The organism is Otoolea muris (assembly GCF_943193115.1).
In the GTDB taxonomy this organism is placed as follows: Bacteria; Bacillota; Clostridia; order Lachnospirales; family Lachnospiraceae; genus Otoolea; species Otoolea muris.
Window position 1 is genome coordinate 1 of record NZ_CALPCY010000014.1, and the last position, 57,671, is coordinate 57,671.

Annotated in this window: 52 protein-coding genes, 1 tRNA gene, 1 pseudogene and 1 riboswitch (1 of these 55 running past the window's edge); of the genes and pseudogenes, 13 read left to right on the forward strand and 41 right to left on the reverse strand. The window is 51.7% G+C overall.

What is annotated here, in order from left to right; translation table 11 throughout:
- A pseudogene (locus tag NFS31_RS10485) lies at positions 1 to 254 on the forward strand (hypothetical protein); the annotation flags it as partial.
- A 73-nt stretch (positions 255 to 327) separates the two neighbouring features.
- Here the strand turns inward: NFS31_RS10485 and NFS31_RS10490 are convergent.
- From NFS31_RS10490 to NFS31_RS10500, 3 genes are read right to left on the reverse strand one after another with little or no spacing between them, the layout of a single operon-like run.
- Positions 328 to 798, reverse strand: coding sequence for a hypothetical protein (locus tag NFS31_RS10490; protein WP_251494571.1), 471 nt, complete (start codon positions 796 to 798; stop codon positions 328 to 330).
- A complete protein-coding gene (locus NFS31_RS10495) occupies positions 761 to 1,303 on the reverse strand; it encodes a relaxase/mobilization nuclease domain-containing protein (RefSeq protein ID WP_331482588.1) in 543 nt (180 codons plus the stop codon). Before NFS31_RS10495 ends, NFS31_RS10490 begins: the two co-directional genes overlap by 38 nt.
- A gap of 2 nt (positions 1,304 to 1,305) precedes the next feature.
- A complete protein-coding gene (locus NFS31_RS10500; protein ID WP_251494574.1) occupies positions 1,306 to 1,551 on the reverse strand; it encodes a DUF6290 family protein in 246 nt (81 codons plus the stop codon).
- A 443-nt stretch (positions 1,552 to 1,994) separates the two neighbouring features.
- On the opposite strand from NFS31_RS10500, the gene NFS31_RS27640 reads away from it, so the two are divergent.
- Positions 1,995 to 2,189, forward strand: coding sequence for a helix-turn-helix domain-containing protein (locus NFS31_RS27640; protein WP_251494577.1), 195 nt, complete (start codon positions 1,995 to 1,997; stop codon positions 2,187 to 2,189).
- Positions 2,190 to 2,396: 207 nt separating this feature from the next.
- On the opposite strand, the gene NFS31_RS10510 is transcribed toward NFS31_RS27640, so the two are convergent.
- The gene (locus NFS31_RS10510; RefSeq protein ID WP_251494579.1) at positions 2,397 to 4,646 is read right to left on the reverse strand and encodes a hypothetical protein; all 2,250 of its coding nucleotides are present in this window, start codon (positions 4,644 to 4,646) and stop codon (positions 2,397 to 2,399) included.
- Positions 4,647 to 5,234: 588 nt separating this feature from the next.
- On the opposite strand from NFS31_RS10510, the gene NFS31_RS10515 reads away from it, so the two are divergent.
- From NFS31_RS10515 to NFS31_RS10530, 4 genes are all read left to right on the forward strand, one after another.
- Positions 5,235 to 7,286 carry a P-loop NTPase family protein gene (locus tag NFS31_RS10515; RefSeq protein ID WP_251494582.1) on the forward strand — a complete coding sequence of 684 codons (2,052 nt, stop codon included), beginning with the start codon at positions 5,235 to 5,237 and terminating at the stop codon, positions 7,284 to 7,286.
- A 61-nt stretch (positions 7,287 to 7,347) separates the two neighbouring features.
- Positions 7,348 to 7,560, forward strand: a complete 213-nt coding sequence (locus NFS31_RS10520) for a DUF5348 domain-containing protein (protein WP_251494585.1) — start codon at positions 7,348 to 7,350, stop codon at positions 7,558 to 7,560.
- A gap of 429 nt (positions 7,561 to 7,989) precedes the next feature.
- The gene (locus tag NFS31_RS10525) at positions 7,990 to 8,181 is read left to right on the forward strand and encodes a hypothetical protein (protein ID WP_251494588.1); all 192 of its coding nucleotides are present in this window, start codon (positions 7,990 to 7,992) and stop codon (positions 8,179 to 8,181) included.
- A 183-nt stretch (positions 8,182 to 8,364) separates the two neighbouring features.
- Positions 8,365 to 9,534, forward strand: coding sequence for a tyrosine-type recombinase/integrase (locus NFS31_RS10530; protein WP_251494591.1), 1,170 nt, complete (start codon positions 8,365 to 8,367; stop codon positions 9,532 to 9,534).
- A gap of 322 nt (positions 9,535 to 9,856) precedes the next feature.
- On the opposite strand, the gene NFS31_RS10535 is transcribed toward NFS31_RS10530, so the two are convergent.
- Positions 9,857 to 10,225 carry a MerR family transcriptional regulator gene (locus tag NFS31_RS10535; RefSeq protein ID WP_251494594.1) on the reverse strand — a complete coding sequence of 123 codons (369 nt, stop codon included), beginning with the start codon at positions 10,223 to 10,225 and terminating at the stop codon, positions 9,857 to 9,859.
- A 261-nt stretch (positions 10,226 to 10,486) separates the two neighbouring features.
- On the opposite strand from NFS31_RS10535, the gene NFS31_RS10540 reads away from it, so the two are divergent.
- Positions 10,487 to 11,551: a TAXI family TRAP transporter solute-binding subunit gene (locus tag NFS31_RS10540; RefSeq protein WP_251494597.1), complete on the forward strand. Its 1,065-nt coding sequence runs from the start codon at positions 10,487 to 10,489 to the stop codon at positions 11,549 to 11,551.
- Between the two features lie 15 nt (positions 11,552 to 11,566).
- On the opposite strand, the gene ribH is transcribed toward NFS31_RS10540, so the two are convergent.
- The 11 genes from ribH to feoB form a co-directional block, all read right to left on the reverse strand.
- Positions 11,567 to 12,034: a 6,7-dimethyl-8-ribityllumazine synthase gene (gene ribH / locus NFS31_RS10545; RefSeq protein ID WP_251494599.1), complete on the reverse strand. Its 468-nt coding sequence runs from the start codon at positions 12,032 to 12,034 to the stop codon at positions 11,567 to 11,569.
- A gap of 189 nt (positions 12,035 to 12,223) precedes the next feature.
- Positions 12,224 to 13,423: a bifunctional 3,4-dihydroxy-2-butanone-4-phosphate synthase/GTP cyclohydrolase II gene (locus tag NFS31_RS10550; RefSeq protein WP_251494602.1), complete on the reverse strand. Its 1,200-nt coding sequence runs from the start codon at positions 13,421 to 13,423 to the stop codon at positions 12,224 to 12,226.
- Positions 13,402 to 13,764: a DUF6783 domain-containing protein gene (locus NFS31_RS27645; RefSeq protein ID WP_465223432.1), complete on the reverse strand. Its 363-nt coding sequence runs from the start codon at positions 13,762 to 13,764 to the stop codon at positions 13,402 to 13,404. Before NFS31_RS27645 ends, NFS31_RS10550 begins: the two co-directional genes overlap by 22 nt.
- On the reverse strand, positions 13,646 to 14,308 hold the full coding sequence (locus NFS31_RS10555; protein WP_251494605.1) for a riboflavin synthase: 663 nt from the start codon (positions 14,306 to 14,308) through the stop codon (positions 13,646 to 13,648). Before NFS31_RS10555 ends, NFS31_RS27645 begins: the two co-directional genes overlap by 119 nt.
- Positions 14,290 to 15,438: a bifunctional diaminohydroxyphosphoribosylaminopyrimidine deaminase/5-amino-6-(5-phosphoribosylamino)uracil reductase RibD gene (gene ribD, locus NFS31_RS10560; RefSeq protein ID WP_251494608.1), complete on the reverse strand. Its 1,149-nt coding sequence runs from the start codon at positions 15,436 to 15,438 to the stop codon at positions 14,290 to 14,292. The genes NFS31_RS10555 and ribD overlap by 19 nt, the downstream gene beginning before the upstream one ends.
- Before the next feature lie 330 nt (positions 15,439 to 15,768).
- Positions 15,769 to 15,885: riboswitch (FMN riboswitch) on the reverse strand.
- Positions 15,886 to 16,065: 180 nt separating this feature from the next.
- Positions 16,066 to 17,745, reverse strand: a complete 1,680-nt coding sequence (locus tag NFS31_RS10565; RefSeq protein WP_251494611.1) for a Na/Pi cotransporter family protein — start codon at positions 17,743 to 17,745, stop codon at positions 16,066 to 16,068.
- A gap of 249 nt (positions 17,746 to 17,994) precedes the next feature.
- A complete protein-coding gene (locus NFS31_RS10570) occupies positions 17,995 to 19,356 on the reverse strand; it encodes an MATE family efflux transporter (protein ID WP_251494613.1) in 1,362 nt (453 codons plus the stop codon).
- Between the two features lie 5 nt (positions 19,357 to 19,361).
- Positions 19,362 to 20,390 carry a 3-deoxy-7-phosphoheptulonate synthase gene (locus NFS31_RS10575; protein WP_251494615.1) on the reverse strand — a complete coding sequence of 343 codons (1,029 nt, stop codon included), beginning with the start codon at positions 20,388 to 20,390 and terminating at the stop codon, positions 19,362 to 19,364.
- Between the two features lie 532 nt (positions 20,391 to 20,922).
- Positions 20,923 to 23,280, reverse strand: a complete 2,358-nt coding sequence (locus tag NFS31_RS10580) for a cell division FtsA domain-containing protein (protein ID WP_251494618.1) — start codon at positions 23,278 to 23,280, stop codon at positions 20,923 to 20,925.
- Between the two features lie 252 nt (positions 23,281 to 23,532).
- Positions 23,533 to 24,240 (reverse strand): hypothetical protein, encoded by a 708-nt coding sequence (locus NFS31_RS10585; protein WP_251494620.1) that lies wholly within the window; start codon positions 24,238 to 24,240, stop codon positions 23,533 to 23,535.
- Positions 24,241 to 24,525: 285 nt separating this feature from the next.
- Entirely contained in the window at positions 24,526 to 26,877 is a 2,352-nt protein-coding gene (gene feoB / locus NFS31_RS10590) for a ferrous iron transport protein B (protein ID WP_251494622.1), read from the reverse strand.
- A 497-nt stretch (positions 26,878 to 27,374) separates the two neighbouring features.
- Between feoB and NFS31_RS10595 the strand changes: the two genes are divergently transcribed.
- Complete coding sequence (locus tag NFS31_RS10595) at positions 27,375 to 27,989, forward strand: hypothetical protein (protein ID WP_251494625.1); 615 nt, start codon at positions 27,375 to 27,377, stop codon at positions 27,987 to 27,989.
- A gap of 239 nt (positions 27,990 to 28,228) precedes the next feature.
- On the opposite strand, the gene NFS31_RS10600 is transcribed toward NFS31_RS10595, so the two are convergent.
- From NFS31_RS10600 to NFS31_RS10610, 3 genes are all read right to left on the reverse strand, one after another.
- Positions 28,229 to 28,300: transfer RNA gene (locus NFS31_RS10600), tRNA-Gln, on the reverse strand.
- Positions 28,301 to 28,430: 130 nt separating this feature from the next.
- A complete protein-coding gene (gene groL / locus NFS31_RS10605; RefSeq protein ID WP_251494628.1) occupies positions 28,431 to 30,050 on the reverse strand; it encodes a chaperonin GroEL in 1,620 nt (539 codons plus the stop codon).
- 78 nt (positions 30,051 to 30,128) lie between these two features.
- Complete coding sequence (locus NFS31_RS10610) at positions 30,129 to 30,413, reverse strand: co-chaperone GroES (RefSeq protein WP_251494630.1); 285 nt, start codon at positions 30,411 to 30,413, stop codon at positions 30,129 to 30,131.
- 514 nt (positions 30,414 to 30,927) lie between these two features.
- On the opposite strand from NFS31_RS10610, the gene NFS31_RS10615 reads away from it, so the two are divergent.
- Together NFS31_RS10615 and NFS31_RS10620 are read left to right on the forward strand one after the other, a co-directional pair.
- Entirely contained in the window at positions 30,928 to 31,281 is a 354-nt protein-coding gene (locus NFS31_RS10615) for a hypothetical protein (RefSeq protein WP_251494633.1), read from the forward strand.
- 15 nt (positions 31,282 to 31,296) lie between these two features.
- Positions 31,297 to 32,097 carry an IclR family transcriptional regulator gene (locus NFS31_RS10620; RefSeq protein ID WP_251494635.1) on the forward strand — a complete coding sequence of 267 codons (801 nt, stop codon included), beginning with the start codon at positions 31,297 to 31,299 and terminating at the stop codon, positions 32,095 to 32,097.
- A 137-nt stretch (positions 32,098 to 32,234) separates the two neighbouring features.
- Here NFS31_RS10620 and hgdB read toward each other — a convergent pair whose 3' ends face one another.
- The 11 genes from hgdB to NFS31_RS27650 all read right to left on the reverse strand — a co-directional run bounded on the left by hgdB (position 32,235) and on the right by NFS31_RS27650 (position 42,805).
- Positions 32,235 to 33,386 carry a (R)-2-hydroxyglutaryl-CoA dehydratase subunit beta gene (gene hgdB / locus NFS31_RS10625; protein WP_251494637.1) on the reverse strand — a complete coding sequence of 384 codons (1,152 nt, stop codon included), beginning with the start codon at positions 33,384 to 33,386 and terminating at the stop codon, positions 32,235 to 32,237.
- A gap of 4 nt (positions 33,387 to 33,390) precedes the next feature.
- Positions 33,391 to 34,830, reverse strand: a complete 1,440-nt coding sequence (gene hgdA, locus NFS31_RS10630; RefSeq protein ID WP_251494639.1) for a (R)-2-hydroxyglutaryl-CoA dehydratase subunit alpha — start codon at positions 34,828 to 34,830, stop codon at positions 33,391 to 33,393.
- 81 nt (positions 34,831 to 34,911) lie between these two features.
- Entirely contained in the window at positions 34,912 to 35,706 is a 795-nt protein-coding gene (gene hgdC, locus NFS31_RS10635; RefSeq protein ID WP_251494641.1) for a (R)-2-hydroxyglutaryl-CoA dehydratase activase HgdC, read from the reverse strand.
- A gap of 377 nt (positions 35,707 to 36,083) precedes the next feature.
- Positions 36,084 to 37,850: an acyl-CoA carboxylase subunit beta gene (locus NFS31_RS10640; RefSeq protein WP_160225028.1), complete on the reverse strand. Its 1,767-nt coding sequence runs from the start codon at positions 37,848 to 37,850 to the stop codon at positions 36,084 to 36,086.
- A 197-nt stretch (positions 37,851 to 38,047) separates the two neighbouring features.
- A complete protein-coding gene (gene gctB, locus NFS31_RS10645) occupies positions 38,048 to 38,842 on the reverse strand; it encodes a glutaconate CoA-transferase subunit B (protein ID WP_160225029.1) in 795 nt (264 codons plus the stop codon).
- A gap of 2 nt (positions 38,843 to 38,844) precedes the next feature.
- On the reverse strand, positions 38,845 to 39,807 hold the full coding sequence (gctA, locus tag NFS31_RS10650) for a glutaconate CoA-transferase subunit A (RefSeq protein ID WP_251494643.1): 963 nt from the start codon (positions 39,805 to 39,807) through the stop codon (positions 38,845 to 38,847).
- A gap of 43 nt (positions 39,808 to 39,850) precedes the next feature.
- The gene (locus tag NFS31_RS10655; protein WP_251494645.1) at positions 39,851 to 40,990 is read right to left on the reverse strand and encodes a sodium ion-translocating decarboxylase subunit beta; all 1,140 of its coding nucleotides are present in this window, start codon (positions 40,988 to 40,990) and stop codon (positions 39,851 to 39,853) included.
- Between the two features lie 11 nt (positions 40,991 to 41,001).
- Positions 41,002 to 41,451, reverse strand: coding sequence for a biotin/lipoyl-containing protein (locus NFS31_RS10660; RefSeq protein ID WP_251494648.1), 450 nt, complete (start codon positions 41,449 to 41,451; stop codon positions 41,002 to 41,004).
- Between the two features lie 39 nt (positions 41,452 to 41,490).
- Positions 41,491 to 41,919 (reverse strand): biotin/lipoyl-containing protein, encoded by a 429-nt coding sequence (locus NFS31_RS10665; protein WP_251494651.1) that lies wholly within the window; start codon positions 41,917 to 41,919, stop codon positions 41,491 to 41,493.
- A gap of 43 nt (positions 41,920 to 41,962) precedes the next feature.
- Complete coding sequence (locus NFS31_RS10670; protein ID WP_251494654.1) at positions 41,963 to 42,259, reverse strand: OadG family protein; 297 nt, start codon at positions 42,257 to 42,259, stop codon at positions 41,963 to 41,965.
- Positions 42,260 to 42,697: 438 nt separating this feature from the next.
- Positions 42,698 to 42,805, reverse strand: coding sequence for a DUF6783 domain-containing protein (locus tag NFS31_RS27650; protein ID WP_465223433.1), 108 nt, complete (start codon positions 42,803 to 42,805; stop codon positions 42,698 to 42,700).
- Here NFS31_RS27650 and NFS31_RS27655 point away from each other — a divergent pair.
- Positions 42,755 to 42,943 carry a DUF6783 domain-containing protein gene (locus tag NFS31_RS27655; RefSeq protein WP_465223434.1) on the forward strand — a complete coding sequence of 63 codons (189 nt, stop codon included), beginning with the start codon at positions 42,755 to 42,757 and terminating at the stop codon, positions 42,941 to 42,943. The two genes, NFS31_RS27650 and NFS31_RS27655, sit on opposite strands and share 51 nt — an antisense overlap.
- Here NFS31_RS27655 and NFS31_RS10675 read toward each other — a convergent pair.
- Positions 42,927 to 44,627 carry a glutamine--tRNA ligase/YqeY domain fusion protein gene (locus NFS31_RS10675; protein WP_251494657.1) on the reverse strand — a complete coding sequence of 567 codons (1,701 nt, stop codon included), beginning with the start codon at positions 44,625 to 44,627 and terminating at the stop codon, positions 42,927 to 42,929. The two genes, NFS31_RS27655 and NFS31_RS10675, sit on opposite strands and share 17 nt — an antisense overlap.
- 185 nt (positions 44,628 to 44,812) lie before the next feature.
- Between NFS31_RS10675 and NFS31_RS10680 the strand changes: the two genes are divergently transcribed.
- Positions 44,813 to 45,763, forward strand: coding sequence for an L-lactate dehydrogenase (locus tag NFS31_RS10680; RefSeq protein ID WP_251494659.1), 951 nt, complete (start codon positions 44,813 to 44,815; stop codon positions 45,761 to 45,763).
- 3 nt (positions 45,764 to 45,766) lie between these two features.
- Here NFS31_RS10680 and NFS31_RS10685 read toward each other — a convergent pair whose 3' ends face one another.
- The 10 genes from NFS31_RS10685 to NFS31_RS10730 form a co-directional block, all read right to left on the reverse strand.
- Positions 45,767 to 47,257, reverse strand: coding sequence for a hypothetical protein (locus tag NFS31_RS10685; protein ID WP_251494663.1), 1,491 nt, complete (start codon positions 47,255 to 47,257; stop codon positions 45,767 to 45,769).
- A 1-nt stretch (position 47,258) separates the two neighbouring features.
- On the reverse strand, positions 47,259 to 48,737 hold the full coding sequence (locus tag NFS31_RS10690) for an MBOAT family O-acyltransferase (RefSeq protein ID WP_251494757.1): 1,479 nt from the start codon (positions 48,735 to 48,737) through the stop codon (positions 47,259 to 47,261).
- 42 nt (positions 48,738 to 48,779) lie between these two features.
- Positions 48,780 to 48,974 carry a hypothetical protein gene (locus tag NFS31_RS10695; protein ID WP_251494666.1) on the reverse strand — a complete coding sequence of 65 codons (195 nt, stop codon included), beginning with the start codon at positions 48,972 to 48,974 and terminating at the stop codon, positions 48,780 to 48,782.
- Between the two features lie 209 nt (positions 48,975 to 49,183).
- Positions 49,184 to 50,185 carry a 3-dehydro-L-gulonate 2-dehydrogenase gene (gene yiaK / locus NFS31_RS10700; protein WP_251494669.1) on the reverse strand — a complete coding sequence of 334 codons (1,002 nt, stop codon included), beginning with the start codon at positions 50,183 to 50,185 and terminating at the stop codon, positions 49,184 to 49,186.
- A 164-nt stretch (positions 50,186 to 50,349) separates the two neighbouring features.
- Positions 50,350 to 50,568: a hypothetical protein gene (locus tag NFS31_RS10705; RefSeq protein ID WP_251494672.1), complete on the reverse strand. Its 219-nt coding sequence runs from the start codon at positions 50,566 to 50,568 to the stop codon at positions 50,350 to 50,352.
- A complete protein-coding gene (locus NFS31_RS10710) occupies positions 50,568 to 51,617 on the reverse strand; it encodes a LacI family DNA-binding transcriptional regulator (protein WP_251494675.1) in 1,050 nt (349 codons plus the stop codon). Before NFS31_RS10710 ends, NFS31_RS10705 begins: the two co-directional genes overlap by 1 nt.
- 109 nt (positions 51,618 to 51,726) lie before the next feature.
- On the reverse strand, positions 51,727 to 52,668 hold the full coding sequence (locus NFS31_RS10715) for an NAD(P)-dependent oxidoreductase (RefSeq protein ID WP_251494678.1): 942 nt from the start codon (positions 52,666 to 52,668) through the stop codon (positions 51,727 to 51,729).
- Positions 52,669 to 52,848: 180 nt separating this feature from the next.
- Positions 52,849 to 53,853 carry an Rpn family recombination-promoting nuclease/putative transposase gene (locus tag NFS31_RS10720; RefSeq protein WP_251494681.1) on the reverse strand — a complete coding sequence of 335 codons (1,005 nt, stop codon included), beginning with the start codon at positions 53,851 to 53,853 and terminating at the stop codon, positions 52,849 to 52,851.
- A gap of 304 nt (positions 53,854 to 54,157) precedes the next feature.
- Positions 54,158 to 55,492 carry an MATE family efflux transporter gene (locus NFS31_RS10725; RefSeq protein WP_251494684.1) on the reverse strand — a complete coding sequence of 445 codons (1,335 nt, stop codon included), beginning with the start codon at positions 55,490 to 55,492 and terminating at the stop codon, positions 54,158 to 54,160.
- Positions 55,489 to 55,794, reverse strand: a complete 306-nt coding sequence (locus NFS31_RS10730) for a hypothetical protein (RefSeq protein ID WP_251494687.1) — start codon at positions 55,792 to 55,794, stop codon at positions 55,489 to 55,491. The genes NFS31_RS10725 and NFS31_RS10730 overlap by 4 nt, the downstream gene beginning before the upstream one ends.
- Before the next feature lie 322 nt (positions 55,795 to 56,116).
- Here NFS31_RS10730 and NFS31_RS10735 point away from each other — a divergent pair, with 322 nt between their 5' ends.
- Positions 56,117 to 57,671: the 5' portion of an acyl-CoA dehydratase activase-related protein gene (locus NFS31_RS10735; protein WP_251494758.1), read on the forward strand. The gene runs 2,702 nt beyond the window's last position; the window shows 1,555 of its 4,257 coding nt (coding positions 1–1,555); its start codon is at positions 56,117 to 56,119; its stop codon lies off the right edge, out of view.

A 57,671-nucleotide genomic window follows, 5' to 3' on the forward strand; every position in this document is an offset into this window, starting at 1 on the left:
CAAATTTCTTTTCCTGCACGATATTCAGTTGTCAATTTTCAGTTAGAATCACATTCATTGAGATTCCGAGAAGTTATAAGTTAGAAATCATCTGCGGTGTTTTCGGCATCTCCTTATCCGAATTTTTCAGCACAGGGCCCCTCAAATCTCTGAATCCGGAGCAGGAAACCCTGTTAGACCGTTGGAACCGGCTGTCCACAAAAGAAAAAGATTCCATTCTTTCTGTGATGGAAGCCTTCTTAGACAAATACTGATATGGAATCAGGCATCCCGAGAACCGTTCTTCTTCTCAGGGATGCCTGACAATCCTGTAAATCGCCAGAGCACTTAAAGGTTTAGCAAACTCCGCATAAGCCGGATTCCCTCTTCCAGCCCAAAGAAATACAGTGCCTCCGACTCTTTCTGGTGAACCGCAAAAAGATCATCAAGAAAATCCTCGCTGTCCTTTATCAATTCCGGGGACCTCTCTCTTAGGACCCTTTCCCAGTTTTGCCTCAGCTCCATTTTCTTCCGTTTCTCTTCTGAGTGCTTATCTTCCCACTTCCGCTGAAAATAAGCCAGCCTTTCTGCAATCAATAGATAAAATGCCTCTCTGGTTCCTTCATCCATATCTGCTTCCCATCTGCTCTCCCGCCAGTATCCATTTTCTTCCATAATTTGATCAACCTCCTGAATTTTTATTGATTCTTTAAAATCAGAGGAATTATATATTGGGCAGGATGGAGATACTACCGAAGCCTGGAGCACACAGCCTCCGCTCTTAATTTTTATCCTGAAAAAATGCTTCAGCAACCGCATTAAACCGTGCTTCCCTCTGCCCTTTGCTGTAAAAAAAATCATGCAACTTTCGTCCGTCTTTTACACACACCGTATTGACAGCAAAATGAATATGATAATTTTTATCCTCATGATCCGGAGCGTGAACCGCATAAACCACCCCATAACCGGCCTCTTTATATTCTTCACTCATGCAGAATGCCATCTCCTCCAGCATCTTTTCCCGGCCTTCTAAATTGCCGGATTCTCTGGAAAGAGAAAAATATTCATGATAACAATACCGTCCATGTCTCCTTGTATTTCTAGTATAACTGCAGTGGATTTGTTTCCATTGCCGAATCACAGTCTCAATTCCCTTACTTCCTTCCCCATACCTAGCTCCCCATAAAACCTCTTTTTTGTCTTTCTTTCTGGTCCTGGTAATATAGCGCAAAAGGTTTTCCATTTCCCTTTCACTGTCAAAAGCTTTCCTCTCCATTTTGGTGATCAAGACACCATAGGAACAATTTCCTTGATTGGTTTTCATCTTTAATTTCCCCTCCTTCTGCACTCCTCCCGATCAATAATTTCTGCAGCTGCTGCAAGATATTTAAAGACTTCTTTTGATCGTTTATCCGGATTCAACAGTTCTGCTTCTAAAGCTTCCCGGATGACCTGAGATATCGAACAATTCCTTACTTTTGCAAATACCTCAAGCTTTTTATTTTCTGCCTCTGATAAACGGATAGAACGTATATTCGATTTACTCTTCTTTCGGCTTTTTGTTTTCATCATGATATACCTCCTCTATCTTTTTCATTTCTTATATTTTATTCATTATAAGAAGTATTCTATTTACTAGGTATCCAATATCTATCAAGCACGCAAAAATGACATCGAATTTCCCAATCTTTTTCACCGGCATCCGCTTTCTGCTATAAATCCGGTTAAAAAAAATGTAATACATTTTGCCCTTTCTTTCTTTCCAAATCTGAAGATATTTTTGTCTCATTATTCTTCTGTTGCACTTTCTTTCTTATTCATGCGTTTTATTACGCAATCATGAGTATTCATATTTTATCATTTTCCTATAACATAATAATAATCCTTCTCGAAATTTCATCTATCCTTTGCAATAATATCAAAAATGATATTTCTGCTTTTTATGAATTTTCATGAACATTCATACACTGCCATAAGAAAAAAATGAAACGACTTGTGAAAGGAGAATTGCATCTATGACCAGTAATTATCTTACTTTAAAAGAATTTTGTGAGTTGACAAGAATCAGTACTTCAACTGCTTATCGGATGATTAAGAACAAAACCCTTCCGGCCACGAAATTGCATGGCGGACGGTATTGGAAAATCCCTGCAGATTTCCTTCCGACCTATAATATCGATACCGGTCGGATCGAGAGGTATGATACGTAGAACATCCTGGGACATACAAGGATCTCCATATTAAAGGAATCTCATGCCAAGGATCTCTTGGATATAGAAAAAAATTTTTTAAAAAAGAAAAAACGTGTGGTTTTTGTAGTAATGAACCACAAAAACCACACGTTTAAGTTTTTTCAGACCGCTCTCCTTCTCATAACCAGAGCACCTACATAAGTAAAGCTCTCCATATGACCTAACCTATAAGATATTCGTATTGCATTCTTTACAATGCCTGATCACTTTAACGGTATCTTCTGGTAACCACGCTGCTTTTCTTAAATAGGTAAAATAATATTGAAGATCATGTTTGTTGACCCAACCCTTTCGGAATATATCTCCCATAAAAGGCTGGATATGCTCTTCTTGTAGCAATGGGGTAAAAAACGAAAGGCCATATTTTTTCAATACAGCTCTTGTCCTTTCATCATAGCTTTCTATACGTACATCGCAATATATATTCCTCATCAATTTACTATGGCTCTCGACTTTTATCCCCATTTTTTTATTCGTTTCTTTAACACCATTCACTAAACCATCCTTTAAAACAGCCTCTAAAACATCCTCTAAATATCCATCGCGGATCTTTTCCAATGTCTTCCCTAAATTTTTGGTTTTTCTGATCTGACTGATGATACTATCGTTCAGATCCTGACTATCGTTCAGTTTATGTTTTTTCAATAACGTAACGATAGATTGATAATTGTTTTGTTTATGTAAGATCCTCTGATCATGCATAAAGTTTAGTATCTCTTTGACTTGCCTTTTTTTATCTTCAGCTTCATCTCTCTTTTCTTTATCTTTAATCATTTTGCGGATCATGTCTATGGTCATATCGCAGTTTGATCTTTTATGGATCCGCTTGATGATATCATCGATTTTCTTTTGCTCACTATCTGTACCGAACCGTTCTATCTCGTCCACCATCTCTCCGATTTCCCTCTCATCCAATGCGCTATACCAATCATATAAAAAAGACAATAGCTCTTCTTTAGATCCTAACTTCTCAAAAAATCTCTTTGTATCCTTCTGGCACTTCGGATCAAGTATCACCAGACGATAGAGGAACCATAAATAAAAATCAATCGTAGCACCTGGATGACACTTATCCGGTAGCATCCCCAGCCCTTTGGAATGACGAGCTATACCGCTGTTTAAAATCGCCAAAAGATTTTTGTCAAAACTTTTTTTCATCTCTTTATCTAATATGATATTTCTCGCCAATCTAAACAAGAAAAAGTAAAAATGTATACATATCTTATGGATATAAAACATGTTTTTACTATTTGCAGCTTCCCGTTCTCGCCTCTCATTTTCTCCGACCGGATCCCTAACCCTCATTGTCCATACAACAGTATCTGATATCGGATCTTCCTGATACGGCAATGCATATTTTGCTGTGGGGATGTATTCTGCAAAAAAGGGTCTCCAAATTCCTTGTGTGACGATCCCGATGATAGTACCTGCTAGATAACGGTGCTCCAAACTATATAATGCCAGATACCTATAGTCTTGGGCAGAATGATAATATACATATGCATAGATCAGATATAAGTAAAAATAGAATTTGTTATTTTGTGCATCCTCATCTTCCATCATGTTTTTTCCGATCTTCCCCGACGATATAAAATCACTGTATCTCTCATGCACATCTGCCATATCGAGTAAGAAACTATTGATATAATCTATATTCGATATATAAGCCATACTTTCATCCTCCTTGATCTTCAGTTGTATATATTGATCCAACAGATCGGAGGGCAGCACCTTTACTGAGGAGAGGAGCTCCCTTTTTCCCCAATCTTTAACTTTCCCCCAAAATTCTCTATCATCTGCATTTTTTTCCTTCTCTTTTAAGCTCACACTTTTTAAGATAGCGATCACTTCGATATATGCCAAGTCATATATTGGCAGCTTTGGCCGCTCATATTTACTGTCCGCATCCTTTCCCTTCCCAACACGCATAGTATTGATGCCACTTCCCTGTGATGCTATCATGCGGAACTGTCCATCACGTCTGACCAACGATACGTCCTTAACCTTCAATCTCTTCGCTAAACGTTGGAGCGTCACAGGATCCTCTTTCATTTTAGGCATCCTGAGCTTCTCTGCCAACTTTTCGATACACCATTCATAAGTAACTGATGGGGTCATCTGTGGTTCCGTATAGTAATTCATAAGGACTCCCTGCACAAAGGCATTATTATAAACATCCCAACGTTCATGATGATATTCTTCTGGAATTTCAAGTCTATAATCCGTATAGTCAATCAATATCTTTAAAATATCATCGACCTTACCACATTCTGTACCATATATTTCTTGTTCTTTTAGGTCTGCAATTTTGGATGCTAAAACTTTTAAATCATGATGATTTACCGAACTCATCATCTCTTTAGACGCTCTATAAAAGTCTTTTTTTGCTAGGTCTAACAGCTTTTCAAATCTCATAAGCTTTACTCCTTTTCATAATTTTCCCATACGTCGTGATCGCTCCATTCTTTATCTATAAAAGAGCAAATTTAAAAATTTTCGTTAAAATGCACAAAAGATAAAACATCAACCATTTTTAGGTGTATACTGTTGTTACTCACACAACCAGCACCTGAAAAGGAGGATGTCTTATGGGTAACAGTATATACCATTCTTTCGTGATTTACAATCGATTAATCCAGTTAAATTTAGGGCAGATTTTTCATCAACCGTGATGAAGCATATTTTATCTATCCTCGTTTCTGTATTTTTACGTGGCTACCGGGGAAAAACGGTTGATTTCGCTGAGCCATCCGCTCTGCGGGCATTTCTTTGTACGGATTGTACCTTAAGTATAGAAGAAATCCTGGCTATTTACATTGAACGGTGGGCCGATAGAGGTGTTTTTTGTGCATTTTTTCAAATTTGCTCATTTATAGCTTTATGTATATTTTACCAGATTCTCATAAAATATCCACAAAAAAACTTCTCTTTTCAGATTCCTAATCAAAAAACGGGATCATTCATATCTTATACGCTATACTAGCAAAAAAGGAGGAGTTCTATATGGAAAGTATCATTATCGATGAAACATTAACCCTGGCCAACCAGGGGATCTATGATGGCGAGATCCAGGTTCTGTCCCTCGTCATCGATGGCGTCGAGGTCATCCACAACTACACCGATGACGAAGGATCCCCGTCCCCTGAGCAGACAAATGGACTGACATGGGCCGCAGGAGACATCGAGAACATCGATGACACCTCCTCGAAGATCACTTGCCTGTACCATCTCAGGAACGCTGACATTGACAAGGATGAGCCGGTCACATGTTCCTATGATCCAGAGGCCACCAAAGCCTTCTTAAAAGAATTGGACGAAAAAACCGGCATCCGCCCCAAAAACAGGGCCCTTACATTATCCGTATTACGGAGGCTCTTCCGCCATCTCACCCAAGGACCGACCAGATCAGAAACCCATCTCCCGTTCCCGGTCAAACAGACCTATATCTCCGACCGCTCGGGCTGGCACCACATACAGGGACGATGGATCTACCTGACCGCAGAATATGCTATCACTGCGGAAGGTATCGACTATCATTGGCGCTGCACTGCATCGAACGCTCACCTGCGTTTCGACCCATCACTGCCACCAAAAGTTGCTTATCAAAGGATACTGGATCTTCTGAACCTGGACTTTGGGTCTACCGGCCCGATCCTGACCAGCGCCATCCTGAGCATCTTAGGGCCGCTCCAAAAAATGATGGGGCAAAAGCCGCTTCCAGCCCTCCTAATATCCGGGCCTACCTCCAGTGGGAAGACACAGCTTGCAATCGGGCTGGCACATATACTGACCGATGCGAGCGGGGATCTGGAGCAAGTATTCCTCCTACAAAATCCGCTCAAAAAGCTGTTGAAAGAGATCCACTCCTTGTCTGGCACGACCTTGATCCTGGATGACATCCGGCGCTCTCCCTCTGCGGCTCTGAGAGAGAAAATCTGCTCCGTCCTAGATACCATCGTGCGTGACTGTTATCTGACAGGTCATCTGCTCCCTATCCTTACAGGAGAGAGCGATGCTCTAAAACGCATGCCCCGTTCCTTAGAGAACCGCTGGATAGAGTTCTCGCTGGATCCTTCACCGGAAGCCCTCGCTAGAAGGAAAAAGGTAATCGCTCAGCTCCATGAGGAGCCATTATTAGTGCGTACCTTTTTCAAAAATTTGATTGAATTTTTGGCATCCTTCCTAGAGAGTTTAGAAGGCGTGACCGACTTTCCGGATCCGGAAGCAGCTTTCCTCGACATATTGCCTTATCCGGAGCTGCATTCCAGGAGTTATGATAATCTGCAGGTCTCTCATTGGGCCTTTGGGATCTTTCTCGAATATGGTAGATGGCTCGGCGCGCTATCCGAAGAAGATGTTGAAACCTTTACCAAGAGATATGTCGATGTTTTGAAGGAGTTATCTGAGCGGCAGGATCTGCGCGACCCTGAAATTCAAACGGTATCTACATTCCTAGCTTTGATCAAACGGATGCGTATACAAAGAGCGAGTAGCTTAGAGGAGCCAGGTTATACCCTTAAAAACGGTTTGGGCACTAATCACTATAAAAACACTTATGGCCATCAGGCGATCATCGCTATGCATGAAGGCTACTCGGGTGTCTATATCGAAGACGCTACCAGGCTGTCTAATTATCCGGACAATCTTGTTCCAAGGACTTTGCTCGTCATAGACTATGCAAGCTTTGAAAAGCTTTTTTCTGAGCTTGCAGAGATATGCCGAGACGCACATATGCCTTTCCCTTTTGATTCATTTGCCGACTTTAAGAGATGTCTAAGTGACCAATGCTTGCTACTCGGGAGATCACGATACGACCCTAATCATCCTAGCTATGCAATCAATAAAATCTCTGGGTATCCCTGTTACAATGATCAATGGGAGATCGAAAATGTAGCTGTTTTGGTTTTCAAGCTCAGTGGAAGACTGAAAGACCAGATACAAGCTCAATGTGGTCTATGGTATACTCAAGGACACATACGGCATACCCATGCTGAAGATGTAGAAGCTTGCGCAAAATGTCTCGCTCCATTGAACGCTTACCCCCAAAAATCGTAATGCAATGCTCTTTAAAAATATATCATCTTACATGAAAAAGAATACGAAAGGAGATAAGACCATGAGACAAGGTGCTTTAGTCTATGATGAAGAGCTGGCCCGCTATGACATCCGCTTCGGCCTTACCGACTACCACGGCGGCCTGCACTGCGGCACAGGTATGGATGTCATGCTTAGTGGAAAATGGGTGCACACCCGAATTGAATTTGATCATGGCTGGTATTTAGTTGACATTCCGACAAGGGTGCTGGATGGACTAATCGTGCGTATTTAGGCATCAGCAGAACTAATACAGCCCCAATTATCGCATTCAGGAGGTATCTCTATGGGAAATAATGGAGTTCCCATTTAACCAAAGCCTTTGCTGAACGGTACTGTGATTTTACCGGCAATGCTAAGGATAAGGTATCTTCTTCACAGATGCATTACCTGTTTGAAGATTTTTGCTGCTTATTATCAATCCCTCCGCTGGAAATCAGTGCGTTTTCCCGGCTATTTCGGGAAATCTTCAAGGATAAGGTTGAAAAAATACGTGCCCGCATCGGCTCTGATAATGTGCAGGCATTTACCAAAGTCCGGCTGACAAACCGGACTGAGCCACAAGACTGAATAATTAAATTTTGGCATTGATGGATTACATATTATATCACTGAAAGAAAACCAGGATTTTATTATCAGAAAGGAAGAAAGAAAGGAGATTTTTATGAATACGATTCAAGTTCCATTATCCGAAAAAAGACTGCTTAGTGTACCAGAATTTCAAATTTACGCCAGTATCGGCAGAAACAATGCCTTCAAGCTGATTCGGCAGGCAGGCTGTGAAATCCGTATCGGAAAGCGGGTTTTCGCTGACCGGGTTAAGTTTGATGCTTGGTGTTCCGCGCAAACATCATAAAATCCATCAGGATAACGCCCGACTGCGCATTGACTTTTTTAACAACCGATTTGAGAGGGCGGTAAAAGCCCTCTCAATTTTTAGGAGGAAAGCAAATGCGCAGCATTTTTCCAATGCTTTCCGACGACTTGGCAGGTGACGCGTAGCGGCGCGTGCCGATACCGCATTTATAGGAGGAAAATTATGTCTGCTAAAAATAATGATACCCGAAAGTTTCCAAAAGGCATCACTCTCCGGGCCGATGGGAATTACATGGGGCGATTCACCTATTATGGAGAACGCTATACACTCTATGACAAAGACTTAAAAAAGCTACAGAGGAAATTAGACGATCTGCGCTACGAATTAGAACATGGCCTTTATGCCAAAGAAAATCAAATCACCGTTAATGACTGGTTCCATACCTGGATTAAAGAATACAAGGAACCCTCGGTCAAGCGTGGGACGATTGGCGTCTATCAAGATACCTATGATTCCTATATCAAAAAACCATTAGGCAAGAAAAAATTAAAAGATTTACGGCCAGAACAGATTCAAAATCTGTTCAATACCTTAAAAACAAATGGATATTCCAGAAGCACGATTGAATTAGTATCGGTTGTCTTAAGCGGAATGTACAAGCAAGCCTATAAAAACCAGTTAATCCGGTCAAACCCAGTCCCCCACACTACCCTCCCCAAAATGGAAGAGCCGGCAGAACGTCGGGTATTGACACCAAAAGAACAGGAAATCTTTTTAAGTACTGCCCAAAATTATCATTATGGATATGTCTATGAACTGGCTTTATCTACAGGAATGCGCAGCGGTGAGATACGGGGCCTTGAATGGAATGATATTGATTTTCAAAACAGGATTATCCATGTACGGGGAACCCTGGTGCAAAACCGGTACGGTTTTTATAAGGACCTACCCAAAACCAGCAGCAGTTACCGCGATATTCCCATGCTGGATAATGTATATGAACTTTTAAAAGCACACCGAAAAAATCAGATAGAACAGAAGCTGTCTCTTGGCTCCCATTGGGAGCCAGTCGAAAAATTGGATAACTTAGTTGTCACTACAGATACCGGACGTCCCTTAGGTAAAACCTACTTAAACAATGGAATCAAAACCATTATCAAACGGATAGAACAATCCGGGCAGGAATTTGCTTACATTTCTTTCCATGGGCTTCGCCACTCATTCGCTACACGCTGTATTGAAAATGGTATGGAACCACAAGTATTAAAGGCGATTTTGGGACATTCAAAATTATCTTTGACTATGGACTTATATGCCCATGTCCTGCCGGATGCAAAGTCAAAAGAAATGAAAAAGATTTCTTGTTTATTTCCTGTCAAAGATATATCCTGATTAGCCTCTCCAAAATGCCCCCATTTAATATTCAAATTGGTGTAAAAGTGGTGTAAATATCATTCCGTCTGTCATCTGGAAAATTAAGGAATCTTAAAAACCCTGATTTTATCAGAAAAAAATCGGTTTCGATACGTCCTTGTACCGAAACCGATTAAAAAGGGGAGGATAAGTATTCAAAACTTTCTCTTTTGTGATAGTAACAGTATAACCCATCTCTGACGGTTTATACACCCGCTTCTAAATTTTTTTGTCTGATTGTATCAGCGCCGTTATTGTTCGCACGCCAGCGCCCCGGGCAGGCTCTTTTGGGCCCGGACTGTTATGGAGTTCCTGCCTCCTTCCCGTCGTCCTCATAATAGGCAATCTTGCTCTCCAGCCTCCGGATCGTTTCGTCCATTTCCCGGCGCTTCTCCAGAAGCGCTTCCCGCTGCCGCACTAAAAGCTGCATCCGCTCCGGCTTTGTGTGCTCTCCCTCGCGCAGCAGGGCCATATATTGGAGCAGCGTTTCCACAGGCATGCCTGCGCTCCGCATACATTTCACAAATTCCACCCACCCGCACTCCTCGGGCTGATAATCCCGGACGCCGCTCTTATTTCTGGTCACCGGCGGAATCAGGCCGATTTTTTCATAATAGCGCAGTGTGACTGCCGTTAAACCGTATTTCTCACTTACCTCGGAAATTGTCATTGGCTTTAACCATCCTTTATCACCGAATGCAGCGCCCCGAATGGAAAAGCAGCCCTGATCCGGGCGCTCCCCCTTTATCGGGCTGCTGTGATCCGCGGCTTTACGGCCGCATACTCTCTCGTGTCCTGGTATTACTATACCACTTAAAGCTGGCTTTAAGTCAAGGACAAACGGAACACCCGCAATAACCTCTTTCCCAATTTCTGTTCATATGATATAGTAAGAGAAGATTGTCCATATACTCCATGGACAGATTGAGTCATGAACCATGTATTTATTAAGGAGATTTCCATGAAAAAGAGCCTGCTCGTTTTGTTCCTTACGGCTGTGTTTTTCTTTATATGCCTGCCCATCTGCGCCTGCGGCCCGTCCTCCGGCGCCTTACCTGACCATTCTCTGGACGCTGCTTTTCAGACTAACAGCGAAGCGCCGGATGAATTTACGGTGCTGACGATCGGGACGGCGGACAGCGGCGGCACGATGTATCCGGTGGGCGATGCGATTGCCAGGACGCTCAACGGCCATGACAGCAGCCTCAAAGTGAACTTGAGCGCCTCCAACGGCTCCTATCACAATGTGGTAAATATTCTGGACGGGCAGATCGATATGGGGCTGGTCAGCGGGGATATGGCATTTTGCGCATACTTTGGATCCGGAGAGTTTGAGGGCCGGCCGGATCAGAGGCTTTGTACCATCGGCGCCGTCTATTCCTCCCTTTCAAACTGGATGGCTCCTGATTCCGGCGGGCTTACCTTTGTGCATGATATCGCCGGCCGCACGGCTGCCGTCGGGCCGCAGGGTTCTACTACGGAGGTCGCGGCGCGGACCGCCCTGGAGGCCGCGGGCGTCACGGATTCCAATGCATCCCTGTTAAATTACGGCCTTGGCTCCGGAGCCCGGGCTGTGACACAGGGAGAGCTTGACGCTGTGCATGGCTTTGCCGGTATCCCCATCTCCGGGCTGACCAAGCTGGCGCAGTCGGTTCCCTGCCATCTGCTGACCTATACAAAAAAGGAATTGAGTGAGATTATCTCCTCCAATCCCTTTTATTACAGCGCGGTCATCCCGGCAGACACCTACCCGGGCCAGACTGAAGATGTCCCGACCTTTGGCGTGAAATGTCTCCTCTGCGTCAATGCCGGTATGGATCCGGAGCTGGTGTATAACATCACGCGGATTTTGAACGAGTCCGCGCAGGAACTGGCCGCCAGGCATGACGCCCTGTCCTCCCTGACACAGAAGGGCTATATCTGCGACGGGCTCCCCATTCCGCTCCATCCGGGGGCGGAAGCGTATTACCGGGAGGCAGGGCTTCTGGACCCGTAGCCGCCTGACGGCGCGTCAGCTCCTGATCGCCCGCATCAGGTTTATCATCTCAATCGCCCCTGTCGCGCAGTCAAAGCCTTTGTTCCCGCTCTTGGTCCCGGCCCGCTCAATCGCCTGCTCGATATTCTCTGTTGTCAGCACGCCAAACATCACCGGGATGCGGCTTTTCAGGGAGACCTGTGCAATTCCCTTTGACACCTCATTGCACACATAATCATAATGGCTTGTGCTTCCGCGGATCACGGCCCCCAGGCAGATGATCGCGTCGTATTTGCCGCTGTCCGCCATCTCAGCCGCAATGAGCGGAATTTCAAACGCGCCCGGCGCCCACGCCACGTCAATATCCTCATCCTCTACCTTATGGCGCTTTAAGCCGTCCAGGGCGCCTGACAGAAGCTTTGATGTGATGAATTCATTAAATCTTGCGGCCACGATGCCAATTTTGACTTGATTCGGTACAAAGGTCCCTTCAAAAATATTCATCTTCTCTCTCCTCTTCATTTTCATTTTTTACTTGCCAAAAAAGTGATTTCCTTCGTTTTGGATGTTTTAAGCCTGATTTTTCAATATCAAAATCTGCCTAATATTATACTTTTATATTTATATTGCATAAAAATCTATTGTTTTTATATATTAACTATAATCAAATATTTACTTTTATATTTTATTATCTTAAAGATTCAACAGATGTCCCATCCGCATTTTCTTTGTTTTCAAATAAAACTGGTCGTATTGTGTCGCTTCGATCTCTATCGGAACCCGCTCTTTGATCTCCATCCCAAAGTCCGACAACTGATACACCTTATCGGGGTTATTCGTCAAAAGCCTCAGTGTTTTCGCCCCCAGATCTCTTAAAATCTGCGCGCCGATGTAATATTCCCGCAGATCGCCTGCAAAACCCAGGGCTAAGTTGGCCTCCAGCGTATCCATCCCCTGATCCTGGAGCTCATATGCGCGCAGCTTATTTAATAGGCCGATTCCTCTCCCCTCCTGCCGCATATAGAGGAGTACGCCGCGGCCTTCCTTCTCAATCTGCTGCATAGCCGCCGCGAGCTGCTGGCCGCAGTCGCAGCGCATGGAGCCAAAGGCATCGCCTGTCAGGCATTCGGAATGGACTCTGCACAAAAGCTCTGTACCGTCGCCGATTTCCCCTTTTACCAGGGCTACGTGGTGTTCCCCGTTTAAGCAGTTGCGGTAGCCATAGGCTGTAAACTGGCCGTAGCGCGTCGGCATGCGGGTAACCGCGATCCGCTCTACCAGCTTTTCATGGCGCTTTCTGTAATCCTGCAATGCCCGGATAGTGATGAATTTCAGATTCCATTTTTCCGCCAGCTCATGCAGCTCCGCGGCGCGCATCATCGTGCCGTCCTCACGCATAATCTCACAGCACAGGCCGCATTCCTTTAATCCTGCCAGGCGCATCAGATCCACCGTCGCCTCTGTGTGGCCGTTTCTCTCCAGCACGCCGTTTTTTCTTGCCAGGAGAGGAAACATGTGCCCCGGCCGGCGGAAGTCCTCTGCCCTTGCTTCCTGCGCCGCGCAGGCCCTGGCCGTAATGCCGCGCTCTTTGGCGGAAATCCCGGTTGTGGTGGAAACGTGATCCACTGACACGGTAAACGCTGTCTCATGGTTATCCTGATTTTCCGTCACCATCTGCGGAAAACAAAGCTTTCTGCAAAGCTCTGCGCTCATGGGCATGCAGATCAGCCCTTTTCCATGGGTAGCCATAAAATTCACGTTCTCTGTGGTGGCAAATTGCGCTGCGCAGATGAGATCGCCCTCATTCTCCCGGTCCTCGTCGTCTGTGACCAGGATCACGCGGCCCAGCCTTAATTCCTCCAGGGCCTCCTCTACTGTATCAAACTTGTCCATTTTGCTGTCGCTCCTTTTCCGTAACCGTTCCGTTTGTCTGAACAGTTACTCTGTTCCATCCTAGAGCGTGTTTGAAAATTGCTTTCTGGTAGCTGTGCGTGCCACTTTGTGGGAGATTTGGGCCAAATGAACGCGGCGCAGCGGGCTGCGTTAAGTGAATTTGGCCCAAATATACCGCGAAGTGGCGCGTGCAGATGCCAGGAATGAATTTTCAAACACGCTCTAAAATCCGTTTTCCGCCAGGAACGCCCTGGTGAGCCCTCCCGCGCGCTTCCCGGCCGCCGCCCCGCCCTGGCCGGACAGGCCCAAAAGCTTTTCCACATATTTCCCCACACAGTCATTTTCCAGATTCACCGAATCGCCGGGACGCCGGCGGCTTAAGGTCGTCTGCTTTGCCGTATGGGGAATGACGGATACGGAAAATGACTCCGCATCCACCCCGGCCACCGTCAGGCTGATCCCGTCAATGGCGACAGAGCCCTTTTCCACAATATAGCGCATGACGGATGAAGCGGCCCGGATCGTATACCAGACGGCATTGTCATCCTTTCTCACCCCAATGATTGTCCCTGTGCCGTCGATATGGCCTGACACGATATGGCCGCCAAACCGCCCGTCCGCCCGCATGGCGCGCTCTAAGTTCACCGGGCTGTCCGTCTTTAAGGCGCCAAGGCCGGAGCGGTTTAACGTCTCATGCATCACATCCGCCGTAAATCCCCCCTTGTCAAAGGAGGAGACGGTTAAACAGACGCCGTTTACCGCAATGCTGTCCCCTGTATGGATATCCTCCAGAATCCGCTCTGCCCGCACGGATAAAACCGCGGAATGGGTTCCCCTTGCCACAGACCGGATCGAACCGATCTCCTCTATGATCCCTGTAAACATCTCTTCACCTCGCTCTCCACCAGGAGATCATCCCCCAGCCTTGTCACAGAGGCCAGTGAAAGCGCAGCGGCATCCTCCACTGCCTGCGCGCCGCTTCCGCCGACTGGCGAGGGCGCCGTCTCTCCCCCAAAGATCTTCGGCGCTATGTATGCCTGGATCCAATTGACCATTCCGGACTGTAGCAGGGACCCGTTCAGCGTCGCGCCGCCCTCTGCCAGAATGCTGTCTATCCCCATTTTTCCCAGCCGCTGCATCAGCTCGCGAAGATCCAGACGGCCGTCCTTCTCCGGAATCGTCAGAATCTCACAGCCCGCATCCCTGTACGGCCGCAGCCGTTCCCTCTCCCCGCAGCAGGTTGCCAGAATGGTCCTCACATCCCCTGCCGTGACGATTACCTTTGCCCCTTGCGGAATCGTAAGCCGGCTGTCGCACAGAACCCGGATCGGATCCCTTCCTCCGGGAATCCGGCAGGTAAGCTGGGGATCGTCCGCCTTTACTGTCCCCGACCCGGCCATAATCGCCGTATACCGCCCCCGATCCTCATGGACACGCCTGCGCGCCTCCTCCCCGGTTATCCATCTGGATGCCCCTGCCGCAGTCGCAATCTTGCCGTCCATCGTCATCGCGTACTTCAGGACAACGTAGGGCAGGCCGGTACGGATATAGTGGAAAAATACACGGTTCTGCGCTTCGCACGCCTCTCTCAGCACGCCTTCTGTCACCTGCAGGCCATGCTCCCTCAACATCCGGATTCCCTTACCCGCCACAAGAGGATTCGGATCGCCGGCCCCGACCACGACCCGGCTGATTCCGGCTTCCAGAATCGCCTCCGTGCATGGCGGCTGCCTTCCTGTATGGCAGCACGGCTCCAGCGTCACATACATCGAAGCGCCCGCCGCCGGTTCCCTGCACGAGCGCAGAGCCGCCCTCTCAGCATGGAGATCCCCGCACCTCGCATGCCATCCCTCGCCAATGACGCGTCCCTCCTTCACAATCACCGCACCCACCAGAGGGTTCGGGCTGACACGCCCGCAGCCCCGCTCTGCCAGCTCCACTGCGCGGCGCATAAACGCCTCATCCATCTGCCCAGGGCCGCTGTCTGGAACAGCGCATTTTTTCCAGTTTTCCATCTGCTCACCTTCTTACACTTTTATTCATATCTGTTGTAAACCGGACAGAAGAATCCCCTTCCCCTGCCGCGCGGCCCGCAATGCCGCCCCGGCGGCAAGCATTCTTATGCGGGCCTGTGCATAAAAAAACACCCCAAACTCTCGTTCAGGGCATTATCTTTACTGAATCATCTATATATCTCCACACAGCGGACGGCAGCAGCCTTCGTTTTCTATCATAAAAGCCCTTTCATATGCTTCTAAAATAAAAAATCCCGGAACTGTAAACACAATTCCAGGGTTCCTCTCGCAACTGCATCCTGATTCGGAATATACATCAGAACTATGCAAAGTCATCTTCTTCTATCCAGACTGTACTGTCGGTTTTGGAATCTCACCAAATCCTGCGCCTGCGCGCTCGCGGACTTTACCGCCGATCGGGAATTTCACCCTGCCCTGAAGATCTGTTTTATTTTATATAATCATAGATCGATTGAGGGATATTGTCAAGAATGTTTTTGCTGTTTTTCAGTTCCCAACGCCATAATGCAGCAACCGTTCAGGGATATCTGAACGGTTACGTGATGGGATTAATTGTGAGAAGGCCGCCGCTAACAGAGAACCTGCCCCTTCACGGCCATCCCCCGTCTACATCTCATCCTTCACATACCCGGCCAGATTATAGGCATGATCCGAAATCCTCTCCAGATTACTGATAATATCCAAAAACACCACTCCGGACGAGGGCTGGCACTCCCCTCTGGACAGCCGTTCAATATGTTTATCGCGCAGCTCCTCCTCCAGCATATCCACATCATCCTCATACTGGCTGACCTTGCGCACATCGTCCATATCGCCCGTCTGACGGGCCGCAACCGCGTGGGTAAAGGATTTTACCGCCTTTTCGCTGATCGCCCTCAAATCACAGCTCCCCGTCTCCGAAAACGATATTCCGTGCTGCGCCATATACTCCGCCTGCTCCGCCAGGTTCTCACAGTGATCCCCCACGCGCTCAATATCTGTTATGCTGTAAAACAGGTTATTGACCAAAAGTTTCTGCCGCTCCGTGAGAGACAGATTATTGACCTTGATCAGATACCCGGTCAGAAGCTCTTCCATGCGATCAATGTCCTTCTCATTTTTGTAAACCTTTTCGATCGTCTCCGGATCCCGGTTCTCGATGGCCTCTGACGCCAGGCGGATGTTATTTAAGGCAATCTGGCCCATATGCACGGTCTCCATCTGCGCCACCTCGATGGCGAACATCGGCGACTCAAAAATACGCTGATCCAGATGGCGGAGCGCCTGCGTCGTCTCGCCGGCGTTTCCTGCCTCCGCCTCGCTCCCGTCCTCCTTGTCCTTTACAATCAGCCCGGATATCTTCACAAGCTGGTTGGCAAAGGGGTACAAAAGCAGTGTGTTCATCACATTAAAGATCGTGTGGAACATCGAGATCTGTACAGAACTGATATGCGCCGAGGCCGCTTCCGGGCGCAGCATGGACAGGGCGAACATGCCGATCCCGAAGATAACGGCGCCCATTGTGTTAAACGTCAGATGGATGGCCGCCGCGCGCTTGGCCGTCCGGTTTGCTCCCGCGCTGGAGAGCATGGCCGTTAAACAGGTGCCGATATTCTGCCCCAGCGTGATATAGATAGCCGCCCCGGTCGTCACAATCCCGTTCATGGCCAGCGTCTGCAGGATGCCGACCGATGCGGTCGAACTCTGGATCACGGCCGTCACCAGCGCTCCTGTCAGGATTCCCAGAATCGGGTTTCTCCCCATAATCGCAAACGCCTGCGCAAAAATCGGTGCGTCCGTATACGGCGCGATGGAACCGCTCATAAATTCCAGGCCCACAAACAGAAGGCCCACGCCGCTTACAATCTCGCCGATCAGGTTCATATTCTGCTTTTTGGAAAATACGATCATGAAGCTGCCGATTCCGATACACAGAGGTGCAAAAAAAGACGGCTGGAGAACCGAAAACGCGTCTCCAAGCTGATTTAAAGAAACCATCCAGGCCGTGATTGTTGTTCCGATATTCGCGCCCATAATCACGCCCACGGCCTGGGTCAGATTTAAAATACCTGCATTTACAAAGCCGACCACCATAACCGTGGTCGCCGCGCTGCTGTGCAGGATTGCCGTAATCAGGGCCCCCAGCACAACTCCTAAAAAACGATTATTCGTCACCATTCCCAGGAAATGGCTCATCTTGCTTCCCGCTGTCTTCTGCATGCCGTCGCCCATAATCCGCATGCCGTACAGAAACATGCCCAGGCCGCCGGCAAATCCAAACAGATTGCTTACGTCACTAACCGACATAAAAACTCTCCTCCTGTGTAACCCCTTTTGTCACCGCTCAGGCGATCGAAACCGCTTCACTCTTTTTCTCTTTCAAAACAGCAACATCCTGTCACAGCACTGACGCCGCTTTTTCGTCCCGTTTGCCCGGGAGAGCGCCAAATCCCCCGCTGTCACAGCCTTTTTACTATATCACACAGTAACAGGGCTTTTCAATCAGTTTCGCGCGCTGAAAGCATTTTTATCTAATATGGACAGTCCCGGACTCTTTTACCTCGTATTTTCGGCACACCGTTTCAAAATTTTTCCAATCAGCAGGACATATGCCGTGATACTGACCACGGTCCCGCTAAAATCCGACAGCGGTTCTGTGTAAAAGAGATTTTCTATGCCGAAAAAGGGCGGTATCAGGAGCGCGCCCGCTATGTATACGGTTTTGCGGAACATGGACAGGCAGACCGCCGCCTGAGGGATTCCCATGCCGGTAAAGCCGTCCACTATCGCGTACTGCACAGCCAGAGGGATTACTCCCAGCGCGTAGATCCGGATCCCCCGCACAGCCATCTCGATATACTGCGGATTTCCCGTGAAAATTTTCACAAAAAGGCCCGGAAAGATCTGGGAAACCGCAAACATGACACAGTTAAAAGCCAGCGCCAGAAAGACGATGTATTTCTGCGCGCTTTTGATGCGCTCCGGCTGCCCGGCCCCGAAATTAAATCCCAGGACAGGCCCGGTCCCGGCCGTGATTCCGCCGAGCGGCATGGTGATCATCAGCATAAAGCTCTGCACAATTGTCATGCTCGTCAGGAGCATATCCGCATCTTTCCCGCCATAAGCCTGAATCACAGTATTCAATGTGATAATCAGCACATTGTCAAAGGCAATGATCAAAAACGGCGTAAGACCCAGCGCCAGAATACGCCCCATCAGGCGCTTTCTCACTCCTCTGAGGCCGAGGCGGATCACCACCCGTCTCCCGCACAGAAAGCGCAGCACAAAGCCGCACGATACGATCTGCGACAGAACCGTGGCCAGAGCCGCGCCCTTCACTCCCATGGAACAGCCGAAAATCAGAACCGGATCCAGGATAATATTGATGAGCGCGCCCACAGCCACGGACGCCATGCCCACCTTTGCGAAGCCCTGGCAGATAATAAACTGGTTCATCCCGATCGACATCAGCGCAAAGAAGGTTCCCATCAGGTAAATGGTAAAATACTGCTCTGCATACGGGTAAATGGCCTCGCTGGCCCCAAAGCTTCGCAGAATCCATTCCCTGCCGGCCAGGGTAAGCGCTGTGATGACGCCTGACAGAACCGCCAGAAGCGCAAACCCGGTGGAAAGGATCTGGCCCGCCTCCTCCTCATTTCCCTGTCCCATACGGATACTCATAAGCGGCGATCCGCCGACGCCCACCAGGTACGCAAAAGCGGAAATAAAGGATACAAGCGGCCCGCACACACCCACCCCGGCCAGGGCCGCATCCCCTGTTACGGGAATATTTCCGATATACATGCGATCCACGACGCTGTACAATACATTTACAAACTGGGCCAGCATAGAAGGAATGGCCAGACGCAGCACAAGCCTCCTGATATCATCCCGGCCCAGATCATTTTCGATTTTCATACGCGCTACAGGCTCTCAGCCATCTCATACAAAAGCCGCTCCGAATCCTCCCAGCCCAGACATGGATCCGTGATCGATTTTCCATAGCAGCGCTCCCCCACCTTCTGGCAGCCCGGCTCAATATAGCTCTCGATCATAACGCCTTTCACTAAGCAATGGATATCCCTGGAATGGCGGCGGCTGTGCAGCACCTCCTTCACGATCCGGATCTGCTCCATATACTGTTTATTGGAATTCGAGTGGTTTGCGTCCACAATACAGGCCGGATACTGCAGATCCCGCTCCCCGTAGAGCTCCAGAAGCAGCTTCAAATCCTCGTAGTGATAGTTGGGCAGGCACTGACTGTGCTTATTGACCGCCCCGCGCAGAATACAGTGCGTGAGCGGATTCCCCTGCGTCTTCACCTCCCAGCTCCGGTAAATGAACTCATGGCCGTGCTGCGCCGCATGAACCGCGTTGAGCATCACGGAAAGCGCGCCGCTGGTCGGGTTTTTCATCCCCACCGGCACATCGATCCCGCTGGACACCAGACGGTGCTGCTGATTTTCCACCGAGCGCGCGCCTACGGCAATATAGGACATCACATCCGAGAGATACGTCAGGTTTTCCGGGTAAAGCATCTCGTCCGCGGTCGAAAAGCCCGTTTCCCGGATCACCCGCATGTGAAGCTTGCGGATCGCAATAAGCCCCTCGTACAGATTCGGCTTCTTCTCCGGATTCGGCTGGTGCAGAAGCCCCTTATAACCGTCCCCTGTGGTCCGCGGCTTATTGGTGTAGATGCGCGGGATAAGGATCAGCTTATCCTTCACCTTCTCCTGCACTCCGGCCAGGCGGCAGACATAATCGCACACCGAATCCTCCCGGTCCGCAGAGCACGGCCCTATAATCACAAGAAATTTATCGCTCTTCCCGGTAAACACATCGCGGATTTGCGCATCCTTTTTCTCCTTCTCAAGCGCCAGATCCGGCTCCAGCGGAAATGCTTCCCTGATCTGATCCGGCGTGGGAAGCTCGCTCACAAACTCAAAGCCCATAGGTCCATTCCTCCTGTTGATGTAAAATCGCTGTCTTATGTAAAACCGGTTCCCGCATACCGCCCGGAAAGGGCGCGCAAAAATCACGGCCGCGCGTCCATTATAATATAGAAAAAATAATTCATCAATAGATTTACGGCTGTAAAACTTGACGAAATCGCAATTTCATAATAAAATAGGTGGTATCAAAAAATTTTTTTAAATTTTTTTGATCTACGTGCAATAAAATGCGGAGGCGCCGCATTAACTTATTGAACGGATGAAAATCATTTCTGTTCGAGAGCGCGAAGCGGAACCTAACATAACAACAAATCAAGTTACCCGAATTCCTTGATGCATTACACTCCGTTACAACCGCTTCCAGAATCTCTTACAGAATCTTCTCAGCAGCAGATATCACAACCAGTATCTGCCGCTGGATAAAAAAGCATCGGCGCTGAGCTTCTCAGTCCGGTGCTTTTTTATTTGTATACATTCGTCCCGCCCGCTGAACTAAAAATGGCTGCCCCTGCGGACAGCCTGAAATTCACGTCTATTCCCCGATAAATATCGTATCCCCCTCCGAAAGCTTCTGCTGGAACAATCCCGGACGTCCGTTTACAGTCAGCTTGATATCCCCTTTGGGATTCTTCAGATCAATACCGGAATATTCGAGCATATCCATCAGATAATAGGGATCCCCATCCGGTTTTCGGGGCAGCCGAAGCTGTGAGCCGTTCAGATAAAACAAAACCTCTCTCCTGACAAAGGACGCCTGGGCAGCCCCGCGGCTGCCCTGCTTTATCCCCTGTGCCTGAACGGTTTCCCGGGCCGCCGTACCACGCTCCCGGTCCAATACCGCTTCCGCCGCATTCTCCGGCCCGTCAGTCTCTGATGTTTCTTCAAAGCCGCCCTTCGATTCAGCGGGCTCTGCACTCCCGCTCTCCGGGGATTCCGCCTTTGACGGCGCCCCAGAGCCGCTTTCCGGCGCCGCAATGTCCTCATACTCTGTCTCCGCCTCGCCGCCGTCATCCGGAGCGGCGTCAAAGCCGCCGCCTCCCAGCGCCGCATCAAAGCCTGTCCCCTGTTCAGCCGCATCTGATGCATCCTGCGTCTGCGCATCTTCTTCCGGCGCATCGTCATTCTGCATCATTTCATCCGGAACCGTTTCGGCCCGCGCATCTTCCCCCGGCGCATTTCCGCTTAAATCATCATCCTGCCAGGCGTCCTCATCTCCTGCCTGCGTCTCATCTTTGTCCGTCTCCTCATGCCGCGGCGGATCCGGCATCCTCAGCATAACCACATCCCCGTTCTTCAAAGGCGTCTTAAGCGGCGCATACGCCCCGTTCAGCGTGATCTCAAGGCATTCCTTCGCGCCCTCCACATCCCCTAAACAGGCTTTTGCAGACTCTCCTGAGATAGCAGGCATAAAGTCGATGATATCTCCCGCGTGGATTACATCCGAGAGCTTTCCCTCCTTTTTGTTGATGAAAAGGGAGGCCGGCTGCGCTGATGTCCCGTAAAATACCTTCCGCCTTCCATTGAGCATCACTGTTATGTTAAGCCCTGAACGCCCCAGGATATCCTGGAAATTAAAGCCATTCATCATCAGCAGGTTTAACGCGGTAAAGCTTCCGCTTCTGAACAGCTTTGCCGGCCTGTTGTTCAGCGTCACCCGGAAGCTGTCATTGATCAGGTTCAGCCCCGAAGAAATCACAATCCCCAGCGGAGTCGCGTATTCCGGATTGTTCAGATCATATTCATCCGAAAATGCATTCGCCCGGAAGTTATTTCCCGCGATGGCCACACGGTTCTCATCCATCTGGAGAACCTCCGTGATCCGCTCCTTTAACCCTGCCAGCTTGCTCCCGCCGCCTGCCAGGAACAGGGCCGAGGGCGGCCCTCCGTTCACGTCAAGGACTTTCTGCGCGATCTCCTTTGACAACAGCTCCGTCATTCCCTCAATGCACTTTAAAAGCTCTTCTCTGGAAATGCACTGTTCAATCCCCAGAATATCCGTAAAAGAAATCTCTTCCTTCTGGTCTGTCTGGGCCTTGATCGTCTCCGCTGTCTCAAAATCCACCAGATACTTCTTCATAATCGCTTCCGTGATCTCATCTCCCGCCACGGTCGCCATCGTATAGCCCGTCACGCTTCCGTCCATACAGGCCGCAATATCCGATGTGCCGGCCCCTATATCCACCATAACCAGGTTTAGCAGGCGCAGATTCTCGGGAATCGCCGCATTGATGGCCGCAATCGGCTCCAGCGTAATACTCGCCACATCGAGGCCAATCTTGTGCATCGTCGTGTAGAGGCTCTCCACCACCTCGCTCGGAAGAAAGGTCGCGATCAGATCCACCCTGACATTCCGGCCCCGGTGATCCTTTAAACTGGAAATCATATACTGATCCAGATAATACTGACATACCGTATAGCCGACCAGATAAAAGCGCCCGGTAATCTCCTCGGCGCTGTTTTCCGCCTCAAACGCATCCTCGGCCCGCCCAATCGCGCCGGCCTCCAGACGGCTGATAATCTCATCATCAATCAACTGCGTCCCGGGCAGCTCAAGCTCAAACTCAGCCCGCTTCGTCCTCAGGGCCCGCCCCGCCGCGGCGACGCACACGTGCTTCAGCTCGCAGTGGATCCGGCTCTCCAGACGCTTCTTGACTTTCTTTGCGAGTCCCGCCACCTTTTCAATATCCTCAATCTGTCCGTCCACCATCGCGCGTTCCGCGTGCTCTTCCCGCTCGATAGCAATGATCTTTACTTTCCCGTCCTCCACGGTTCCCACCATGCCAATCAGGCTCCGCGTCCCGATATCCAGCGCAAACACCATATGCTCCGGCTGCACCGCCGCCGGCGTCCGCGCCGGCGCTTCTGTCTTTTTCACCCGTCCTTTAGCCATGCTCTCCCTCCTGCGCGGCATACGTCACAAAATTGCTCCGCGCCCTGTCATTCGTCTTCTCCTATTATATAAAAATGAGGGCGCAATGTAAATCTTTTTTATCGTTTTGGGGGAAATCTGTTTTGCTTCATTCTGTTTACAGAAATGCCATTATACCAGCTCTGCTCTCCCAAAAACGCTCCAAAAAAGCGCGCTGCAGCCCCAATCCAAGCCACAGCGCGCATCCAGCATACTTTCTATACAATTCTTCCGCTAACGCGCAAAGAGCACAATACGTTCCGCCGCGCCGTCCGCGTCCTGCCAGATAAGACACGCAGACCCCTTTTGAATGTCCTCCATGGTAACAATATTTCTCGTCAGATATGGGGAGAACTGCGTCTGTTCCGATATCCTGTACTCCGCGCCGTCTGCGCCCTTTAATATCCATCCGTCCCCGTCCTGCTCCGGCGCGCTGTCTGCAATCACGTACTGCGGCACACGGAAATCAGCCGGAATATTAACAATCACCATTTCCGGCGTGGTCTGCGGCGGCAGGGACATCGTCATAGCCGGCCCCAGATAGGCTTCAAAGCTGCCCAGCTCCACATCTTCTGAGGAAACCGGAAGCCCGCTCACCGCATCCAGCACCAGCGTATGTTCCGGATCAATGTGAAATATGATCTCTCCGGATGAGGATGCCGGCGAGGTATTGTCCACCGTCATCTGCCCTTCCTCAGACGACAGGACGGTTCCCCAGATACGTGTCAGGACAGAGACGTCTTTCGCACCCTCTGCGCTTTCAGAAGACTCCGTCTCTGAGGCCGGCCCGTTCTCCTCATCTGCTTTTACCGTCTCTGCCTGCGTATCGGCAGCCGTTTCCGCAGGCGCGATCGTCTCCGCCTCCGCCGGCTGAGAGCAGCCTGCCAGCATCGTAAGTGATAATGTAAGTCCCATAGCCAGTAACATCCATCTTTTTTTCATGTAATATTTCTCCTTTAATCGCTTTCTTTTTGCTGTTAATCCCGGGCTCCGGCCTATGGCACATCCTGCGGCATCTGCCGATATCCCCGGCTGTCAGGTAACCGCTGTATCATCTATTCCCGCGGCACACTGTCATTATAGCGTTTTTCATCATAAATGGCTATTAAAGAAGAATAAACATTTCTTACAACTTTTACTGAGTTAGCAGCAGCCCGCATCCGGCTTATTTCCGCGGCAAACCACAACCCGTGTATACGTTGCCGCCGAATTTCTTCATCTAAAGCCTTACGCGCACCCCGCCAGACTTCCCGCAGTATACACCAGAAACGCGCACACCCACGCGATCGCACATTGCCCCAGCGCCACGCCGACGGCCCATCCGCCGCCCAGCTCGCGTCTCACCGCCGAGATCGCCGCCACACACGGCGTATACAAAAGGCAGAATACCAACAGGCTCCCCGCCGCCAGCGGAGACAGGAACGACAGCAGACTCTCCGTTGAGCCAAACAGAACGGACAGGGTAGACACCACGCTCTCCTTGGCCATAAAGCCTGTAATCAGCGCTGTGGAAATCCGCCAGTCCCCAAGCCCCAGCGGCGCAAACAGCGGCGCCAGGCCGCCGGAGATAACGGCCAGGATGCTCTGATGCGAGTCTGTCACCACATCCAGATGCAGATCAAAGGTCTGCAAAAACCAGATCAGAAGCGTCGCCACAAAAATCACGGTAAACGCCTTCTGCAGGAAATCCTTTGCCTTTTCCCACAAAAGCTGCGACACATTTCTGGCGCCGGGAAGGCGGTAATTGGGCAGCTCCATCACAAACGGAACCGCCTCGCCGCGAAACATCGTCTTTTTCAGCAAAAGAGCCATCAAAATCCCAATCAGAATCCCCAACGCATAAAGCCCGATCATAATCACCGCCCCGTACTTCGGGAAAAATGCGGCTGTGATAAAGGCATAGATCGATATTTTAGCCGAACAGCTCATAAACGGCGTCAGAAGAATCGTCATCTTCCGGTCGCGCTCAGAGGAGAGCGTACGGCTTGCCATCACGCCCGGAACCGTACAGCCAAACCCGATCAGCATGGGAACAATACTGCGCCCCGAAAGCCCGATTTTCCGCAAAAGCTTGTCGCTCACAAAGGCCACCCTGGCCATATAGCCGCTGTCCTCCAGGAGGGACAAAAAGAAAAACAGGGTGACAATGATCGGCAGAAAGCTGAGAACACTCCCCACTCCGTTGAACACGCCGTCTATCACAAGGGAATACAAAACCTCATTCACATTCGCCGCCGAAAGAGCCGCTGCCGAAAGGCCGGTAATCCAGGAAATCACACTCTCCAAAAGCGAGGAAAGCCAGGCCCCGACCACATTGAAGGTAAGCCAGAATACCAGCGCCATGATGCCGAAAAAGGCCGGGATCGCCGTGTATTTTCCTGTCAGAATCTGATCCAATCTCATACTTCTGATATGCTCACGGCTCTCCCTTGGCTTCACGACCGTTTCCCGGCAGATCCGCCTGATAAAGCTGAACCGCATATCCGCAATCGCCGCCGCGCGGTCAAGCCCGCGCTCTGTCTCCATCTGCCTGATAATATGCTCCAGAGCCTCCCGCTCATTCTCATCAAGCCCCAGCCGCTTCTCGATAAGCGTATCTCCCTCCGCCATCTTCGCCGCGGCAAAGCGCGCGGGGATCCCCGCCGCCTTCGCGTGATCCTCAATCAAATGCATGATCCCGTGAAGGCACCGGTGAACGGCCCCGCCGTTTTCATTTGCATCGCAGAAATCTTGTCTTCCGGGGCGTTCCTGATATTTGGCCACATGGAGCGCATGGTCAATCAGCTCGCTGATTCCCTGATTCTTGGCTGCGGAAATCGGAACCACCGGAATCCCCAGCATGTCCTCCAGCTCATTTACCCGGACAGAGCCCCCATTTTCCCGGACCTCATCCATCATATTCAGGGCCAGCACCATGGGAATGTCCATCTCCATTAACTGCATGCTTAAGTATAAGTTTCTCTCAATATTCGTTGCATCCACAATATTGATAATACCCCTAGGATGCTCGTCCAGCACAAAACGCCTGGTCACCAGCTCCTCGCTCGAATACGGCGACATGGAATAAATGCCCGGCAGATCCGTCACCAGCGTCCCCTCATGCCCGCGGATGACGCCGTCCTTGCGATCCACCGTCACGCCGGGAAAATTCCCCACATGCTGGTTTGAGCCCGTCAACTGGTTAAACAGCGTCGTCTTTCCGCAGTTCTGGTTTCCCGCCAGGGCGAAGGTCAGAACCTCCCCCTCCGGCAGCGGGTTTTCATTCTCCTTGACATGGTATTTCCCGCCCTCCCCCAGGCCCGGATGGGAAATCCGCTTTTTCTTCAGATCCGACTTCTCCTCCGCCCTGCTGTCGCGCACTTTCTCTATCTCAATCTTCTCCGCATCGTCCAGGCGCAGCGTCAGCTCGTAGCCGTGGATCCGAAGCTGAACCGGATCCCCCATGGGCGCATATTTCACCATCGTCACATCCGCAGTCGGAATCAGCCCCATATCCAGGAAATGCTGCCGCAGCGCGCCCTCTCCTCCTACAAAGCGGACTGTGGCCGTCTTTCCGATCGGTAAATCTCTCAGTGTCATTGCATGTCCTCCCCTGGCGCGGCCCGCTCCCTGAAACGCATGTCTCCGGGCCAGGGCCGACCAATCGTAAAGTCTGTCCTTGTTTAAAAGCTCTGAGTAAAAAAAGCGTCAAATCCTCTCCAATCAGGATTTAACGCTTTTTCAAGCTACAAGGATCCGAACCTTGAAATGGCGGAGTTGGAATCCGTCTCTCGAACACCCCTAAATCCTTGATTTTATCTAATGTCATGAAGTCGGGGTCAAAAGGTCTTTTGACCCCTTTGATACCGGACTGCTCCGCACTTTGTGCTCCCGCAATACCTCACTTCGCGTATGCAGATGGCATTGTAATTTTATTAGCTTTTTTACGGAACTAATTCTACCACACCTTTGATACAAGCGCAACAGAAAATGCTGCCAGAGGAGGCCCTGGACTTCCTTAAGTGTTGCCAAGCTTGAAAACTTGCTGTAAAATAGAGACAGATAATTTAGAATTTACTAAGATGGAGGAATAATGTATGAAGAAATTTGATATGAAAAGTTTTATTGCTGGAATTATTATTGGCACAACCGGGATAACAACGGTGTTTGCGGCATCAGGCATTAAATCCGCACATGTAAGCAATATGAATGTTACGCTTAACGGCGCTTCATTTTCGCTTAGTAAACCCTTGCTTTCAGTTACAATGGAAAATGAACAAGAAGAACATGTATATGCGCCTGTAAATGAATTGCTTATCAATCTCGGATACGGCGTTAATTATAATGCTGAAAATAATACGATTGATTTTATTCCACAGAACCGTATTCCGCAAGTGAATGTTGATGAGAGCCGTTCTAACGGAAATGCAGTTTTTAATATAGCCAATTATACGGACCAGCGGAACATAGCCGAATCCGGCTCATTCCAAGCCGAAGATAATCAAACGCTCATTTTAAATATCACTTCAGATATTAAAGGCGGAACCGTAGATTTATTCTTATTTAATCCAAATGGAAAAGAACAGCGTATTACGATTGGTTCCACTAATTGGACTAAAGAGATACCATTGGAAAAAGGAACATGGCAGTATAATTGCTCAGGAATATTTCAGGATGGAGGAAACATAAAGATTGTGGGAACAATCAAGTAAAAATTCAAATGACTGCAGCAAGATGAGAAATTCCCGTATATCAAAGGAAACTCTCAGGTAAACGCACAACCGCCGGGGGCTTCGCACTCCCGGCTTTCATTGCCACGTTTTTCTCCTATCTGCTTTTTTGAACAATCCATCGATGGAATCACCATCTTTTTCATTTTTCCGTTTATTTTGCAGATCAAAAAAGAGCCTCAAAGCCTGATACAATCATACTCTAATGCTCTTTTTCTTAGCTGGGCTACAAGGATTCGAACCTTGAAATGACGGAGTCAGAGTCCGTTGCCTTACCATTTGGCGATAGCCCAATTTTTAAATCCGCAGCCCTTGCCTGACTGCGGATTTTATTATACCACATTTCTATGATTCGTCAAGTGTTTCAGACCAAAAATATACAAATTTTTTTAAATCTGTAAATCACTCAACGCCGAACCGCTATTACATCATCCCCATGCCAGCGCCCGCCGGAGCTGCCGGAGTCTCTTCCTTGATGTTCGCAACCACAGACTCCGTTGTGAGCAGCGTAGACGCCACGCTGGTCGCGTTCTGCAGGGCGCTTCTTGTCACCTTCGCCGGATCCAGAATGCCTGCCTCTACCATATCCACATACTCTTCCTTGTATGCGTCAAAGCCCATGCCAACCGGGGACTCTTTTACCTTATTGATGATCACCGATCCTTCCAGGCCCGCGTTTGCAACGATGTGGTACAGCGGGGACTCAAGCGCTTTTAAGATAATGCGTCCGCCTGTTCTCTCATCGCCCTCGAGAGTCTCAACCACTTTCTCAACCTCTGCAGCAGCGTGGATATAGGCGGATCCGCCGCCTGCGATGATGCCTTCCTCTACGGCTGCCTTGGCTGCAGATAACGCATCCTCCATGCGCAGCTTCGCTTCCTTCATCTCGGTCTCAGTCGCAGCGCCCACGCGGATTACAGCAACGCCGCCGGATAATTTGGCCAGTCTCTCCTGAAGCTTTTCTTTATCGAAATCAGATGTCGTCTCCTCGATCTGAGCCTTGATCTGGGCAATGCGATCCTCGATCTCCTTCTTGTCGCCGCAGCCATCCACGATGATCGTGTTCTCCTTCTGAACCTTTACGGATTTCGCGCGGCCAAGCTCTGCCAGCGTGGTATCCTTTAAGTCAAGTCCCAGTTCCTCGGAGACAACTGTGCCGCCTGTGAGGATAGCGATATCCTTTAACATCTCTTTTCTTCTGTCGCCATAGCCCGGCGCTTTTACGCCCACTACGGAGAAGGTTCCTCTTAATTTATTGACAATCAGGGTTGTCAGCGCCTCGCCCTCGATATCCTCTGCAATGATCAGAAGCTTGGCGCCGGACTGAACCACCTGCTCCAGAAGCGGAAGGATCTCCTGAATATTGGCAATCTTCTTATCTGTGATCAGGATGTACGGATCCTCCAGATTGGCCTCCATCTTCTCCATGTCTGTCGCCATATAAGCGGAAACATAGCCGCGGTCAAACTGCATGCCCTCTACCAGATCCAGCTCTGTCTTCATGGTCTTGGACTCTTCGATGGTAATAACGCCGTCCTTTGACACCTTTTCCATCGCGTCAGCCACCATCTGGCCAACCTCGTCGTCAGAAGAGGAAATCGCGGCTACTCTGGCGATATCAGCCTGGCCCTTTACTGCCTTGCTCATCCCCTTGATGGCCTCAAGCGCGGCGTCCGTAGCCTTCTTCATGCCCTTTCTCAGAACAATCGGGTTTGCGCCGGCCGCCAGGTTCTTCATACCCTCATTGATCATCGCCTGTGCGAGCACGGTCGCTGTGGTGGTACCGTCGCCGGCCACATCATTTGTCTTGGTGGCAACTTCCTTCACAAGCTGCGCGCCCATGTTCTCAAACGCATCCTCCAGCTCGATCTCCTTGGCGATCGTAACACCGTCGTTTGTAATAAGCGGAGCGCCGAAGGACTTGTCAAGAACAACATTTCTTCCCTTGGGTCCCAGTGTCACCCTTACTGTATTTGCTAACTGATTTACGCCTGATTCTAATGCTTTTCTTGCCTCTACTCCGAATTTAATCTCCTTTGCCATGGCAAATCACCTCCGATAATTTTTACTCATGCTTTCATCCATGCTATTAATCTTACACAACGGTTTCCGCGGCTGGTTTTATTCGATCACAGCCAAAATATCGCTCTGCTTGACAATCACATATTTCTCTTCGTCCAGCTCAACGTCTGTCCCTGAATATTTGGAGTAGATTACCTTATCGCCGGTCTTCACCTGCATCGTAATCTCCTTGCCGTCTACCACTCCGCCGGGGCCGACTGCGATGACCTCCGCCTGCTGGGGCTTCTCCTTTGCCTGGCCCGGAAGCACGATACCGGATTTCGTCGTCTCCTCTGCGATTAACTGTTTTAAAACAACCTTGTCAAATAACGGCACTAACTTCATTACTGACTCCTCCTTACTGTTTAACTTTATTCCGTTTGCTTTTCTGGCTTGTATTCGCTATGTCCGGCCAACCGTTTCCGGCGCCTGTCTCATTTACAAAACATGTTATATCACGTTTTGTTAGCACTGTCAACCCTTGAGTGCTAATATTTATAAATAATTTACCAATTCGTGCGATTGACCGATTTCCCATCTTGTACGCTGTTTATAAATAACGTATAATTTTATTAAGTGAAACGATAAAAATGGCGGAGATATAATATGTACTACTATTCGACCGTAACGAAATCGTAATGACGCACAGCGCAATCCTCGAAAAAGATGGCCTTGATATTGTCAAAGTACCTTTGTAAGGCCCGGCGAAAATGGCTTCGATTTTCTTGATTTAACACTTCCTGGCGTAAAAATAAATCATCACCTGCAACAGGGATTTTAATGATTTCTTAAAGAATCCCTTTCTTTTTTCCTCAATTCGTATTACAATAACCTTAATTACAGAAAGGAGCTTTTCACTATGGCAAAAAAACATTTTGGCACGATTATCACCCTGGCTGCCATTGCGGGCGCTGCGGCTGCAGGCATTACGTATTTCTTACAATACAAGTCCTTCCACAAGGAGCTGGATGAGGACTTCCACGATTTTGAGGATGATTTTGACGAATTTGACGATACAGATGAAACGAATTCCTCCAGAAATTATGTCTCCCTGAACCCGGAGCACAAGCCGGCGGACGGGGCGTCTGAGGCGGGAGAAACAGAGGACGGCAAGGTAGAGATAACGGATGAGAAGTCCCGCGATGGCGCTCCGGCCGGGGAGCAGGCTCCAGTCCCGTCCGCTACTGTGACCGTTGAGGAAACCGTTGAATAACGGGGGAGGTTCATCATGCAAAGCCTCCTGCGTTCCATGGACCTTTTGGAGATCTTAAAGGAAACTCCCCATAAATGTTCCATTTCGGAGCTTTCTGAGGCCTCCGGTCTTCCTCCGAGCACGATACACCGGATTCTACAGACCTTCTGTGAAAAAAAATATGTGATTCGGGATCAGCAGTCCCATACGTATCAGCTTGGGCCGGCCCTGATCTCCCTCGGCAGGGCCGCGGCCAGCAATATCCGGCTTCAGGACGCCGCCCTTCCCATTTTGAAGCACTTATCCTACGCGACAAGGGAGGACTCTTATCTGATTATCCAGGTGGGCGACAAGGGCCTGGTGCTCGATAAGGTGGACGGCCCTAATCACTTAAAGGTCGTCGAGGAGTTCGGCTATGAGATGGATCTTCACTGCGGCGCTATCCGCAAGGTGCTTCTGGCTTACCAGAGCGATCGGTATATCCGCTATTATCTGGATCACATTCTGGATCGCCCGGAGTCCTTCCCGCAGATCAGCCGGGGAGCCCTGGCGGACGAGCTCACGCACATCCGCGAATGCGGAATCGCCGTATCCCGGGGTGAATATGTCCATGACGCAGTGGGCATCGGCGCGCCGATTTTTGGGCCTGACAACCATGTCAGCGCTTCCCTGGGGATCATCGCCCCCTATACCCGCATCCCGGATGACAGCCATCTGCAAAAGATGCAGGATCAGGTGAAGGAAAGCGCGGCAGAGCTGTCCTACTATATGGGACATACATTTAAACAGGAAGCAAAGACGCGCGGATCCGTGAAAAAAGACAGTGAACAGGGATGACGGCGCGGATCTGTGCAGGAAAAAGTCGCTGTGACTCCGCTTCTATGCGGAAATCACAGCGACTTTTCTCTATCTATCCCAGCCGCCTGGAGCGCGTATGAAACACGCTCTGAAACGGCCGGACATTTTTCAGCGGATTATTTCTGCATCTCCAGAACGTCAGCGAATGCCTGGATGGCTGTGCTGGCCTGGCCGAAATCGCGCATCTGCTGGTCGATACCGAGCTTGATGTGCGGGATATCCGCGTCGTTTAACGCTTTCTTTAAGTACGGATACTCCATCTCCTCCGGATCGCAGAACTGCTGCATGAAGAGAACCAGGCCCTGAGCGCCGCTCTCTTTTACCATGTTGGCTACAAACTCGCCGCGGCGGTTCTCGGCAGACTTCGGATCGTAGAGAAGAACCTCATAGTCGATGTTCGCAAACTGTTTTGCAAGCGCCATCATGGGATCTGCCTCATCCTCCGGAGCGTCGGTGCGGAAGGAACGGCTCTCATGCGCCACATCATCGGCGGCGATGGCAATCTTATTCTCCTCAAAGATCTCAAGCAGCTTCGGATTGTCGCAGATGATACCGGAGGTAACCACCTTGGTTCCCTCCCACTCGCATACCGGGAGCGCTTTCAGCTCTGCGTTGAGCTCGTTCAGCTTCTCTGTGTACTCCGGCTTCTCCATGAAGTAGAATGCCTTGAGGACAGCGGAACGCTTCACAGGCGTGATCACGTCGCAGTGGTCGCTTGCCAGCTTTACGAACTCGCGGCGGGCAGCGCGGCTCTTATTGTAAACCTTGATGGCATCCTGGATCGCCTCATTGGTGATCTCCTTGCCGGAAAGCTTCTCAAGCTCCTTCTTTACATGGTTGTACTGATCCATACAGAACTGAAGGCCAAAGTCCTCAAAACGGTTCTGCGGGTGGGCCAGGAAGATAACGGACATCTTCTCTCCCATGGAAACGCGGAAGTTCTGGCTCATCGGGCGCAGCGTGTCGCAGATGGTGGGCGTGATCACACCGTCCAGGCCGTCCATCGTGCCGTCTAACATCATCTCCAGAGCGAGCTGGGCGATGGTGCAGTAGAAGGTCGCGCAGTATTCCTTGGCGCGGCTGATCGTCTTGTTGTTGGAGCCCCAGATCCCCATGGGAACCATGCCGGCGGCATAAACCAGCTCCTCGGGCGCGTAGTACGGAAGAACGCCGACTACCTTTTTGCCCTGCGCTTTATATTCGGCAAGCAGCTTTTTGGGGCTGGCTGCTTTTACTTTAAATTCGTCTAATAATGCGTTGATACTCATTTGATTATGCCTCCTTTGCCTGCTTATTTGCTTCCATTGCCTCTACAAGGCCCTGTACGCGGGTCTCATACTGTGCGGCATTGAAGTTACGCGGGTCAGCCTGGTCGCCGTCAAAGCCTGCGCACGGAACGCCTAAGTCGTCCGTAAAGCGGCGCTGCATCTCAGCCATATATCCGCTCCAGGGCTTACAGCTTCTGTTGTAGTGAACCAGAACGCCGTCTACCTTATTGTCACGGCAGATGCCTTCACGCCAGTCAACGCCCTGCTCGATGCAGACAGAGTTGGGGGCCTTGTAGTACGCGCGGGCCATCTCGTCCATATTGTTGTAAACAAAACCAAAGGCCGGCGCATATACAACGGCGGTAACGTTTACGCCGTGCTCCTTCAGAGGCTTAAAGAGAGCCGGAAGCTTCGGCCAGCAGGGAATACCCTCGAACATCACGCGGTATTTCTCCGGGAACGGAGTGGTCGTCTCGCCGTTCTTTACCGTCTCCTCCAGATCTTTTGCCAGAAGCTCAAACGCCTCGGCAGCTTCCACTCTGGCGCGGGCTGTAACAACGTCGGCCATATGGTTGAACAAGTCAAAACCGCTGTAGGGGGCGGGCTTATACTGCAGGTAATCGCAGACCTTTAACCATGCCTTCGCGGTACGGTTCGCGTTTGCGCATGCCTGCTCAAACTTCTTCTCATCAAATTTCTTTCCTGTCAGCTTCTCTAACTGCTTGATCGCCTGATCAAACTGGGCGCGCACGTATCTCACGTTCTCGTCGTCCACTTCTACGGTGTTGTTGTAGGGGATGTCAATCATGATCAGCGGGATATTGTGCATACGGGCGATATTCTCATACCACTTTGTCATGCAGTTGCAGATGTTGTTGCAGCAGAGCACGAAATCCGGCTGCGGGATCTGCATCTGGCGGATCGGGGAAATAGCCTCTAAGCGGCGCTCTTTCTCCGGGCCGTCCGGCATGGCGTTGATCTCATTCAAGTCGTCCAGGACGATATACGGGGTCTGTGTCTTCGGATCCTTTTTCGGCTTTCCTGTCTCGGGATCCATCACAACCTTTCCTTCCGCATCCTTTAACGGTCTTCCTGTGCTCGGATCGATCACATACTCGCCTGTCTCGGGATCGAACTTTCTGGCCGCGCGCTTGCCGTCCGCATAGGCAAGGCTGATACGCGCATATCCGCAGATATCGTTGTCATATCCCAGATCCTCGGCGGCCTGGCAGAGAATCTCGCCGTAACGGTTTGCAGCGATACCAGCCGCCTGATTCTCCGGATACATCACGTGAAGATCAAACGCCGCCGCAAGCTCGCACGGGAACTTGGAAGAGGACCAGCCTACTAATTCGCCTCTCTTTTTGGCTTCGCGCGCCTCTGTGTGGACGTCGTCTACGACCTTACGGAGTGCGAGAACGCCAGGACTAACTTGTTTTGCCATAATAATTATCCTCCATTCTTTTCTATCGTTACGATTCAGCCCCTGGCTCTAAACGCCAGGCTGAACGGTAGCTTTCTGTCTTTACTTCCTGCGGCTCGCGGCCTGCCATCCCATGAGGGCGGCGCCGAGCGCGCCGTTATACTGTGTAAGCGGGGAGGTCTTGATCGGACATCCGATCTCCTCCTGGAGCGCCTTTACAACGCCTGTATTCTGGGCCACGCCGCCTGTCATCACGACATCCGGCGCCACGCCGATCCGGTGCGCAAGGCCAGTCACACGGTGTGCGACAGAGCGGTGGATCCCGTCTATAATGTCACATTTATCAGTTCCCATGGCAAGCTGGCTGATCACCTCGCTCTCCGCGAAAACCGTACAGGTCGAGCTGATGCCCACCTTTTTCTGGGACATCGCGCCCAGTCTTCCCAAATCTTCTACCTTAACCTCCAGGACGCGCGCCATCACGTCCAGGAACCGCCCGGTCCCGGCCGCGCACTTGTCATTCATCTGGAAATTTGTCATCGCGCCGTTGTCAATGTGGAGCACCTTTACGTCCTGGCCTCCGATGTCAATAACGGTGTGAACATTGGGGAACAGGAACGCCGCCCCCTTTGCATGGCAGGAAAGTTCGCTCATCTGCTTGTCGGCAATGCCGTCCATCAGAGAGGTGCGGCCATAGCCCGTCGCCAGCGTGAACGCCATATCTTCTTTCTTCATGCCCGCTTCGCTCAATACCGCCTCAATGGCTCGCTGCGGGCCGCTGGTTCCGGCGCCGACGTCAATCAGGGATTTTCCGACGATTTCCTGGCCGTCCTTTAAGATAATGCACTTGGACGCAGTCGAGCCGACGTCGATACCTAATGTGTAAATTGCACTCATCGTTTCCTGTATCCTCCATTTCTATGTTATGTACTCAGCTCATATGGACAGTATACCACAATCCCCGGTAAAAGTCGCTGGAAATTGTTCAAAATTCCATAAAAAAAATGATAAGACTATTATTATTTTCAGCTTATCTGCCAAAATATGGCCGCGCATCTGCTGTCCTTATAATGATAAATCGAGCAAAGGTTCCAGCAGCCCTTGCCCGATTCATCCGTAAGTTCCGAAACTTTACGAAATTTCGAGACTTTCTACTATCTACTATCAATCATTTATTCACACAGCAACTTAAATTGGTTACTATACATTCACTTATTGCAGGAATGCCGTCTTACGGCATGTCGTATCTGATAAACGGTTCCTCCGTCCAAAGCTTATTTGCCAAAGGTCTGGAACTCGCGGATGGATCTCGGAGCGATCATCTGATGCATCGGGCAGATGGACTGCGGGTTCTGATATACAGCCTCTGTAAACGCCTGGATATACGGACGAAGATCCGTTACATCCACAATCTCGTCTACCATACCCTTTTCGGTGCAGTATTTCGGACGGGACTTGTCGGTGTACATCTGAATCATCTCGTTCATCTTGCCGATGATCGGGGTCATGTCCTCGCCGGCTTTCTTCGCCTTCACCAGCTTTCTGGAGTACATGGCGTTTGCAGCCGTCTCACCCGGCATTACGTAGTATTCGCATGCGCCGGTGCCGATGGAGAATACGTTAGTATTGTTGCCCTGCGGGCCGCCTAATACATAGTGGGCCGCCGCGCTCGCCTTACGAAGCGTTACCTGTAAGGACGGGAGCTTGGAGTTCTCGATGGAGTAGATTAAGGACTGGCCAAGGCCCAGAAGCTCCGCCTTCTCCGCCTCGTCGCCTACATCGATACCTGTGGTATCCTGCAGCCATACCAGCGGGATCCGGTCACGCGCGCAAAGCGTCACAAACTCATTCATCTTGATTAAGCCCTGACGGTACAGCTTGCCGCCGATACCTACGGAATTCTGCTTGTACTCCGGATAGTTCATGAGCAGGCCCTGTACGTTGGCGATCACACCGACTAAGAGGCCGTTCACCTTCGCAAGGCCGGTTACCATCTCAGGACCATAGCCCTTCTTGTACTCCGCCAGCTCGCTGCCGTCAAAGAGGCGGCCGATTACATCGTACACATCGTAGGGACGCTTCTGGTTCATGGGGATGATGCTGTAAAGATCCTCAGCCGGAAGCAGGGGGGCCTTCGGGGCGTCAACGCGGAAGAACTCTAAATTGTAGGCCGGAAGGTAGCTGATATATTTCTTAATGCCCTCGATTACGCCTACGTCGTTCTGGTATACCTCGCGGAAGAAGCCTGTCTCATCATAGTGGATCGGAACAGAACCCGGAGCCGGAACGTGCTGCTTGCTGTTCTCAATCTGGGCCGCAACGATCTGCTCCGCCGCCTCTTCGTCAATATATCCCTTGGGATTCATACCGCTTAAGATACCAGCGCCGCCGACTGCCATATTGGCGTCCTGATGCGCGATCAGAATGGTCGGGGAAATGCTGTGGTATCCGCCGCCCGCCGGGTTGGTTCCGTAGATGCCTACGATAACCGGGATGCCGAGCTGGTTTAACTCCGAGTTGCGGAAGAACGGGGTGCCGCCGCCGCGGCGGTTCGGATATACTTTATCCTGATTCGGGAACTCAACGCCCGAGCAGTTTAACAGGTATACGAGCGGAAGGTGCATCATCTTCGCTGTGTCAGAGCAGCGCAGAAGGTTTTCCGCCTGGCCCGGAACCCATGCGCCGGCCATCTTCTTGTTGTCAGACGCAACGATCACAGCCCACTTTCCGCCGATGCGGCCAAGGCCGTTTACGATATTCGTGGTGCCGAACTTGTTGTTCTCCGGATTGAACAGGCTGTTCAACGGGCACCATGTGCCGGCGTCGATCAGCGCGTTGATACGCTGCATGGCGGATAACTGTCCGCGCTCGTTTAATTTTTCTTCGGATGTGATACCAGCCGCAAGAACCTTCTCAATTGATGCGTGGATGTCATTCTCTACTGCCTTTAAGCTGTCAGTGTTTTCTGCATTCGGGTTTACCAGCTCCTTACCAACGGTCGGCATGTTCTGGAAATATCCTGGCATTGAATACATATTCATGTCTTCTAATCTCCTATTCTGAATGGCCGCAGCAGGCGGTCCGGCAGCGCCTTTCTGTCTTCGGCTGTCACCGGAACCCTTCCTGCTGCAAATGTCCTGTCCGTGCCCCGCACGCAGCGCCGCGCGCCGGGCCGGACAGATGTGTCGTTACCTTGTCTGATCGTAGCATATCAGACGATCCGGACAGTCCCGTCTGATCAGTCCTTCGGAACCTGGATGAATGCCTGGCCCGGATCGATCTCCTCGCGGATCATGCGGATAACCTCCGGATCCGGAGCGTCCAGCTTCACGGCTCTGGAAACGTCGATGTCAAAGCCTGTATTCTCGATTACATCCTCCGGTGAGGAAGTCTCATAGTAGCCGGCGAGGTACATTCTCTTTGTCTTCTCGTCAAACTTCAGGATGCCGCGATCCGTAACGACCGCCTGCGGTCCGCGGTTGCCCGGAAGGCCGAGTTTCTCACGTCCGCCAGGTCCGTCGATCCAGCCCGGGCTGGTCACATAGTCGATCTTCTGCATGAATCTTCTCTTCTCATGCTGGATCATGATGATGGTGTTGTTAAAGGTTGCGATCGCGTTCGCTCCGCCGGATCCGGTGAAACGCGTCTTCGGCGCATGGTAATCGCCGATACAGGTGGAGTTTACATTTCCGTAGGGGTCGATCTGAGCGCCGCCGATGAAGGCAACGACTCTCTCGTTGTCATGCAGCCAGTCATTGGTCTCAAAGCCGATGAAGCGGATGTTCGGCCACTGGCAGCCGCAGTGCGCCATGAAGCGCAGGTCGCCTACGGAACGCGGAACCTCGATGGGGGAGCAGTCCATGAGGCCGCTCTCAACGATTAAGTTGCACTTGGGCGCAAACAGACGTTTTGCAACGGATGCGCCGATTAACGGAAGTCCTGTTCCAACAATTGCGATATTGTCATTTGTGATGCACTTTGCAAGTGTGATTGCCTGCATCTCTTTGTTTGTATACTTTGTGTAGTCAGCCATGATTAATCCTCCTTGCTTATATCTGTCGCATAGCCGTATCCATCAGATACTTTTAACTTAAGGAGACGGTTCACACCGATCTTCTCAAGGAACTCTGCCTGATCCTTTACGCCGTAAACGTATTCGTTTAAGAATGCCTTGAAGTCCTCCTCCGTCTTGCTGGCTGCGCCGTATGCCTTTAAGAAGGAATTGTCATAATCATAGTAGCCATAGCACTGCGTCGGATATGCGCCGTAGGGAACCTCGCAAACCGCGTTTACAACAAAGCACGGAAGCTTCGTCGCCTGCGGATCTCTGCGGATCACGTCATTGCTCACCAGCTCCTCGCAGGTAACGATCACTTTTCTGGCCGCCACTGCGATATCAATGTCATGGAACTCATCGCCCATCAGGATGCAGGTTCCGTCCGGAGACGCCTTCTGCACATGGATGATCGCGGTATCCAGCTTCGGAACCGGAAGGCAGACTACCTTCTCGCCCGGATTGAACGGGTTATCCATGTATACAAATTTGTCGTCCGTCAGCTTGTCAATCGTCTGACGCACCTCTTTGCTGATTCCCCACTCATCAACCAGACCGGAACCGATCATGAAGCGCACCGGAAGGAACGGAAGTCCGAGAGAGGATGCATGGAGCATGTACATAATGGCATCCTGGGAATAATCCTCGTAAATGAGTTCGCCGGCCTCGATTTTCTTGCGGAAACGGCGGGATACATTCGTCACGCCGGAGTCTGCGGTATAGCAGTTAATGTAAGCCTTCACGCGATCCTCGCCGATCAGCATATCCCAGTCGGATCCGGCCGGGCCTGCCCAGGCGACAAAATCCTTTTTGCCCTGACGAAGAATTTCACGAACCGCTGCCATCGGTTTTTTGTTGGTTGTAAAACCGCCGAAGGAGATCGAATCGCCGTCTTCTACATACTTAGCAACCGCCTCTTGTAACGTACATACTTTATTACTCACAATAAAGCCTCCTTTTATATAAATTTTTTTCTAGCGAGTATCATCAGCCAAATATCAGCATAAAGAAACCGGCCGCTACTGCGGAACCGATTACGCCTGCCACGTTTGGCCCCATTGCGTGCATCAGCAGGAAGTTGGTCGGGTTCTCTTTTGAGCCGACTGTCTGCGCCACACGGGCCGCCATAGGAACAGCGGATACTCCGGCGGAGCCGATCAGCGGATTGATCTTGCCGCCTGTCACGGCATAGAGAACCTTTCCTAACAGCACGCCGCAGATCGTTGCAAAGCAGAAGGCCAGAAGGCCCATGCAGATAATGGCAATTGTCTGAATGCGGAGGAAAATCTCCCCGTCCGCCGTGGCGCCTACCGTGGTGCCCAGCATAATGGTAACAATATTACATAACGCATTCTGCGCCGTGTCGGAGAGACGCTCCACCACGCCCGCCTCGCGGAACAGGTTGCCTAACATCAGCATGCCCAGAAGAGGGGCTACGGACGGAAGCAGGAGGGAGCAGAACAGCACCACAAATACGGGGAACACAATCTTCTCCACCTTGCTCACCTTGCGGAGCTGCTTCATCACAACTGAGCGCTCCTTCTTTGTCGTCAGAAGCTTCATGATTGGCGGCTGGATCATCGGAATCAGGGCCATGTAGGAGTAAGCCGCCACCGCGATGGGCGCCACCAAATCCGGAGCCAGGTTATTCGCCACATAGATGGCTGTCGGGCCGTCCGCGCCGCCGATGATGCCGATCGCGGCCGCCTCGCCCACAGTAAACAGGCCGGTTGCATTGGCCAGAATAAACGCAACATAAATGCCGCCCTGCGCCGCCGCGCCCAGCAAAAGGCTTATGGGGTTCGCAATCAGGGGGCCGAAATCTGTCATCGCGCCTACCGCCATGAAAATCAGGCAGGGGAACAGGCTGGATTTTACGCCGCCGTATATAATGCGCAGAACGCCCTGCGTGTACCACGGCTCGGACTCTTTCATCAAATTTGCCAGAGGCAGGTTGGCAAGGAATATGCCGAACGCGATCGGGAGCAGAAGAAGCGGCTCATACTGCTTTTTGATCGCCATGTATAAAAGAAGAAAGGAAATGAGGAACATGACACAGTTTCTCCAGCCAAGCGCGGCAAAACCGGACTGTGCAAGCAGTTCGCTCAGGATTTCAAAAAAGTTCATTACTTTACCTCCTAGTTAAGAGCAACCAAGGCAGCTCCCGTATCTACAGCGTCTCCTGCCTTTACAAGAATCTGGCTTACGGTTCCGTCTGCCGGAGCCACAATCTCCGTCTCCATCTTCATGGCCTCCATGATGATGACAACCTCGCCGAACTTCACCGCCTGGCCCGCGGCAACTTTTACGTTCAGAATCTTGCCGGGCATCGGCGCTTCGATCGTCGTGCTTCCCGCTGACGGGGCTGCTGCCGGAGCAGGGGCGGGCGCTGGCGCGGGAGCCGCCGGGGCAGGAGCTGGCGCTGCGGGCGCCGGGGCAGGGGCCGCCGGACGGCGCGCTGGCGCTGCGGATGCCAGAACCGGAGTGGCCGGAGCCGCCACGCCGTTGCGATCCAGGGATTTGTATGCTTCTAACTTCTCTACCTCAACTTCATATCTTTTTCCATTGATCGTAGCAACATATTTCATAGTTTTTACATCCTTTCGATAGATTTCCTGTATCCTTTATCAGCCCAGAGTAACCAAAGCCGCGCCGGTATCCACTGCGTCGCCGGCCTTCACCAGAATCTGGGCAACCGTGCCGTCCGCCGGAGCCACGATCTCGGTCTCCATCTTCATGGCCTCCATGATGATGACAACCTCGCCGAATTTCACCGCCTGGCCTGCGGAAACCTTTACGTTCAGAATCTTGCCGGGCATCGGCGCTTCGATCGTCGTGCTTCCCGCTGACGGGGCTGCTGCCGGAGCAGGGGCGGGCGCTGGCGCGGGAGCCGCCGGGGCAGGAGCTGGCGCTGCGGGCGCCGGGGCCGCTGCAGGAGCCGGAGCCGTAATCGGAGCCGCCGGCGCTTCGCCGTATCTTGGGATCGGTGCATAATCATCCATTCTCTCAAGCTCAACTTCGTACTGTTTTCCATTGAGGGTAGCCGTATATTTCATAACTGCTATAACCTTCCTTTCAAATTACCTTCCATTCCTGATTTTACTTAAGTTCCGTTACGTTCAAAATCCTGAACCGATCGGGCGTCGTCCCCAGATCCTCTCCGATTGTCGCCATCAGTACGGCGAGAACCTCCTTGTCTGCCTCATCTGACACGACCGGGGCTGGAGCCGCCGCTACAGCCGGCTTCGGAGCGCTGTCCTTGATAAATGCGCCCAGGGCCCTGGAAATCAGAATGATGGCCAAAGACAGTACCATCAGCGTCAGGAAAACAATGGAAATTCCCAGCAGAGAAACGATCAATGACTGTCCTATGGGCATGGTTGATTCAGTCCACATGTGCTTTGCACCTCCTTTTTTATTACGGCTCTTTTCTGGCGCCGGACCAGTTTCGCTTTCTCACTTTCCGTATTATGGAATGCATTCCATTTTTGAAAGCTATTTTAAAAAAGGGAAAACTCCCCTTTTTCTTCGTTAAGCCTGCATTTAGACAAAATGCATCAAGCTCACTATGGTTAAATTATACCAGCTCCCCCCCTAAATGTCAACCGACGCTTTCATAAAATCTGCACAAAAAACGCGGTTTGCGGCGAAAAAAAATAACGGTTTCCGACAAATTTTCACTATGTGGAAACCGTTTTTTCGTTCATTTCATATAGTTAGGAACTGTCACGAAATAAATTAGCCGGACGGCGCTGGATAAATGTTCATCTGCAAAGAAGAAAATCGCAGGCGTAGCGGGCTGCGTCAAGATTTTCTGATGCGGCAGATGGGCATTTAGACAAGCTGAATGGCTAATTTATTTCGTGACAGTTCCTTAGAGCGTGTTTGAAAATTCATTCCTGGCATCTGCACGCCCCACTTCGCGGTATATTTGTGCCAAATTCACTTAACGCAGCCCACTGCGCCGCGTTCATTTGGCACAAATCTCCCACAAAGTGGCACGCACAGCTACCAGAAAGCAATTTTCAAACACGCTCTAGCATGGCAAAGGCCGGCCCGCTCCCTATTTCCCGACCTTAAAGGAACTCTTAAGCGAAACAATCCTGTTAAATACCGGAACGCCCGGCGCGCTGTCTTTACTGTCCACGCAGAAATATCCGTTTCTCACGAACTGGAAGCTGTCGTAAGCCTTTGCGTCCTTTAAGCCCGGCTCCAGATAGCATTCCTTTAATACGGTCAGGGAGTTTGGATTTAAGTTCAGGCTTCCGTCCGCGTTCAGCTTGCCCTTTTCCTCGTCCACCAGATTCTCATACAGACGGCACTCTGCCTTTATGGCCGACGATGCGGCTACCCAGTGGATGGTTCCCTTTACCTTTCTGCCCGTAAAACCGGATCCGCTCTTCGTCTCGGGATCATACGTACAGTGCACAACCGTCACCTTTCCGTCCTCATCCTTCTCGCATCCTGTACAAGTCACAAAATAGGCGTTCATCAGGCGCACCTCATTGCCCGGGAACAGGCGGAAGTATTTCTTCGGCGGTTCCTCCATAAAATCATCGCGCTCGATGTAGAGCTCGCGCCCAAACGGGAGCTTCCGGGATCCAAGCGCCTCATTTTCCAGATTATTCGGGGCGTCCAGCTCCTCTGTCACTCCTTCGGGATAATTGTCGATCACGAGGCGGATCGGGTCAAGGATCGCCATTACCCGCGGTTTTTTAAGCTTTAAGTCCTCGCGCAGGCAGTATTCCAGCATGGCGCTGTCGATCGAGTTGTCTGCCTTGGACACGCCGGCCAGCTCCACGAACCGGCGGATGGACTCCGGCGTGTAGCCTCTTCTCCTCAAAGCCGCGATCGTCACCAGGCGCGGATCGTCCCAGCCGTCCACAATCCCGTCCTCCACCAGCTTTTTGATGTAACGCTTCCCGGTAATGACATTGGTCAGGTACATCTTGGCAAACTCGATCTGGCGCGGCGGATCCTCAAACTCACACTCTCTCACCACCCAGTCGTAGAGCGGCCGGTGATCCTCAAATTCCAGGGTGCAGATGGAATGCGTGATGTGCTCCACCGCATCCTCGATCGGATGTGCGAAATCATACATGGGATAAATACACCACTTGTCCCCCGTATTGTGATGGGCCATATGGGCCACACGGTAGATCACCGGATCGCGCATATTGATATTCGGGGAGGCCATGTCGATCTTCGCCCGGAGCACCTTCTCCCCGTCCTTATACACGCCGTTTTTCATATTCTCAAATAATTCAAGGTTTTCTTCAACGGACCGGTTCCTCCACGGGCTTTCCTTTCCCGGGCTGTTAAAGTCGCCCCGGTACCCGCGGATCTCGTCCGCGCTCAGATCGCAGACAAACGCCTTTCCCTTTTTAATCAGAAGCACCGCGCACTCGTACATCGTCTGGAAATAATCCGACGCAAAAAACAGGCGATCCTCAAATTCCGCGCCCAGCCACTTTACGTCCTCAATGATGGATTCCACAAATTCCGTCTTCTCCTTCGTGGGGTTCGTGTCGTCAAAGCGCAGGTTGAACTTTCCCCCATACTGCTTTGCAAGCCCGGAATTTAAGATAATGGACTTCGCGTGCCCGATGTGCAGATAACCGTTCGGCTCCGGCGGAAAACGGGTCTGGACATGATTGTAGACTCCCTCCGCGAGATCCTTGTCAATCTCTCTTTCAATAAAATTCTTGGAAACGGTTTCTTTACCGTCTTCCGTGACAGCAGCCGTGTTTTTATTCTCTTCCATAAGCATTTCCTCCGTCAATGTTTCAAAGATTGGTATAATCATATCACATTTTGTGCGAATGGAAAAGGTGAAATTGTCTGCGGCGGCTTTCACGCATATTTTCCCCCATTCCGGGTATGTTTACTTTATAACGATCCTATATCAAAGGAATTCATTCTTTCCACAATTACAAATCAGGAGGGACTATGAAACGAGATAACCGCAAAATTGCACTGATCGGCACAGGGATGGTAGGAATGAGCTATGCCTACGCGCTGCTCAACCAGAGCGTCTGCGACGAGCTGGTTTTGATTGACGTGAACCGCGAGCGGGCGGTGGGCGAGGCGATGGATTTGAATCACGGGCTGGCTTTTTCGGGATCCAGCATGAAGATCTACGCCGGGAGCTACCGCGACTGCACGGATGCGGACATTGCCGTTATCTGCGCCGGGGTTGCGCAGAAGCCGGGGGAAAGCCGGCTGAATCTTTTGAAACGGAATATGACGGTTTTTCAGTCCATCGTGGATCCGATCACGGCTTCGGGCTTTAACGGGATTTTTCTGGTGGCCACGAACCCGGTGGATGTCATGACGCACATTACCTGCGCGATCTCCGGCTTTAACCCCAGAAGGGTGCTCGGAACCGGGACGGCGCTGGACACGGCCAGGCTGCGCTACCTGCTGGGGGAATATTTACGGGTGGATCCCCGCAACGTACACGCCTATGTTATCGGCGAGCACGGGGACACGGAATTTGTGCCCTGGAGCCAGGCCATGGTGGCCACTAAATCCGTGAGCGCTCTGTGCGATGAATCCCACGGAAGCGTCTGCGCCGGGGATCTGGAAAAGATTTCCGAGGAGGTGCGGACAGCGGCTTATAAGATCATTGAGGCTAAAAATGCCACTTATTACGGTATCGGCATGGCGATGACGCGCATCACAAAGGCGATTCTCGGGGACGAACACAGCGTACTGACCGTGTCGGCCATGCTGCGCGGGGAATATGGGCAGAACGGCGTCTTTGTCGGGGTTCCCTGCATCATCAACCAGAACGGAATCCAGCGCGTCCTGACTCTGGATTTGAACGATGAGGAGCTTAAAAAGCTCGATCAGTCCTGCCAGACTCTGAAGCGGTGCTATGAAGAGCTTGACGATTAAAATCTACCGGCTGGCCGGGGCCGCGGGAGCCATGATGTCAAAGCACACGGAATCCACGACGGTTTTCGTGACGTGATTGTACACGACCACGTTCAGCCCGCGGCGGTTCCTGGACAGCTCGCTTTCGCCGATGCGGATCGAGCACGCGCTCTTCTCCCCGGCTCCCGTGCTTTTTATTTCATAGGATACCCGTCCGCCGCATATGCGTCCCTCTGTTGCCAGCTCTCCGCTCCCCGCCGCCTCGATCGCCGCGCCCCCGGCGGCCACGGCGTAATAGCTGAGCCCGGGCTTTCCTTCCGGGTTTTCCTTAAGCCCCAGGGCGTTCATTCTCTCCCACGCGCCCTTTGGCAGGACGGCGGGCTCTTCCCCGCGGATGGCCATGAATACGGTATAGCGCGCATCGTCCAGACAGGCCAGATAATCGGAAAGCCCTGTCTGATATATAAGCTCACAGTCCTTTTTCACGCCCTCATACCAGGCTTTTGTGTCCTCCCACTGGTGATCCGTCTGTCCGGCGATCCCGTATTCCCCGCTGAGGATCTTCCCCAGACGGGAAGTGACCTTTTCCGCCCCCCAAATGTTTCCATGGCCGTTGTCGTGGCTGTCCGCAGCCAAATGAAGACCTGTGGATTCGTAGAGCGGTTTCTCATTGAAATCATAAAACGGAATCCCCTTTTCCTGCGCATACTGCCGGATTGCGCGGCAGCGCGCGGGATTCTCCATAGTTGTGGGCGTTTTGACGAGGAGCAGGCGGATCCCGCGTTCCCTGCAAAGGGCCTCGATCCAGTCGAGATACGCTCTCATGAGCTCCACCATCGCTTCCGCATCCTCCCCGGAGTTTTCCTCAAATGGCTCGAACTCCTCATTCCCGCACATGCCGGGCAGGGCCGTAAAGCCCTTCATCTCATAATGGGCGCTCATTTCCTTGTATGCAAAATCATCCTCGTTAAGACTCATCCAGCGCGTGTGATAGCGGATATTGGGGAAATAATAGCTGGCGGCGGACTGTTTTTCGTCCAGGGCGCAGATGTCGTTTACGGCCGCCCGCTTGACCCCGGACCACTTCATATAGTCGATGGCCTTTCTGGTACAGCTCTCGGACGTGTTGAGCGCCTCATTCCGGTCGTAGGGAAACAGCAAATAGCAGTCCAGTACGACGGCCTTCGGCGTCTGGAAGCGCAGGGCCTCCAAAAGCCAGTAATATGACACCAACAGGTTCTGCCCATCAGAGCCCAGATTGTAACTGCGGATCCCGTACTCGTCGTAAAGCTTCTGCGGAGAAAAATGCGAGACCGCATGGCTGCTGCCGAAAAACAGCACATCCACCGTATTCTCCTCCATCTGATAAAATCCGAGATAGGTCGCGGTGGCGGGCCACGTCTGGTTAATGAAAAATTTCGGCGTCAGAATGCGGCCGGCCGACGCAAGGCAGAGCCAGAGCGCCGCTGTAAAGACCGCAGCCTTTGCCCAATACCGGATATGAAACCGTCCCATCTCAAAATCCTCCGTAAATAAACGCCTGGGCGTCGAACCCAAAGCCGTATGTCCCAAACACAAACACAGCAACCGCCGCGCCCAGATAGCAGAACCACCGAAACAGGATATGCTGCCGCATAAGCCAGTCCCAGAGTTCCAGGCCGCGCCTTTCTTTGAGCAGGCTTGCCCGCAAAAGAACCCAGGATGAAATGAGAAGAACGGCCCATTCCTTCCATTCGAGCCCCAGACGCAGCAGGGTATCGTCAAAGAGAATCCACGGATTCCACACCGAAACCATGGAAAAAAGCATGCGCAGCCCCTCCCGCAGGCTGTCCGCCCGGAACACGATCCAGGCCGCCATAACAGGAAACAGGGTCGCCGCCCGCCGCAGCACAGTCCGCAGAAGGCTGTCCCCGCTGATGCCGAGGAGCCGGCACAGCCTGTCCCGAACCGGCGCGGTTATCTCCTCCCCAATCTGGTACGCGGCGTGAAAAAGCCCCCAAAACAGGTACTTGTACCCCGCCCCGTGCCAGACGCCGCTGACGGCAAACGTCAGGGCCAGATTGATATAACGCCTCATCCTCCCCTTGCGGTTTCCGCCCAGCGGGATGTAGATATAGTCCCGCAGCCAGGAGCTTAGGGATATGTGCCACCTCTGCCAAAATTCCTTTACGGAAAGCGCGAGGTAGGGATGGTTAAAATTTTCCGCGAGCTGCACGCCGAATAAAGCCGCCGCGCCCCTGGCCATGCTGACGCACGCCATAAAGTCCGCGTAGAGCTGCAGGCTGTAGAGCGCCCCCGCGGCAAATACCACGAAGCCCGCGTACATAGCAGAGTGATCGAACACCGCATTCACCACAACCGCCGCTTTATCCGCAATCATCATTTTCAAAAAAAATCCCCAGCCGATCAGGAGCAGCCCCCTTGTAAAGCCGGCCTCGTCAAAGCGGCGGCCGGTGAGAAGCTGCCGCCCCAGATCGCCAAATCGCGGGATCGGCCCCTGGATCGTCTGCGGGAAAAAGGAGATAAACAGCATATAGTGAAACGGATTCTTCTCCGGCTCTATCCGGCCGGTGAAAATATCGGCCAGATAGGCAATCATCTGCAGCGTATAAAAGGACAGGCCCAGGGGGATGATAAAAGAACGCCCCGGCCGGCAAAGGAAGGACTCCAGGATAAAATTGCCGTTCTTCGTCACAACAAGCGGCGCGGCAACCGCGCAAACCGCCGCCGCAAAAAGAAGCCGCTCCGGCGCGCGCGGGCCCCCTTCTTCCCGCCTTTTCTCTGCGCGGTTCTTCCTCATATAATATAGAAACAATCCCATCGCATAGCTGAACAGAACCATCGCGAAAAAGAGCTTCCGGCCGTGCGAAAGCCTGACGTAAAAGGCCATGCTCGCGGCCAGAAGCGCCAGCCAGCGAAACCGCAGGGGAAGCAGATAGTAGACCATGACCGCGGCGGCCAGAAAGATATAGTATGAAACCGAGAGAAATACCATCTTAAACACTGCCTTCCTTTTCCTGTATATGTACTCACAAAATCAGGCGCAGAGAAATTCCGAGAGTACATATAAACGTCCCTGCCGCTGCCTTCTGGCGCTTTTGGAGGGCTTCGCGGGCGGCTGCGCCGGCTCCTGCGCAACCTTCATGCTCTTTGCAGCCAGCCGCCCGATGCCCCTGTTCTTCTCTGACAGCCCGCTGAAGATCGCCCGCATACAGACACTTCTACTTTCCATTGATGAATCCCCTCTCATTTTATCTGTAACGGATACAGTTCAAGCCTACATCAATTGTTGTTTTTTGTCAAACTTTTCCTTGTCTGATCCTTGGCTTTGTCACCATTCACTGATAATTTGAAAACGGGAGGATACCTGTGGACAGCAATACGGGAAGCGCTGAAATGACACGCAATGTATCAAATATACTATGACGCTATACCAGCTCCCTACATGGCCAGCACCGCATTCCAGATCTCCTCCACCACCGGGATACCCAGCCTGCGGTTTTCCTGAATGCTTTTCAGCGCCCGTTCCCCGGGATAATACACCTGCCCGCCCTCCTGCGCGGGCACGGAGGTCTTGATATCCGCCACGATTTCGTTTACAACCGAATCGGTCAGCTCCACGGAATTGAATTTCCCGGGAGCAATGGCAATCATGATCTGGGTCAGGCCCACCTCGTCCCCAAGGGTTCCAATCCGGCTCACCGAATTGCCGCCCGCAAGCACGGTGGCGATCAGGTCCAGGGCAATGGAGATCCCGCTCCCTTTCCAGTATCCCATGGGCAATACCCGCTGCGTCTTCTCGATCTCCGCCGGATCCGTGCTCAGCCTGCCCTCAGAATCATACCCGCCCGGGACGGAAAGCTTCTGGCCCTTCAGTCTGCAGTCCTCCATCTTTCCGTAAGAAAACTGGGACATGGCGCAGTCAATGACCACATGATCCCCGCTGCTCCTGGGAATTGCCATCACAAAGGGATTGTTTCCAATCTTTTTGTCCTTTCCGCCCCAGGCCGGCATATTGGGACAGGTGTTGGACCAGCAGATGCCGATAAACCCCCGGTCCGCGGCCTGCCAGCCGTAGCTGCCGCCTCTCATCCAGTGGTTATTGTTGCCCAGGGCCACCACGCCCACGCCGTATTCCTCTGCCAGATCACAGGCCCGGTCCATGGCCCTCCTCGCGTTCAGCGGGCCGAATCCCCTGTGCCCGTCCCATCTCTCGATTGCCCCCATGCCCATCTCACAGGTAGGCGCGGCATCTGGGGCGATCTCTCCTTTTTCAAGGTAGGATACGACCCTGGGGAAACGGTTTAAACCGTGTGAATATACGCCCGCCATGCTGTTGCCGGCAAAAATGGAGGCCGCGTCGGCGGCGCTTTCGGGATCGAACCCGTGTTTTGTTAAAATACGTTCAAATTGCTTTACCATATCCTCATACATTACGCGCATTTTCTTTTCCTCCTCTTTATGGATTGCAATCGATTGCAATTTGTTTGAGTTAATAGTATCACAATTCCTTTCGTATTTCAAGTCTGTTTTTCCGGTGTTTTGCGATTTTTTTCTATGTGACAGAAACCCTTAAGATTCTGCACCGGATGGACATAGAATTCTCCTTATCCGGCGCAGGCGGACAAAAAATACCCCGTCTGAACTGTTATAGCCGATATTAGGTTATTTCCGATATCTTTTTCTCGAAATGAGCCGTGATTGCAATCGATTGCTTTCCCTGTCAAAATACAGGCAGCCCTGTTCCCGGCTGTCCGGCCGCATTCCGGTTCGGCTGCTGCATTGATGTCATTGATGTCATTGATGTATTGCGTGTTCTGATGCATTACGTACTCTCCCGCTCGATGATATCCGTAAACAGCATCATCTTCTGCGGATTTTCCTTTCCCTCAAGGGCATCCAGAAGGATTCTTGACGCGGCGGCGCTCACCTGTTCCAGCTTGTTATCCAGCGTGGTGAGCCTGGGGGAGCACAGTTCCCCGTAAATGGTGTTATCCACGCCCATGACCGCTACCTGACCAGGGACCTTCACGCCTCTTTCCGTCAGTGCCTGGATTCCTCCTGCCGCCAGAAGATCAATGGAAAAGATCATCCCTTCCACGTCCGGATGATCTTCCAGGATCTTCAGGGCCATATGGTATCCCTCTCTCAGGGACTCTCTTGTTGTTCTCAATGGTTTAACCGCGCCTTTATCGCCGCATGCCCGGCCGGGCCCATCCGTTTCACGGTAAATCCACAGATCTTCCCGTTTCCGGCCCAGCTCCAGCATGCCCGCGATAAACCCGTTTTCTTTTTCCAGGTTGGAGGGGGAACATGAATCCCTGATAAAGGCCAGCTTTCTCTTCCCTTTCCCGGCCATCAGGCGCACCCCGCTGCGGATTCCGCCCGCCTCGTCTGTCAGGACTCCGTATACGTTCGGCAGATCGAGCGCTCCGTTGACAATGGCCACCGGAATTTCCTTCAAGTGCTTCTCTATGCTCTCTTTCACGGCCTCTGTGGCCAGCATGGAGCCAATCAGGATAGCGCCGTCCACTCTCCGCTGCCCGAGAATGCGGACATATTCCCTCTTCTTCTGCTCCTCTGGCCCTGTGCTCAGTGTAATGCAGCAATATCCTCTGGCCGTCATCGCCTGCTCGATCACGTAGGCGCTTTCCGTGTGATGGCTCACCCGGATATCCTCAATCAGGATTCCGATGCTGCGGCTGGACTGGGTTACCAGCCCCCTGGCCGCCTCATTGGGCGTGTAATGGTATTTCTCCAGAAGATCCCGGACGCGCTTTCGCGTCTCCTCCCTGATTCCCGGTTTGTTGTTGATAACCCTGGAGACGGTGCTGGCCGCCACGCCCGCTTCTTTTGCAATGTCATAAATGGTCATTTCACGCGCCATCCTCTCTCATTTTAAATCAGTCAGGGGCGTATGCGTCCCCCGTCCGCTGTACAGGAATTCTCCCCTCCTGGCATCTATTTTCAGCCTGCATATCCGCTCAAACCGCATGGATCTGCGTTCCATCCAGCCAGGAATACAGGTTTTCAAATACAATATCCGCCCGCTGCTCCATGGACTCCGCGGAGGCGAACCCGATATGGGGCGTGACGATGGTATTCGGGCAATGAAGCAGGGGGTGATCCGCGGGAAGCGGCGGTTCCGTCTCAAACACGTCGCAGGCCGCCCCGGCAATCCTCCCTTCTGTAAGCGCCCGCGCCAAAGCCGTGCTGTCCACAACGCCGCCTCTGGCCGTATTGATGAGTATGGCGCTCTTTTTCATCAGCCGCAATTGCGCCTCCCCGATCAGGCCCTTTGTCTCCTCTGTCAGCGGGCAGTGGAGCGATACAATATCCGCCTCCCCAAGCAGCTCTTCCAGGGATGTCTGCCGGTCAATGGCCGCGTCCCGCACGGCGCTCCTGCTGAATGCCGTCACCGCGCACCCGAATGCCTTACAGAGCGCGGCCGTCTTCCTTCCGATCGCCCCCGCGCCTACAATCCCCACCGTTTTCCCGCACAGAAGATTCCCTACCAGTCCATCCTTTGTCCCTCCCTCGCGGCAGCGCGCTTCTGTCTCTGCCACATTCCGCAGCAACTGGATCATAAAGCTGATGCTCAGCTCCGCCACGGCCTGGGTGGCATAGCCGGAAGCATTACTCACGGCAATGCCCCGCTGCCTGGCCTGGGCCATAGGGATATGATCCACACCGGTAAAGGCCACGTTGATAAATTTCAGCTCTTTTGCGGCCTCCAGCGCGGACGGGGCCAGGGGCATATTGGCCAGCATGAGCACATCCGCGTCCCGGCATCGCTCTGCCTGTACCCCGGGATCGGGATCCCTTTCGTAAACCGTAAACATATGGCCCATAGCTTCCAGCCTGCGGGCGTGTTTTTGAAGCGTCTCCCGGGAAACGCCGAGTCCTTCCAGCAATACGATTTTCATTTTGTTCATCCTCCTCTGTTCTTATTCCCCCAGTCAACAACCCCGCTGCAAGCAACGGGGCGTCAAACTTGCACGCTGCAGGGCAGCGGGGTATTTGACCCTCGCGGCAGTCGCCAAATGTGCATGCAAGCATGCCCACTTGGCTCGTTGCGCGCGGGAATAAAGTCCACGCGGCCTGTCTTATTGCCCTTTGCCGGCGGAAAAAAGGCTATAGTAATGCTCGGCCCGCTCCCTTGTCAGGTCAAAAGAGCGTTCGATTTTGAGTAAAATCCTCTCCTTTGTCAGATTATCCTCTAATCCGTCTAATATAAATGCTTTGATTCCTTGCTCGATTCCCCGTTCAATTCCCTGCTCAATTCCCTGCTCAATTCCCCGCTCAATTCCCTGTTCGATTCCCTGTTCGATTCCCTGTTCGATTCCCTGCTTAAATCCCTGTTTGATTCCCTGTTCAAGCCCCTGTTTAAGTCCATCTTTTAAGCCGACTTCCCTGGCCTCCAGCATCATTTGGTTGTAATCAAGAATCGCCTTTTCCCTCGCTTCATATTCCAGGCGTTTCTCCTGGTCACTGCTGATCACCTGCAGCTTCTCATAAGCCCTTTCGATATAGGGGTTCTTTGCCGCCAGCATGTCAAATTCCTCCTTTTTCTCTGCGTTTATAAATTTCGCCCACAGCAGGATCTCATCGCTGTCCTCTTTTAACTCCTTTGGAAGCTTTGGCAGCTCCACCACGTGGAATTCCAGTTTATCCGTATACAGCGTCCGCCGCGTATCCTCCCGCAGGTGGAAGCATGAGTAGAATTCGCTTTCCCCCTTAAACAGATCAAAATCAAGGATGCTGATCCCCACGCATTTTTTAAAAACCGTATAATCCTGGCCTGAATGGATCTGTTCCGTATACATTTTTGCCAGATAGAACAGCGAGCGGTCCGCCCACACGGAAAGCGCTGAAAGCTGGATCTCGATATCGATCTCCGTATCGTCGTTCAGCAGGATGCGGACGTCCAGGATCCCCTGCTTATCATCCTTATGGAGCTTTCTCAGGCTTGTATTCAGCACCCGCGCTTCCCGGATATCCCCCGGGTTCAGCCGGAGCATGGCCGACAGAAAGCCGATGCGCGCCTGTTCATCCATCATGATCTCCTTAAAGGCAAAATCAATCCTGGGTTTCATCAAAAAATCTGACATATCCGTCTTTATTCCTCCTTGATATATTTTATTGTACCAGATCGGCAGCCATGTGACCAGCCTTCAGATGTGTTAATCTGATCAGCTCCGGTACTTTTTTATTGTTCTCATCCCTTGCAGGTCTGTGCCCGGTAACGCGCTCCGTGATGCATATAAAATGCAAAAAACGCAGTTTGGCCCTGCTATCCCCCGGGTTTGGCCCAAGAGGGCCCGCTGTCTGTGATTTCTGCTGCGCTGCACTCACAAAAAACAGCTCGTGTTGGCTGACGTGTGAACAGCAGCCAAGTGACCGCTGTCCCCCCGTCTATGTAACCAGATCCTTCCTGCAGAACACATAATACGAAATCCCCGCCAGATCCGCCAAAAACCAGCCGATCGGCACGGACCACCAGATCCCCGCCACCCCAAACGCCGGAACCGATGACAGCGCATAGGCAAGCGCCACCCGCGTCCCCAGGGAGATCACCGTCAGCACCACGCTCATCCCCGGCTTCCCCAGCGCCCGGTACAGGCCATAGAGCAGAAACAGGCAGCCAATGCCGCAGTAAAAAGCCCCTTCAATCCGCAGATACCGGACTCCCTCCCGGATGGCCTGCGTTTCCCCTGCCTCTATAAACAAGGCCATCAGCGGGCGGGCAAATATCCACACCAGCCCGGACACGACGACGCAGAACGCCATGGACGCCGCCACAGCGCCTTTCAGCCCCGCGCGGATGCGATCCGGTTTTTTCGCGCCGTAGTTCTGGGCGATAAAGGTGGAAAAGGCGTTTCCGAAGTCCTGCACCGGCATATAGGCAAACGCGTCAATCTTGACCGCGGCCGCGAATGCAGCCATGACCGTCGCCCCAAAGCTGTTGACCAGGCCCTGGACCATCAGGATGCCAAGGTTCATCACCGACTGCTGGACGCACGTCAGGATAGAGAAGCCGGCGATCTCCTTCACACAGCTCCACTTCACGCGCGTTCTCCTGAAAATGGCCCTTAGCTGGGGATATTGCCTCACGGCGTAAAGTGCAATCCCGATCCCCGAGACATACTGGGCAATCACCGTAGCCTCCGCCGCCCCTCTGACGCCGCGTCCAAGCCCCAGCACAAACCACAGATCCAGTATAATATTGAACCCTGCGGACACTGCCAGAAAGATAAGCGGCGTCACCGAATTTCCCACGGCCCTGAGGAAGGACGCGACATAATTGTACAAAAAAGTAGCCATAATACCGCTGAAAATCACGGCCAGATACGCCCTCATCATGCCCCAGACCGCATCCGGCGCCCTGAGAAAAACCCGGATAAAGTCCAGACAGGCAAAGGCCAGGATATTCAGAAATATGGCCGCCGCCGCGATGAGCGCAAAGGAAGCCCGCACGCTATCCTCAAGCCCCGCCTCGTCTCTTTGTCCAAAGCGGATGGAAAACAGGGCCCCGCTGCCCATGCACAGCCCCAGAAGGATGGAGGTCAGAAACGTCATCAGCGTGAAGGAAGAGCCCACGGCGGCCAGGGCGTCTGTCCCCAGAAATTTCCCCACGATCAGAGTGTCGGCCACGTTGTAGCACTGCTGTAACAGATTTCCCAGTATCATGGGCACGGCAAACAAAAGCATGGAGCGCATCACCGGGCCGTGCGTTAAGTCTTTATTCATCTCTTTGTCTCCCCCCGCTCCTTTACCCGCGCCAGACAGCCCTCAGGCAGAGAATCCTTTAACTGCGCATCCCGTACCCGCATCAGACAGCCTGTCAGACCTGTATCCTGCAAAATCCTGTCCTCTTCTCTCCGGGTAAAGCCAAAATATTCATTTAACCGGGTAACGAGCGTAACCTGTCTTCCGTCCATCCTCAAAATCTTCCTGATCAACCCGCTTTTATCAACATAGTAATACTGGTTTTTCCGGATATCCGCAAACCCGGAGCGCCCTATCGGAATTTCTATAACATCCATCTCCACTGACCGCTACCTCCATCCATTCCCCCAAAGTTTTGCCCTCTTCCTCCAAAAGAAAACAAAAATTATGTTCTCCATACTCCACCATTATACCCCACAACATACGCTTAAGCAATCCTGATTCCCTCCGCCTGCTACCCCTTCTCATCCCCCCGGCGGCCCCCCCCCCCACGGATCCCCATTTCCCGTCACAATTTACAAATCAACCCGTTTTTTTACACCTTTTTAACGTATTAAATCAATTGTTTTCTCCCTTATTCTATGTTACACTATGCCCGAATACATGTGTAATACGAAGGAGGGATAGGGCTTGGCCCGATTGTGCATGAATTCCTGTAAACGACTCGGAATCGATATCGGTTCCACCACGGTTAAAGTTTCAATTATCAATGAAAACGGCGATCTTATGTTCGCCGACTACAAACGTCATTTTGCAAATATTCAGGAAACTCTGTCCGATCTTTTGGACGAAGCTTCCTCCCGTCTCGGGGAGACGGAGGTTACCCCGGTGATCACCGGTTCCGGCGGCTTAACGCTGTCAAAGCATCTGGGCATTCCTTTCGTGCAGGAGGTTGTGGCGGTCGCTACCTCTTTAAAGGATTTTGCGCCCCAGACAGACGTCGCTATTGAACTCGGCGGCGAGGATGCGAAGATCATTTATTTTACAGGCGGCATTGATCAGAGGATGAATGGGATCTGCGCCGGCGGGACCGGCTCTTTTATCGATCAGATGGCCGCTCTTTTACAGACGGATGCATCCGGCCTGAATGAATATGCAAAGCATTACAAGGCTATTTACCCCATCGCGGCGCGCTGCGGCGTGTTTGCGAAGTCGGATATCCAGCCTCTGATCAATGAGGGGGCGACCAGGGAGGATCTGTCCGCCTCGATTTTCCAGGCGGTTGTGAACCAGACCATCAGCGGCCTGGCCTGCGGAAAACCGATCCGGGGAAATGTGGCCTTTCTCGGAGGGCCGCTTCATTTTCTCTCCGAGCTTCGTGCCGCGTTTATCCGCACCCTGAATTTAAGCGAGGAGCAGGTAATCGCCCCGGATCACTCCCATCTGTTCGCGGCCATAGGCGCGGCCATGAACGCAGAGAGCACGGCCCCGGTACCGCTCGCCGAGCTTGTAAACCGTCTCGCGGGCGGAATCAAGATGGATTTTGAGGTAAACCGCATGGAGCCGCTCTTTGAAAGCGCAGAGGATTACCGCGAATTTACAGAACGCCATAGCAGCCATGATGTGCAGAAAGCGGATCTGGCCTCCTATGAAGGCGACTGCTACTTGGGGATCGACGCCGGCTCCACCACCACCAAGGCGGCCCTGGTCAGCGAGGACGGCGCGCTGCTCTACCGCTTCTACAGCAATAATAACGGAAGCCCCCTGGCAACGGCCATCCGCGCCATGAGGGAGATAAACGAACAGCTTCCGCCAAAGGCGAGGATCGCCTGGTCCTGCTCCACGGGCTACGGCGAGGCGCTTCTTAAGTCCGCCCTGATACTGGATGAGGGGGAGGTGGAAACCATTTCCCATTACTATGCGGCCGCGGCCTTTGAGCCGTCGGTGGACTGCATCCTCGATATCGGCGGCCAGGATATGAAGTGCATCAAGATCAAGGACGGCGCGGTGGACAGCGTACAGCTCAATGAAGCCTGCTCCTCGGGCTGCGGTTCCTTTATCGAAACCTTTGCCAGATCGTTAAATTACAGTGTCGAGGATTTTGCAAAAGAAGCGCTTTTCGCCAAAAATCCCACGGATCTGGGAACGCGCTGCACGGTTTTTATGAATTCCAATGTCAAGCAGGCCCAGAAGGAGGGCGCGTCCGTGGCCGACATCTCCGCAGGGCTCGCCTATTCGGTCATCAAGAACGCCCTGTTTA

Bases quoted from the DNA above. Each gene is read 5' to 3' on its own strand.
- NFS31_RS10520 (WP_251494585.1), top strand. From the start codon at position 7,348: ATGAGACAAGGTGCTTTAGTCTATGATGAAGAGCTGGCCCGCTATGAC.
- NFS31_RS10580 (WP_251494618.1), bottom strand. From the start codon at position 23,280: ATGGCTAAAGGACGGGTGAAAAAGACAGAAGCGCCGGCGCGGACGCCG.
- NFS31_RS27640 (WP_251494577.1), top strand. From the start codon at position 1,995: ATGACCAGTAATTATCTTACTTTAAAAGAATTTTGTGAGTTGACAAGA.
- ribH (WP_251494599.1), bottom strand. From the start codon at position 12,034: ATGAATATTTTTGAAGGGACCTTTGTACCGAATCAAGTCAAAATTGGC.
- NFS31_RS10550 (WP_251494602.1), bottom strand. From the start codon at position 13,423: ATGGACAAGTTTGATACAGTAGAGGAGGCCCTGGAGGAATTAAGGCTG.
- NFS31_RS10610 (WP_251494630.1), bottom strand. From the start codon at position 30,413: ATGAAGTTAGTGCCGTTATTTGACAAGGTTGTTTTAAAACAGTTAATC.
- NFS31_RS10540 (WP_251494597.1), top strand. From the start codon at position 10,487: ATGAACCATGTATTTATTAAGGAGATTTCCATGAAAAAGAGCCTGCTC.
- NFS31_RS10720 (WP_251494681.1), bottom strand. From the start codon at position 53,853: ATGTCAGATTTTTTGATGAAACCCAGGATTGATTTTGCCTTTAAGGAG.
- NFS31_RS10495 (WP_331482588.1), bottom strand. From the start codon at position 1,303: ATGAAAACCAATCAAGGAAATTGTTCCTATGGTGTCTTGATCACCAAA.
- NFS31_RS10725 (WP_251494684.1), bottom strand. From the start codon at position 55,492: ATGAATAAAGACTTAACGCACGGCCCGGTGATGCGCTCCATGCTTTTG.
- hgdC (WP_251494641.1), bottom strand. From the start codon at position 35,706: ATGAGTGCAATTTACACATTAGGTATCGACGTCGGCTCGACTGCGTCC.
- NFS31_RS10640 (WP_160225028.1), bottom strand. From the start codon at position 37,850: ATGAATATGTATTCAATGCCAGGATATTTCCAGAACATGCCGACCGTT.
- NFS31_RS10660 (WP_251494648.1), bottom strand. From the start codon at position 41,451: ATGAAATATGTTGCTACGATCAATGGAAAAAGATATGAAGTTGAGGTA.
- NFS31_RS10690 (WP_251494757.1), bottom strand. From the start codon at position 48,737: ATGGTATTTCTCTCGGTTTCATACTATATCTTTCTGGCCGCCGCGGTC.
- NFS31_RS10685 (WP_251494663.1), bottom strand. From the start codon at position 47,257: ATGGGACGGTTTCATATCCGGTATTGGGCAAAGGCTGCGGTCTTTACA.
- NFS31_RS10555 (WP_251494605.1), bottom strand. From the start codon at position 14,308: ATGTTTACAGGGATCATAGAGGAGATCGGTTCGATCCGGTCTGTGGCA.
- NFS31_RS10565 (WP_251494611.1), bottom strand. From the start codon at position 17,745: ATGTCGGTTAGTGACGTAAGCAATCTGTTTGGATTTGCCGGCGGCCTG.
- NFS31_RS10490 (WP_251494571.1), bottom strand. From the start codon at position 798: ATGCGGTTGCTGAAGCATTTTTTCAGGATAAAAATTAAGAGCGGAGGC.
- ribD (WP_251494608.1), bottom strand. From the start codon at position 15,438: ATGGAAAACTGGAAAAAATGCGCTGTTCCAGACAGCGGCCCTGGGCAG.
- NFS31_RS10665 (WP_251494651.1), bottom strand. From the start codon at position 41,919: ATGAAATATACGGCTACCCTCAATGGAAAACAGTACGAAGTTGAGCTT.
- NFS31_RS10620 (WP_251494635.1), top strand. From the start codon at position 31,297: ATGCAAAGCCTCCTGCGTTCCATGGACCTTTTGGAGATCTTAAAGGAA.
- hgdB (WP_251494637.1), bottom strand. From the start codon at position 33,386: ATGAGTATCAACGCATTATTAGACGAATTTAAAGTAAAAGCAGCCAGC.
- NFS31_RS10670 (WP_251494654.1), bottom strand. From the start codon at position 42,259: ATGTGGACTGAATCAACCATGCCCATAGGACAGTCATTGATCGTTTCT.
- NFS31_RS10535 (WP_251494594.1), bottom strand. From the start codon at position 10,225: ATGACAATTTCCGAGGTAAGTGAGAAATACGGTTTAACGGCAGTCACA.
- NFS31_RS10510 (WP_251494579.1), bottom strand. From the start codon at position 4,646: ATGAGATTTGAAAAGCTGTTAGACCTAGCAAAAAAAGACTTTTATAGA.
- hgdA (WP_251494639.1), bottom strand. From the start codon at position 34,830: ATGGCAAAACAAGTTAGTCCTGGCGTTCTCGCACTCCGTAAGGTCGTA.
- NFS31_RS10695 (WP_251494666.1), bottom strand. From the start codon at position 48,974: ATGGAAAGTAGAAGTGTCTGTATGCGGGCGATCTTCAGCGGGCTGTCA.
- NFS31_RS27645 (WP_465223432.1), bottom strand. From the start codon at position 13,764: ATGACTGTGTGGGGAAATATGTGGAAAAGCTTTTGGGCCTGTCCGGCC.
- yiaK (WP_251494669.1), bottom strand. From the start codon at position 50,185: ATGCGCGTAATGTATGAGGATATGGTAAAGCAATTTGAACGTATTTTA.
- NFS31_RS10570 (WP_251494613.1), bottom strand. From the start codon at position 19,356: ATGAAAATCGAAAATGATCTGGGCCGGGATGATATCAGGAGGCTTGTG.
- NFS31_RS10615 (WP_251494633.1), top strand. From the start codon at position 30,928: ATGGCAAAAAAACATTTTGGCACGATTATCACCCTGGCTGCCATTGCG.
- feoB (WP_251494622.1), bottom strand. From the start codon at position 26,877: ATGACACTGAGAGATTTACCGATCGGAAAGACGGCCACAGTCCGCTTT.
- NFS31_RS10710 (WP_251494675.1), bottom strand. From the start codon at position 51,617: ATGACCATTTATGACATTGCAAAAGAAGCGGGCGTGGCGGCCAGCACC.
- NFS31_RS10525 (WP_251494588.1), top strand. From the start codon at position 7,990: ATGAATACGATTCAAGTTCCATTATCCGAAAAAAGACTGCTTAGTGTA.
- NFS31_RS10715 (WP_251494678.1), bottom strand. From the start codon at position 52,668: ATGAAAATCGTATTGCTGGAAGGACTCGGCGTTTCCCGGGAGACGCTT.
- NFS31_RS10575 (WP_251494615.1), bottom strand. From the start codon at position 20,390: ATGGGCTTTGAGTTTGTGAGCGAGCTTCCCACGCCGGATCAGATCAGG.
- NFS31_RS10675 (WP_251494657.1), bottom strand. From the start codon at position 44,627: ATGGAAGAGAATAAAAACACGGCTGCTGTCACGGAAGACGGTAAAGAA.
- gctB (WP_160225029.1), bottom strand. From the start codon at position 38,842: ATGGCTGACTACACAAAGTATACAAACAAAGAGATGCAGGCAATCACA.
- NFS31_RS10515 (WP_251494582.1), top strand. From the start codon at position 5,235: ATGGAAAGTATCATTATCGATGAAACATTAACCCTGGCCAACCAGGGG.
- NFS31_RS10705 (WP_251494672.1), bottom strand. From the start codon at position 50,568: ATGCATCAGAACACGCAATACATCAATGACATCAATGACATCAATGCA.
- groL (WP_251494628.1), bottom strand. From the start codon at position 30,050: ATGGCAAAGGAGATTAAATTCGGAGTAGAGGCAAGAAAAGCATTAGAA.
- NFS31_RS10530 (WP_251494591.1), top strand. From the start codon at position 8,365: ATGTCTGCTAAAAATAATGATACCCGAAAGTTTCCAAAAGGCATCACT.
- NFS31_RS10500 (WP_251494574.1), bottom strand. From the start codon at position 1,551: ATGATGAAAACAAAAAGCCGAAAGAAGAGTAAATCGAATATACGTTCT.
- NFS31_RS10680 (WP_251494659.1), top strand. From the start codon at position 44,813: ATGAAACGAGATAACCGCAAAATTGCACTGATCGGCACAGGGATGGTA.
- NFS31_RS10655 (WP_251494645.1), bottom strand. From the start codon at position 40,990: ATGAACTTTTTTGAAATCCTGAGCGAACTGCTTGCACAGTCCGGTTTT.
- NFS31_RS10585 (WP_251494620.1), bottom strand. From the start codon at position 24,240: ATGAAAAAAAGATGGATGTTACTGGCTATGGGACTTACATTATCACTT.
- NFS31_RS10595 (WP_251494625.1), top strand. From the start codon at position 27,375: ATGAAGAAATTTGATATGAAAAGTTTTATTGCTGGAATTATTATTGGC.